The sequence below is a fragment of the Natrinema salinisoli genome, from assembly GCF_020405205.1.
GTDB classification, from domain to species: domain Archaea; phylum Halobacteriota; class Halobacteria; order Halobacteriales; family Natrialbaceae; genus Natrinema; species Natrinema salinisoli.
This window is the reverse complement of record NZ_CP084469.1, coordinates 3,323,765-3,379,447: the sequence shown is the minus strand read 5'-3', so window position 1 is coordinate 3,379,447 and position 55,683 is coordinate 3,323,765. Positions and strand designations below refer to the sequence as shown.

Here is a 55,683-nt window from a genome sequence, read left to right as displayed (position 1 = left end):
GGGGAACTCCTCGTCCGCGGGCCGCAGGTGATGAAGGGCTACCACGGGATGCCCGAGGCGACTGAACAGGCCTTTACCGAGGACGGCTGGTTCCGCACCGGGGATATCGCCCGCCGCGACGCGGACAACTACTACGAGATCGTCGACCGGAAGAAGCACATGATCAACTCCGCCGGCTACAACATCTACCCCAGCGAACTCGAGGAGCTCCTCGCCGAACACGAGGCCGTCGCCGAGGGCGCGGTGGTGGGAATCCCCGACGAGCGGCGCAACGAGGTGCCGAAGGCCTACGTCGTTACCCGGCCGAACATCGAACCCGGTGTCGACGTCACGACCGAGGAGATCAAGGAGTTCTTCCTCGACAACGTCGCCTCCTACAAGCACCCCCGCGAGGTCGAGTTCATCGACGAACTCCCGCGGACGACCTCGGGGAAGATCCAGAAGTACAAGCTCGAGGACGGCGACGAGCCGGAGGACGACTAGAGCGTGACAGTCGTCGTCACCCCCTACGTCCTGGCGGGCGGCGGGCCGATCGTCACCGAGGAGATCCGTGCGCGGCGACCGAACATCGACCTCGAGCACGCCGAGAGCGAGGACGAGTTCCGCGAACTCGTCGCCGACGCGGACGTCCTCGTCACCCATCGGCTTCCCGAGGGCGTGCCCGAGGCGGCCGACGACCTCGAGTGGATCCAGGCGCTCAGCGCGGGCACGGACTTCTACGATTACGACGCGCTGACCGACCGCGACATCGCGTTGACGACCGTCTCGGGGATCCACGCGAAACCGATCGGGCAGCAGGTGCTGGGCTACCTGCTGCACTTCGAGCGGCGCTTCGACCGCGCGGTCGCCCAGCAGCAGCGCCGGGAGTGGGACCGCTACACGGGCGGCGAGCTGGGGGATCGAACGGTCGGCATCGTCGGCGTCGGCGCGATCGGGTCGCAGGTCGCCGACTACTGCCAGCCGTTCGACGTCCGCGTGATCGGGACCAAACGAGATCCGAGCGACGTACTCGACGCCGTCGACGAGATTTTCGATCCGGACGGTCTCGAGACGGTGCTCGCCGAGAGCGACTACCTCGTGCTCGCCTGTCCGCTGACCGACGAGACGCGGGGGCTGATCGACGCGGACGCCCTCGCGACGCTGGGCGACGACGCGATCCTCGTCAATATCGCCCGCGGCGCGGTCGTCGATCAACCCGCGCTGGTCGAGGCCCTCGAGGCCGACGAACTCGGCGGCGCCGCGCTGGACGTCTTCGAGGAGGAACCGCTGCCCGAGGAGTCGCCGCTCTGGGACCGCGACGACGTGCTCGTGACGCCGCACGTGGCCGGGAGCACGCCCCATTACTGGGAACGGTGTGCTGACGTCTTCGTCCGGAACTACGAGCGGTTTCGCGAGGGCGAGGCCCTCGAGAACCGCGTCGTCTGAGTGCAGTGGGTCGCGCTCGCGTTCTATCCGCGACCCGAAACGCGTCCATAGATTGAAGGGTCACCTCGTCGACCACCGTGTATGTCAGACCTTCGCATTGACGCGATGGTGCCGGGACTGTCAGGCGACGCCGGCGGAGCCGCCGCACGCGCCGAAGAACTGGGCTTCGACGGCGTCTGGACGCCCGAGACGGACAACGACGCGTTCCTCCCGCATCCGCTCATCGCGGATCGGACCGACGAGATCCGGCAGGGAACGCGCATCGCGCTCGCCTTCACTCGCAGCCCGATGGCACTCGCCTACACCGCCTGGGATCTCGCGCGGCACACCGACGGCCGGTTCGTGCTCGGACTCGGCACGCAGGTCAAAGGCCACAACGAGCGCCGGTTCAGCGTCGACTGGGAGTCGCCGGGACCGCGGCTGCGCGAGGTCGTCGAGTCGCTCCGGCACATCTTCGACGTGTTTCAGGGAGGCGCGGAGCTCGACTACGAGGGCGACCACTACTCGTTCTCGCTCATGACCGAGACGTTCGATCCCGGACCGATCGACCACCCCGACGTCCCGATCTACATCGCGGGGGTCAACGAGTACAACATCCGGCTCGCGGGCGAGCTATGCGACGGGCTGGCGATGCACCCGTTCAACACGCCCGGGTACACCGACGAGGTCATCGCTCCAACCGTCGCGGAGGGAGCCGATCGCGGCGATCGCTCGCTCGAGGACGTCGCCCTCTCCGCGAGCCCGTTCGTCGTGACCGGGGAGACGGACGAAGAGCGCGAGCGATCGCGGGACGAAGTGCGCCGGCGCATCGCCTTCTACGGCAGCACGCGCACCTACCACGACGTCCTCGAGCATCACGGCTGGCGGGACGTCGGCGAGGAGTTACACGACCTCTCGAGAGAACAGCGCTGGGACGACATGGCCGACCTGATCACCGACGAGATGCTGTCGACGTTCGCGATCGAAGCGCCGCCGGAGGAACTGCTCGCGGCGGCCCGGGACACCTACGGCGGCATCGCGGATCGCGTCGTCCTCCCCCTCGATCACGGCGAGGCCTTCCTGAACGAGTAGTAGCGGACGCCGTCGCGATCCTCGTACTCGACTCGCCCCCGTTCCTCGAGCGTGCCGAGCGCGCCCAGCGTGTCGAGCAACTGCGCCGGATGTCTCGTCTCGCCGACGCGGTGGCGGGTGAGTTCCGTCGGCGGTGCGGGACCGACGGCCGTCACCGCCTCGAGCGTCTCCCCGGTGAGCGTCTCGAGTGACGACCGAGTGTTCTCGATAGCTCCCCGGTAATCGGTGAAGACCGGGCCGTGGCCGGGGAAGACGCGGTGGAACTCTCGTTCTTCGAGTCGGTCCATCGCACGGTGGAAGGCCTCGACGGCGTCGTAGGCTCCGTAATCGATGCCGACGTGGATCGCACCGGGCCGAAACGACTCGATGAGCGCGTCGCCGCTGAATAGGACGCGCTCACCGTTCAGGTCTGTTGCCACGCTCGCATGGTGAATCTGGTGGCCGGGCGTGTGGATCGGGTCGAATTCGCGACCCGCGACGGAAAACGGCTCGCCGAACTCGAAGGGGACGGCCGCTTCGGGGGCGAGCAAGCGCCGATTGCGTCGCAGGGACGACTGGGCCTGTTCGACCGCGCGATCGATCGCCTCGCCGTGGTAGCCCGTCGAGCGGCCGATCTCGCGAACCCCGTCGGCGAGGTCGTCGGGGTTACGCTCGAGTTGCTCGAGGACCGTCCGCGGCGCGTACACCGCAGCCCCGGCCTCGCGCAGGAGCGGTACCTGTCCGATGTGGTCGCTGTGGGGGTGGGTGACGACGACCGCCTCGATATCGGCCGGGTCGTACCCGCTCGCAGCGAGTCCCTCGCGGATCGTCGTTTCGGCGCGGTCCCCCGGATCGCCGGTGTCGATCAGGATCGGCGCGGGCTCCTCGATCAGGTACGCCGCGGCGTGTTTCGGCGGCCACTCGATGTCGAAGTCCAGCCGGGAGACCTGCGAGCCGACTGCGACGGGGTCCCGTTGCGTCGAGTCGTCCATCGTGGACGATCAGATGAGTTCGCGGGCGATCGTCCGTTTCATGATCTCGTCCGTCCCCTCGAAGATCCGGAACACGCGAGCCGATCGATAGTTGCGCTCGATGGGGAGGTCCTTCATGAAACCGGCTCCGCCGTGGACCTGCATCGCGATGTCAGCCGCGTCGTTCGCGAGCTTCGCCCCGCGGAGCTTCGCCATCGACTCCTCCTTGCGGGCTCGCTCGCCCTCGTCCATCTTCCAGGCGGCGTAGCGGTAGAGCTGACGGACCTGCTCGATGTCCGTCGCGAGTTCGGCCAGCTGGAACGAGATTCCCTGTCGGTGACCGATCGGTTTGTCGAACGTCTTCCGCTCGCGGGCGTACTCGACCGACATATCGAGCAAGAACTGAGCCGTTCCGACGGAGCCGGCGGCGATGTTGATCCGACCGCCGCCGATCCAGTCCATCGCGGACTGGAAGCCCTTGTCGACTTCGCCCAGCACCTGTTCTTCGCCGACGCGGCAGTCGTTGAAGTACAGTTCGGAGTGCGTCCCGGGGGTCATCCCCATCGCGCGGTGGATCTTTCCGACCTCGAAGCCGGGGTTGTCCTTGTCGACGAGGAAGCAAGTGATCCCGCCCAGATCACCGTCCTCCCCGCTCGTCCGAGCGAACACCATCGCGAAGTCGGCGTACGGGCCGTTCGTGATGTAACACTTCTGGCCGCTGATCACCCACTCGTCGCCGTCTTTCTCGGCCTTGGTGTCCATGTGATGGGCATCGCTGCCGTGGCCCGGTTCGGTCAGCGCGAAGCAGGTCGTGATCTCCCCGTCCATCAGCGGCTCGAGGTACTCCTCGCGCTGGCGCTCGTCGCAGTTCAGCAGGATGGGCGTTGGGCCGCCGGCACCGCCGAAAATGGCGCTGGCGAACCCCGGTGGCCGGTTTGCTATGTGCTCGCCCACGATGGCTCGCGTGAGGATGCCGACGTCGCCGCCGCCGACCTCCTCGGGCATCGTCATGCCGTAGAAGCCTGCCTCGACGGACTTCTTCCGGATCTTCTCGATGATATTGCGGTACTCCGGGACCTGTCGGTGCTCGTCGTCGACGATCTCCTTCTCGTAGTCCGCGCCGAGGAACCGATCGTACTCGTTCTCGAGCGGAGCGACCTCCTGTTTGATGAAGTCGTCGAGAGCTTTCTTGATCTGCACGGCTTCGGACGGTTCGCTGAAGTCCATAATTCGTCTTACATAACGTCCCACTTAAACGTTACCGTGTGACGATCTTTCAACCACCACAGAAACGCCCAGATCAACGATATCCGACGAATAACCGTCGGAAACGGTCGTTCGCGATCCGGATCCATTTTTTCGAGGACGAGCGGCGTTCAGCAGAGCGGAACAGTTTTAGTTCGTTTCGTTGAACGTGATGTATGGGAACAACAGGCGGGGACGGAGGGAATCGGATCGAAGCGGTGGTGAAAGCGCTGGATATCCTCGAGGCGCTCTGGCAGGCCGAGGGGGCCGGCGTCACCGAGCTCACCGAGCGGACCGGGCTCGCCAAGAGCACGGTTCACGCCCACCTGACGACGCTGCGATCGAAGGGGTACGTGGTGCAGGACGGCGACGAATACCGGTTGAGCCTTCGGCTCCTCTCCTTCGGCGAACACGTCAAGCACGCCGAGCCGCTGTACGCGGCCTCCGACGCGCCCATCGCCGACCTGTCGGAGCGAGTCGGCGAACGAGTGCTCTGTTCGACACACCAGAACGGGCTCGGAACGGTGCTCAACGTCAGCGAGGGGACCCGCTCGTTCACCAGCGACATCGACGTCGGGACGCACACCTACCTCCACAGCTCCGGCGGCGGCAAAGCGATGCTCGCCCACCTCTCCGAGGAGCGAGTCGACGAGGTCATCGACCAGTGGGGACTGCCCGCGTTTACCGACGAGACGATCACCGATCGAGACGCCCTCTTCGACGAACTCGCGGCGATTCGCGACGAGGGAGTCGCGTACAGCCGCGGGGAGTACCTGCCCGGAATCAGCGCCATCGGCGCACCGATCCTGGGCAACGACGGAACCGTCTTCGGGGCGGTCACCGTCGCCGGACCCCACCATCGACTCGAGAACGAGTGGGAGGAACACGACCTTCGCACCCAGTTGCTGTCGACGGCGAACACGATCGAAGTGAACATGATGTTCTCGTAGCCGTTCAACCGGAGTGAACGCTACTTGGGACGCCACGATCGGGACCCGGCGCGGCGGTGGTTCAGTAGGGGACCGGCCCTCCGCAATCCGACTGTAGACTAATATTACAGCCATATGGTCGTAACGCAATGGACGCTCGTCGTGATCGGGATGAAGGTCCCGGTCGGTCCCTCGAGCGCTCGAACGGGGGTCGGACGGGCCGGGATTTCGATCCGGACCGGCAAATAATGTAATAGTGACTTTATGATATAATATACTATAATAACGGGATCGCACTGTTCGCAGAATGAACCCCCTCTTCCGCGGCATAGAGGACTCAAAGAGCAATTATTTGCCTTATTAGCACTCGTGGAAGGGGTCGCACAGTGTTTCGTGGAAGTTTCGCATTATCTACCGTACTTCCGGCCTTTACCGGGCAATAGCTTGTACACTGCGGCTCTTTGAGATTGAATCAAAAAACATAGTATACCTGAAAATTAGTACAAACTATCATCCATAATATATAATGTGTCCCAAAGTGGGTTACTGATCCAGCGCACGATCACGATCGAACAGGGGTCAGCCAGTCTCGCTCGCACGCTCGGACAGCATCGTCGCCGCCGTGTCGGCCCAGTCGCCCCACAGGAATCCCGCCCCCACGACGACCGTCCACCACGCGTAGTTAAGCACGATCCCGGCGTACACGCCGGGGAGGGCGTAGCCGAACGTGACTCCGACGAGATACGAACAGCCGAGCAGAAAGCCGACGGTTCCCGTCAACCGGGCGTAGAAGGGCGTCCGCGTGTCGCCCGCACCGCGGAGACTCCCCGACAGCGGAAAGAAGAATCCGAACCAGAACATCGAGACGCCGAACACGCGAGTGAAGGTCGCGGCGTACTCGAGGGTGGCCGGATCGTCCGTGAACAGTCCCGCGATCGGGGATGCGCCGACGATGAGGACGCCGCCGGCGAGACTGAGCGTCAGGACGCTGAGCGCCGTCATGGCGAGTCCGGAAAACCGCGCATCGTCGGGGCGGCCGTCGCCGAGTTCCTGTCCGACGACGATGCTCGCGGCGACGCTGTAGGAGCGGTAGAGCGGCCCGCTGACCTGCTGATAGCTGCGTCGACCGATGTGGTAGGCCGCCGTCACGTCGGTCCCGAACGTGAGCAAGAGCGCGTTGAACGGAAAGTTCGCGAGGGACGTGCTCATTCCCTCGGCGAAGTTCGGGAGACTCACCGCCACGAGCTGGCGCGTGATCGTGAGACTCCGCGGGCGAGCGAAGGAGAGGTCCGTCCGCTCGGTCGCGATCGCGGCCGTAATCGCGCCGCCCTCGACCGTCCGACTGATCGCCGTCCCCAGCCCGACGCCGACGATGCCCAGCTCGGGGAGGACACCGAGCCCGAGTCCCAAGCCGATCGTCGCCGCGATGTTGATGGCATTCGCGCCCACGTTGACGAGCATCGGCGTCCGCGTATCGCCAGTTCCCTGTAACGATCGCGCGCCGACGAGCCCGACGATACGCATCGGCGCGGCGGCGAAGACCAGCGTGAGGTAGCGCCCGCTCATCTCGACGACACCGGGTTCGGCACCGAGCAGGGCGATCAGCGGCTCCGACAGCGTCAGGCCGACGATCGTTAGCGGAATTCCAGCGACGAATCCGATGAGGAGTGCCTGCGTGATCGCCCGGTCGCGAGTGGCTTCCGCACCGCGGCCCGTGTCCTGGCTCGAGAGGGCGATCGCACCGGTGCCGAGTCCGAGTCCGATTCGCAGCGGGAGCTGTGCGTACAGGTCCGCGAGCCCGACGGCGGCGACGGCCGCCGGCGAGAACAGTCCGGTGACGATGATGTCGACCGTCCGCATCAGCGTATTGAACGTCTGCTGGATCGCGATCGGCCACGAGAGCGACAGCGTCCGCCGCCACACGCTCCGAACGCGGCCGCCGAACTCGGCCATACATCGTTCGGTAACGGGCATCCATCGGATCAACGTATTGTTCCGGGCAGGCGGCTGGGAGGCGTCCGAACGGCTGACCGATCCGGGGGGACAATCGACCTCCTTCGATGGAGGATTTACCAGTGTTCGCTCGTAGCGGTAATTTCGTAAACGGCCCCATCAACGAGATCGGAAATTATGAACGAATTTATGTAGGAGCCGTCCGATACCGAATCTATGCGACTTGACAACAAGACAGTAGTTATCACGGGCGCGGCGTCGGGAATCGGGCAGGCGACGGCCGAACGCTGCGCCGAGGAGGGCGCACGCGTCATCGTCACGGACATCGATACCGAGGGCGGGCAGGCCGTCGCCGAGGCCATCGAGGAAGACGGCGGCGACGCCGAGTTCCACGAACTCGACGTCACCGACAGCGAGCAGTTTCACGCGGTCGTCGATGCGGTCGCCGAGGATTACGGTCTGGACGTAATGGTCAACAACGCCGGCACCGGCCACCCCGGCGGCAACCTCGAGGACCTGGACGAGGACATCCGGGACTTCGTCATCGATATCAACATCAAGGGCGTCTGGAACGGCTGCGACGCGGCGCTCCCGCACATGAAAGAGCAGGGCTCGGGTTCCATCGTCAACGTCGGCTCGCTGGCGAGCATTCTCGGCCTCCCCAAACAGGCCGCCTACTCGACGACCAAGGCCGCCGTGTTGAACATGACGCGAACCGTCGCCGCCGAAGCGGGACCCTACGGCGTCCGTGCCAACGCCGTCTGTCCGGGCTTCACCGAGACGCAGATGCTCGAGGGCTACCTCGAACAGCAGGAGGATCCGGAAGTCGCGAGAGAGGAGATGGCGGAGGACTACCCGCTCAAGCGGCTCGGGAAACCCGAGGAGATCGCGAACGCGATCCTCTTCCTCGCGAGCGACGAGGCGTCGTTCGTCAGCGGCCACGGGCTGGTCGTCGACGGCGCGTTCTCGACCTGCTAACGGAATCGAAGATCGCGACGACTTCGCGTCGTCGTTCGGACCCGTCGAGGGCCGCCGAATCGAAACGATCAATTACTCGTTCTGACTGGTTGGGAACGTGACAGGGTACGACGCAGTGCTGTTCGACAGCGACGGCGTACTGGTCGAGCCGCCGGCCGCCGAAACCCAGGCCGCCGCGACGCGGGCCGCGTTTCGGGACGTTGGCGTCGACGACGTCGCCCAACAGCACGTCGACGCCATCGTGAACGGCGTGACCGTCGCGCAGCTACACGAGGTCTGTACCGACTACGACCTCGAGCCGACGACGTTCTGGGATGCCCGTGAGCGACACGACGAACGATCCCAGTTCGAGCGGTTCAGGGACGGGACTCGAGACCGATACGACGACGTGACGACGATCGCGGACCTTTCCCAGAACCGTGGCGTCGTGAGCAACAACCACCACAGTACGATCGAATTCGTCCTGGACGCGTTCGATCTCGAGTCGCTGTTCGACACCTACTACGGTCGCCCGAAGACGATCGAGAGCCTCCGAGTGAAAAAGCCGGATCCCCACTTCCTCGAGCGAGCGCTCGCCGACCTCGAGGCCGACTCGGCGCTCTTCGTCGGCGACAGCGAAAGCGACGTGGTCGCAGCCCACCGCGCCGGAATCGATTCCGCGTTCGTCCGTCGCCGGCACTGTCGCGACGATGTGCTCTCGGTCGCGCCGACCTACGATATCGAGACGCTATCGGCGCTCCCGGATATCGTGGAGGAGTAAACGCCGAGTCGATCACTGCTCGACGGGTAACGCCACGCTCGCGAGTCGATCACCCGCCGTCACGGTCGCCTCGCGGGTGAGCGCGTAGAGGACTCCCTCTTGATCGGTGCGGGCCTCCTGGAGCGGTTCGTAGGTCGTCGGATGGTAGATCGTCCCGATCGCTGCGCCCACCGCGATCGAGTCGCCGACCTCGAGCGACGGGTTCGGTCGAAAGAGCCCGGCGTCGGCGGCGGTGACCTGTCCGAGATGGTTTCTCACGAGGATCCTATCGCGGTCGGGCACGTCGCCGGGGAGCAAGTCGAGATACCGGCAGACGTCGAGGAGGCCCTCGACGCCTTCGGTGACGACCTCCTCGAGGATCTGTTTGTTGTGGGCGAGTTCGGGCGTGATCGACGGAATTCCCTCCGACGCGGCGGCGACGCGGAGCTTGCCCGCGAACCCGCGGCGATGCCACTCGTCGGTGGCGTCCTCGTGGGCCTGCTCGGCGAGTAAGAGGTCGGTCCCGAACGCGTCGGCGAGGGCCCGCGAGCGCTCGTCGCCCTCGCGGTAGACGACGTGGGGGAGCATGTCGGGACTCCCCGTGTGGAGATCGACGAGGGCGTCGGCGGCCGCGACGTACTCCCAGAGTCGGGCAGCCATGCGCTGGTGGAGGGTCCCCTCACCGTCCCCCGGCCAGATCCGGTTCATGTTGGGATTGACGCTGTCGAGTTGCTCCGGCGTCGTGTAGGAGACGCGATCGAAGGTCAGCGGGTTCGCGACCGGGACGGCGATCACGGTTCCCGACAGCGACTCGAGCGGTAGCCGGTCGTGAAACCGTCGGAGGACCTCCGTCCCGTTGACCTCGCGGCCGTGCTGGGCCGCCTGCACGTACAGCGTCGGTCCGGGTTCGTCGCCGCGGTAGGTGTGGACCGTCGTCGTCAGTTCCACGCCCGACGGCAGCCGGGCGAGGGCCACCTCCTCCGCTGTATGCGTGCCGTCGCTCATGGACGGTCGTTCCACGTCCGGTGGTATGTAGCTGCGGCCGACTCTCGATGGCGGCTTCCGTCGCGGGTTGAAATGAATCGGAGACGAACGAACACCCGGCGATCGCTCGCGGCTCGAGACCACTACCGTTTTCACTCGTCCTGTCCTCCGGAAGAGTATGGGAGACGTTACTGCGACGCTGCACACCAACAAGGGCGACATCGAGGTCGAACTGTACGACGAACGCGCGCCGCGAACCGTCGACAACTTCGTCGGGCTCGCGACCGGCGGCAAGACGTGGGAGGACCCCGAAACGGGCGAGGAGGTCGAGGGCGAGCCGCTGTACGACGACGTCGCGTTCCACCGCGTCATCGAGGACTTCATGATTCAGGGCGGCGACCCGACCGAGACCGGCCGCGGCGGCCCCGGCTACCAGTTCGACGACGAGTTCCACGACGACCTGCGCCACGACGACGAGGGAATCCTCAGCATGGCCAACTCCGGGCCCGACACCAACGGCTCGCAGTTCTTCATCACCCTCGCGCCCCAGCCCCACCTCGACGACCGCCACGCCGTCTTCGGCAAAGTCACCGACGGGATGGACGTCGTCCACGAGATCGGTGACGTCGACACGAACGCCAACGACCAGCCCAAAGAGGACGTCGTCCTCGAGTCCGTCGACGTCGACTACGAGTAAGTCGTCGAGCGGCCGATCGAGCACGTTTTTGCGACCGCGTTCCGGTACGCTCTCCGTACTGAGTGCGACGCGACGTGATCGGACACCCGTCGGGAACCCATTTAGGGCGTCCACACCTACGAGGCGTACATGAGCTGGACAGCCGACGATATTCCCGATCAGGGAGACCGAACGGTCGTGATCACGGGCGCGAACAGCGGCATCGGCCTCGAGGCCACCCGCGAACTCGCGCGCAACGGCGCGACGGTGATCATGACCTGTCGGAGCGTCGACCGCGGCGAGAACGCGGCCGACGACGTTCGGGAGGACGTTCCCGACGCCGACCTGCGCGTCGAGGAGTGTGATCTGGGGGACCTCGAGTCGGTTCGGTCGTTCGCGGATCGACTCGAGGGCGAGGAAATCGACGTCCTGATCAACAACGCCGGGGTCATGGCGATTCCCCGATCCGAGACCGAAGACGGCTTCGAGACCCAGTTCGGCGTTAACCACCTCGGTCACTTCGCGCTCACCGGGCAGTTACTCGCGGCGCTCGCGACCGACGGGGACGACCCGGCGCGGGTCGTCACCGTCTCGAGCGGCGTCCACGAGCGCGGGGAGATCGACTTCGACGACCTCCAGGGCGAGGACTCCTACGACAAGTGGGGTGCCTACGCCCAATCGAAGCTGGCGAACGTGCTGTTCGCGTACGAACTCGAGCGACGGTTCCTCACCGCCGACGCGAACGCCGAGAGCATGGCCGTCCATCCGGGCTATGCGAACACGCAGTTACAGTTCCGCGGCCCCGAAGCGAGCGGCAGCCGCCTCCGGAAGGCGGCGATGAAGGTATTGAACGCGATCGTCGCGCAATCGGCCGAAATGGGCGCCCTCCCGACCCTGTACGCCGCGACCGCGCCCGACGCCGAGGGCGGCGCGTACTACGGCCCCGGCGGCCTCATGAACATGCGCGGTGCGCCCGAGCGGCAGGCCTCCTCGGACCGATCGTACGACGAGGAGACGGCTCGTCGATTGTGGGACGTCTCGAGCGATCTCACCGGCGTCACCTACGACTTGCCGGAGCCGACCGCCGAACTCCCGGCGTAGCCGGTCGCCACCACCGGCGGCAACCGTAACGCGAAAGACCACGCGGCCGAACGACTACACAATGAGCGACGACGGTATTCAGCGCGCCAGCGATGTCGGCTCCTCGAACGCGCCGCCGGTCGAGGAAAAGCCCTACAAGATCATCTTTGAGGCGAACAAGTGCTTCGGCGCGGGCAGGTGTGCGGAAGTCAGCGCCAACTGGGAGATGTCCATCGCCTCGGGCATGGCCCAACCGAACGAGTACTTCTTCGGCGAGGAGGACCTCGAGCACAACGTCCGCGCCGCGGAGGTCTGCCCGGCGAAGAAAGACGACGGCTGTATCCACGTCGTCGACCGCCGGACCGACGAGGAGATCGCGCCCGATCCCCACGGCGACGGCACGCTCAGCGTCGACTGGTAAGGGCTCGAATCGAAACGCACATCCCGACTCCGGGTCAATTTTCACTCGCTTCTGTGCGAGGGTAGCCAAGCAGGCCAACGGCGGTGGGCTTAAGACCCGCTCCCGTAGGGGTCCGAGGGTTCAAATCCCTTCCCTCGCATACCGACTCGAACGATAGTAAGAGTCGTGTATGCGAAACGGAAGGGTTTGAACGAGAGAAGTCGTGGTTCGAAAGGTGCCGGAGGCACCTTTCGTCATCCCGAGACGGCTTCGCCGTCTCGAACGACAGCGCCGAGCGACGCGAGGCGACCGTCTTCGCGTGGTTCAAATCCCTTCCCTCGCATGTCGCCGCGAACACTCGTGAGCGGTGACTGCGAAACGGAGGGATTCGAATCAGACCGAGGTTCTGCGAGCGGAGCGAGCAGATTCTCGGGCGTGGTTCAAATCCCTTCCCTCGCAGTTTCGCTGCGAGCAACCCGCGAGCAGTGGGAATCTAACGACGGAGTCCGAAGGGCCGACTGATTCAAAGCAGTCCACTACCGCTGCCACCTGAAGGGATTATCCCGCTCGACCCCCGAGGACCGATATGCAGTGGTACGACCAGCCAACGAGATCATCCGGGAGCGAGGGTGTGAGGGTCCGGAAGCGAAGCCCAAAGGGGGACGTGACGTGAGCGACGACCCGCTCCCGGCCGAACACCTCTCGGACCTCGCCGCGCTCGTCGACGAGGTACTCGCGGGCGTCGGCTACGAGGTGGCGGCCGCCACCGACGCCATCGACGACGCAGTCCCCGGCTACGGCGGTCTCTTCGACCCCGATACCACCCCGGCCGAGTTGCGTCGCGCGCTCGAGAACCTGCTAGCGTCGGGACTCGCCCGACCACCCGTCCCCGAGCCCACCAGCGACGCGTTCGTCCTCTACGTCGACGGCAGTTCACGCGGCAACCCCGGCCCCGCAGGTGCGGGCGCTGTCATCATGGACGCTGCGGAGGACCAACTCGCCCGCCTCGGCCGACCCGTCGGCTCCCGGACGGGAAACAACACCGCCGAGTACGTCGCCCTCCAGCTCGGGCTCTCCGAACTGCTGGCTCGCTACGAGCCACGCGAGCTGGAGGTCCGCATCGATTCGATGACGGTCATTCGAGACGTCTGGGGAGGCAATGACCCGACGGAACCGGGCGTCGAGACGTACAGCGAGGCCGTCGCGGCGGCCCTGTCGAGCATCCCGGACCACCAGTACACGCATCTGGCGGATAGCGACCCGAATCCCGCCGACGCACTGGCGACAGTGGGAGCCGATATCGCGGCCTTCGGACCCGGATAGGAACGGTACGCCGCTTCCGATTCGGAACCTCCGGCTCCGTTGAAATCTTCAGAAGCTACTAGAAGCCCGTGCGGACTACACTCTCCGCGTTCAACAGGCCTTCACAGCAGTTTCTGGACGATTCAGCAAAATCGAGTAGACCAGTCGCAGCTCGGAAAACGAGCGATGCGAGTAACCCGAAACGGCTGGGCGTGGTTCGAATCCCGTTCCTTCGCATTGCCGCTGCGAACATATCGTGAGCGGTGAATGCGGACGATTGCTTCGGGACGGTTCAACTCGGGAGCCATCCCCGCCACTCGAGAACGGCGAAAACGGCGATCGTACCGGCGAGGGCGAGGGCGGCGCTGGCGAACACCGTGTCGTAGGTGTACCCGCGTTCGATGAACAGTCCGAGAGCGGACGAACCGAGCGCCTGGGTCAGCATCCAGGCGGAGCTGAACGCGGCGTAGGCGCTGCCGCGCGTCGAATCCGGGAGCGTGTCGAGGAGGTAGGTGTCCGTCGCCGGGAACAGCATGTGCATGACGAAGCCGAGGAGCACGGTGATGACGCCGATCGCGAGCAGCCCCTCGACGAGCGTCAGTGCGAGCAGGCACGCACAGAACGCGCCGACGATACCGAGCAAGTACGGAACCTTGGGCAGTCTGTCGGCCAAATCACCGCCGACGAAGAACGCGGGCACGCCCGCCGCGAAGACGACCGTGAGCATCGCGCCCGCTTCTCCGTCGGAGAGCCCCTTCGACTGCATGTACAGCTCGTAGAAGTTGAAGACGCCCTGCCAGACGAACACCGCCGCGCCGACGATGGCGAGCGCCGTGGCGATGATCCGCCACTCCGAGAGCGCACTCCGGAGGAAGTTGCGGTCGGCCCGCCCCGCCGCCGGCATCTCGGTGTTTCGTGCGGCAAACCACGTGTAGCCGGTTACCGCCGCCGCACCGATCGCGATAGCCCACAACGAGAGTCGCCAGTCGACGATCAGCGTGAGCGCGACGAACGGCGCGGCGATCACCGCGGCGATCTGGCTGGCCGCCCCGTGGATCCCCATGACGCGCCCGACGCGCGACGGGAACAGTTCGCTCACGAGCGGGTTCGCGGAGACGAAGTAGATGCCGGAGGCGATGCCCATGAGAAAGGCCCCGATCATGAGGTATCGGACCGTCGTCGCGGTCGCGGCGAGTCCGGAGGAAACCGCGAGAACGACGCCGGACGCGATCACGACGTGGTGTCTCGGGACCTTCGTGAGGAGCCACCCGGTCGGCATCCGCAGGGACGCGCTGCCGACCCACACGAGCGTCACGATGAGCCCGGCGGTCGCCTCGCCGATCGCGAACTCGGCGATAAAGACGTCTAACAGCGGCGCGAAAACGATTCTGGCGAGATTGATCAAGAAGACGAGTCCGCAGAGGGACCCGAAGAGTCGGGAACGAGACATAGTCGTTGTTTCCGACAGCGAACCTCAAGCATTCCGAAACGAAATCGCACGCGTAGCGGCGTTCGCACTCCGGCCTGCGAGGAGGAGTCATCGCCGCAGCGAATCCCCGATAGTAGCCACTGAAAGTCGATGCAAACCTACTCGCACGACTGCGTTGCGAGTAGTGTTAAATCGTTTCAGCGGCTACTATATCGCCTCAGAACGGATACTCTCGCGGCTCGTGTTGCACCGAGATCCACTTGGTCGTCGTCAGCTCGTCCAGGATCTGCTCGCCGTTGTACCGGCCCATCCCGGACTGCTTCATCCCGCCGAAGGGGACGTGGGGCTCGTCGTTGATCGGCTGGTCGTTGATGTGGATCATCCCCGTCTCGATCCCGTCCGCGATCCGGCGGGCCTGCTCCACGTCTTCGCTGTGAACCGAGCCCGACAGCCCGTGGATCGTATCGTTCGCCAGCTCGATCGCCTCCTCGTCGCTCGAGTACGGGATAACCGGCGCGACGGGGCCGAAGTGTTCGTTGCACGCCGCGGCCATGTCGTTGTCGGCGTCCGAGAGCACGGTCGGTTCGACGACCAGCCCGTCCGCGTCGCCGCCGGTCTCGAGGGTCGCTCCCTCGTCGACGGACTGCTCGACGTAGTCGAGGATCTGATCGCGCTGGCTCTCGTCGATGATGGGGCCGATGACCGTATCGCCGTCCGTCGGATCGCCGGTCGGCAGCGAGGCGGCCCGGTCGGCGAGCGCGTCCACGTAGTCGTCGTAGATCGACTCGTGGACGAGATGGCGGTTCGTCGAGATACAGATCTGGCCCTGATGGAGGAACGAGCCGAAGACGCCGCCGTCGACGGCCCGCTCGAGGTCGGCTCCGTCCGTGACCACGTGGACGTTGTTCCCACCGAGCTCGAGCGCGGGGAGCGCACAGTTGCCGGCCGCTTTCTCGGCCACGCGCTGGCCGATCTCGGTCGAGCCGGTAAAGGCGAGGACTCGGGGAATCTCGTGGCCAGCGACCGCGTCGCCGATCTCGGAACCGCGCCCGGGAACGACGCTGAGGACGCCCTCGGGAACGCCGGCTTCCTCGAAGATCCGTGCGAGCAAGAGCCCGCCCGTGATCGGCGTGTTCGAGGCCGGTTTGAGGACGACCGCGTTTCCGGCCGCGATCGCCGGTGCGACCGCCCGCATCGAGAGGTGCAGCGGGAAGTTCCACGGGGAGATCACCCCGACGACGCCGACCGGCACGCGCTCGGCGATGTTCTCCTTCCCCGGGGTGATCGAGTCCATGTGCTGGCCGTCCATCCGGAAGGGGTAGCTGGCGGCCTGCTGCATCATCCCCCGTGCGGTCTGCAATTCGGCCTCGCACTTGACCTGCGTGCTGCCGGATTCGCGGGCCAGCAGTTCGGCGATCTCCTCGCGGTGGTCGCCGACGAACTCGATGGCGGCGTTGAGTACGCCGGCTCGAGCCTGTGGCGGCTGCTGACTCCAGGCGTCCTGTGCCTCGGCGGCGGCCTCGTAGGCCCGGTCGACGTCGTCTTCGGTGCCCGCGGGGACGGTCGCGATCTCCTCGCGCGTAAAGGGATTCTCGTCGGTGATCGCGTCTCGTTCACCGGTATCGGTCCAGTCGCCCGCGAGATACAGCGACTCCCAGCCGCCGTCGGGTTCCAGAGGAAGGTCACTCATGCGGGCGCACTATCCCTCGAGCGGGGAAAAGGAGCGGACTGGCAGTCGCAACCCGCGGACCGCCGGCTACCCCGTCGATCGAACGGTGACGGGTCGTCCCGAATTGCCAGTCGGTGACCTCACGCGAGCCGGGGTGGAAGCAAGACCGCGAGGGAGACGTAGATTACCGCCACGACGACGAGCGTGGCGAGGACGCCGACGAGGAGCGCGTCGGAGACGAGCCGCCAGGCGAACAGGAGGATTCCGGTCGGCGGAAGCGCGAGTCCGGCCGCCGTTCGGTGGAAGCCGCGAAGCGGATGTGTCGCGTCCACCGGGGGCGTCTCGTCGGGTCCGCGGTCCTCGTCGTCCGCGATCGCAGCGGGAAGGAACAGGTAGGTGCCGAGGCCGACCAGCACTCCGACGACGGCCCCGAACGCGAGGTCGTCGAACAACAGGAGCCCGAGATACGCGAACACCGGCACGTCGACCACCCCGGCGACCGCAGCGATCAGGTCGGGTGAGAGCTGTCCGTCATCGCTCGAGTTCGACGTGGCATCGCGGGAGTCGGTCATCGATATGTCGAGGGAGTCGCTTCAGGCATAATATAGTTCGCTGTCACGCCCCGTGGGACGGGACCGGAGTCTACTCCTCGGATTCAGCGATGTCCTCCGCCCGGAGCTCCTCGCTGGCTTCCCGCACCTCCCGCATGACACTGGAGATGCGCTCCTCGGCCTCGAGTTCGTCCTCGACGGAGAGGTCGACGCCCTCGACCTCGAGCAGGAACTTGGCGACCTCGGTGGCCTCGTACATCACGTCGTCGAGCTCCTCGGCGGTGAAGAAGTCGCACATCGCGCCGTAGAGGAAGGTCGCGCCGGCCGTGCGGACCTTGTCTTCGAAGGAGGAGCGGGCCTGATTGACCGCCTGCGGCGTGTAGGTGTCGGTCATGAAGGGGACCAGTTCGGGCAGGTTCTCCCCGATCTTCGTCATCTCCACGCCGGTTTCGGTCCGGAAGTCCGAGCAGAGGCGTGCGATCGCCCACTCGCGGGCGGTGATGTAGGTGCGGTCCCGCAGGAACTCGTTGACCCGGTCGTACTGCGCACCGTCCATCTTCGTGAATCGGGCGTACTTCTGGACGTCTTCGGGGACGTCGTTGTCCTGTGGCTCGGGGTCCGGCACGCCCGGCGTCGGTGTATCGTCGCCCGTATTTGCCGCCCGCTCGTCCTCGCCCGTGTCCGCCGCCTGTTCGTCATCGCTCGAGGAGACTCCCTCGTCGCTATCCGTCGATGGCTTGTCACCGTTCGTCGCGGGTCCCGCGTCCGTCGCGACGTCTCCGCCGCCGCCATCTTCGCCGCTCGAGCCGTCGTCCGTCTCCGCCGACTGGTCGGTCCGTTCCGGGGAACCGGCGTCGGAACGCTCGACCGTCTCGTTGCCGTCCATGGCGTGGCATTACCAAACGGCGGGCAAAAGAGTTCCCCTCCCTCCCGGGGGAGTGCGACGACAGCGCCGGAAAATCGCTCCGCCACGTTACAGCTCGATTCGGGTCGTTTCCTCCCAGGTCGTCTCGTCGAGGACGATCGCCTCGTCCTGCCCGAAGACGTAGAGGTAGTCGTCGACGTACATCGCACGGGTTCCGGGACCGCCGAGGTCGACGCGGGCGACTTCCTCGAGTTCGCCGTCCCGGTAGTCGAACACGTAGCTGTGCTCGCTGCCGGGGACGAAGAACACGCCGTGGGCCTCGTCCTGCAGGAAGGCCGTGTGGGTTCGACTGACGTCGCTGTAGCGCTCGTCGGTGAGGATCTCCGAGTCGAGTTCGACCGGGTCCTCGCGATCGCTCACGTCGAAGAGGGTGACTTTCGGCTGCCGCTCTTCCTGTCCCACCCCGAGCACGAGGTCGTCCTCGAGGGGGTGCATGTACTCCGAAAAGCCCGGCAGCTTGAGTTCGCCCTCGACGACGGGGTCCGTCGGGTCCGAGAGATCGAGCGTGTAGAAGGGGTCGATCTGGCGGTAGGTGACGACGTGGCCCTCGTCGCCTTCGAAGCGGACCGAGTAGATGCGCTGGCCCTCGCCCAGTCCCGTCACGGAGCCGACCGTCTCGAGGTCGGAATCGAGGACGTAGACGTCGTTCTCGGAGTCGACGCCGTGCGTCCTGGGGATCGTCGTCGCGATCCGGAGGTGGCCGTCGTGTTCGTCCATCGAGAACTGGTCGAGCGGCGTTCCGGGGACTTCACCGCTGGCCTCGGCGGTCAGCTCGCCGTCGATGTCGATCCTGACGATCCCGGTCGTCGTCAGGTCGCGATGATGTGCCGCGGCGTAGTCGCGCAGCCCGTCCCGGAACGACTCACGGACCTCGCGACGCTCCTCGTCGTCCAGCCGATCGTAGCGGTCCGCGAGGATCTCCCGCAGTTCGACGGTCTTGGCGCGCCGGGAGATCTCGAGGTCGTCCAGGGCCGCGACGCGCTCGCGTGCCGGGGCGTCGAGCAGCGCGGAGCCGTTCTCGGTCCCGAGGAACGACCGCTGCAGGTCGTACTCGTCGGTCGATCGGGTGTAGGAGAGGTAGATCCCGTTCTCGGAGACGTACGTCGCGGACAGCGACTGCGAGCCGACGACGCTCGCCTCGCTCTCGAGACTCCCCGTCTCGGGGTCGACGCGGGCGGCAGTGTAGACGGCGTCCGCGTCGGCGTCCCCGCTCGGGCGAACGACGTCGGTACACTCGATGGTTCGGTCGCCGTACGGCTCGATCGGACACGGATCGTCGTCCGGCCGGTCGGCGAGGACGAGGTAGAGGTCGCCGTCGTACAGGCGGGCCGTATCGATGTGTGCCTCGAGGTCCTTTCGCCACTGCTCCTCGGGATCGTCGGGGTCGCTCACGTCGTACCCGGCGGCTTCCTCGTCGCCGAGCACGACGAGCGTGTCGCCCGCGAGGAGCAACTCGCCGGAGAGCGGAATCGACCCGATGGACTCGGGCTCGGCGGGGTCGCTCACGTCGACGACCGACGTTTCGGCCCACCGCGACGTGTACCGGTAATCGGCGTAGTAGACCGACTCGCCGTCGGTCTTCAGCACATCGGGTTCGTCGAGGGCCGCCTCCTGAACGTTCGTCTCGGAGTGGCGCGGCTCGGCACCACCGGGCCCGCCGGACGACGATCCCGACGCCGAATCCGCCTCGACGGCGGCTCCGTCGTCCCCGGCCATCTCGGCGTCCGCTTGTTCCTCGAACGAGAGGTTGTCGCCTCCCGTCCGAGCGATCGTCGGGGAGCCCGCCAGATACCCGGCTCCCGATGGGTCGTCGAAGTACTCGGAGAACTCGTCCGCCGACGCGAACGTCGTCAATTCGGCATCGTTCTCACCGGCGAGCGAACTGTTCTCCTGCTCGAGGGCTGCAGCGGCGGGCCGCCGCTCGCCGAACACGCCCGTGAAACCGGCCCCGACGACCGAGCCCACGAGCAACGCCGCGAGGGCGACCGCGATCAGTCTCGTTCGACCGTTCATACGCTTGCAAACCGGGGCATACAGTAAGGAGTCAGCGCTAGGTGAAACGTCACTTTCACCCAGCTATCACGCGAGGGGTGGCACAGCGATCACGGAAAGAACGCCGAGCAGCGCCGTCCGGGTCGCGTAAACGGTTTTCCCGCCCTCGAGAGTTCGACCGGATTTAAGTTCGTGAGGGGCATTCGGTAGTATATGTCACAGACGCCAGTCGTAGTTAAGGCAGTTCGGACCCCGCAGGGGAAAGAAGACGGCGTATACGCCGACGTTCGCAGTGAAGATCTCTCGGTCCCGCTGATCGACGAGATTCTGGCCGAAACCGGCCTCTCCGGTGAGGAGATCGACGATCTGATGTGGGGCTGTGCCCAGCAGCGCGAGGAGCAGGACAACAACCTCGCCCGCGTCATCGCCCTGCTCTCGGAACTCGGCGAGTCGGTGCCGGCGACGACCATCAACCGCTGGTGTGCCTCCTCGATGCAGTCGGTCATCTCCGCTTCCGACGCCATCGCGGCCGGCAACCGCGACGCCGTCATCGCCGGCGGCGTCGAGAGCATGAGCCGCGTCGCGATGGGCGAGAGCTACGGCCACATCCACCCGAAGATCTCCGAGCTGTACGACCTCGGGGACCTCCAGATGGGGATGACCGCCGAGAAAGTCGCCGAGGAGTACGGCGTCAGCCGCGAGGAGCAGGACGAGTACGCCGCCCGTAGCCAGCAGCGCGCCACCGAGGCGACCGAGTCGGGCCGCTTCGACGACGAGATCGTCCCGATCGAGACCGAGGACGGCACCGTCGAGGAAGACGAGGGCATCCGCCCCGGCACGACCCCGGAGAAGCTCGCCGAACTCCCCACCGTCTTCAAGGAGGACGGCACCGTCACGCCCGGCAACGCTTCCCAGATCTCCGACGGCGCATCCGCCCTACTGGTCACCAGCGAGGCCTTCGCCGAGGAACACGACCTCGAGATCATGGCCGAAGTCGGCCGGAACAACGTCGCCGGCGTCGACCCCACCGTCATGGGTATCGGCCCGGTCCCGGCGACGCGGGGCCTGCTCGAGCGCAACGGCCGCGACATCGACGACTACGATCTGGTGGAGCTCAACGAGGCCTTCGCGAGCCAGTCGATCTACTCCCGGGACGAACTCGGTATCGACCCCGAGATCTTCAACGTCAACGGCGGCGCGATCGCGCTGGGTCACCCGCTGGGTGCCTCGGGCGCTCGCCTCCCGGTGACGCTGATCAACGAGCTGCAAAAGCGCGGCGGCGGCCTCGGCCTGGCGACGCTGTGCGTCGGCTTCGGTCAGGGTGCGGCGATCGAGTTCGACGTTAACTGAAGCGCGGTTCGGAGGCCAACGGCCGAGAACCGCGGGATCGCGAGCGGGGAATGTAATGACCCGCGAGCAGACGGTTGGTCTGAGCTTTTTGGTCTCTTCGCGAACGAAGTGAGCGAAGGTCAGCGAGAGCTTTGCTCTCGCCAGACAGATTTTGCGAGGGAGGAGAGTGCGGTTCGGAGCGAACGAAGTGAGCAAGAACCGCGGTCGACGACCGAGACAAAAGGTGGTCGCGTCAGGGTGCGGCGATCGAGTTCGACGTTAACTGAGACGGTTGATCTGGGCCTTCTGGCCACCTGTAGTGAACGATTTCTCGCTTTTATTTCGGAACGCATTTGATCTGTAATTCGATAGCCGAAAGTATGACTGGTGAGAGATCGGCAGATATCGTTACTGCAGTTCTCCTCCTCCCAGTTGCCCTCTGGATGGGGATCGCTGGTAATCCGATAAGTGCAATCGGGCTTCTATTACTCAGTACGATAGCGGTCTTGCGGCTTACTTCCACAGGGGTGCGGAAATGGACGAACGAGCATCGGTGGGCATTTCTAGCGATTTTGATTCCGATTGGACTGTTCATTATGATAGGTGCGATGCCCACAGACTGAGCAGTCCACACGAATAGAAGTGAGCGAGGGTGGGATCCCAACGGAGACAAGTGCCCTGCTCATGCTGGCAGCAGGGAATGGCCGCACCCTCCCCAGCCGATTCGCTCGGTCGCTCCGCTCCCTCGCTCATCCCTCGCGCAATATCGTCGGCTGGCCTCACTGTCGTTCAGCCAGCCGACAGCGCGCGCCACCGCCGCTAGCGACACAATGCAGCGACTATCGACCGGTTACGTGACCCGTTCGCCGTTCTCGTCGACCGCGCATTCGCAGTCGTCACAGAGCCACCAGCCGACGATCGGATCGCGGAGTGGAAGCACTGCACCACAGTCGGGACAGCGCTTGGACTCCGTGACTCGAGGCACGCACATCACTCGCCCGTCCCCAGTCCGCGGTCGGCGGGATCGCACGTGAGCAAGACCGGATTGACCGAGCAACCACAGGGGTAGGCGGTGCCCCTGTACAGCCTGCTCGAGGTCAGGATGCTGACGGGTTCGCCGCAATTTGGACAGTCGGGACGCGACGACGGGCGGTCCTCGCTGCCGTCGTCGTTCGGGCCGTCGTCGTTCGCGTCGTCACACATGGCGATCGCGCCTCGAGCGCCGTAGTGCAGTCGATACTGATCGTGTCTGGCGATTTGGCTGTCGTGCGGGACGTTTATATCCCGGAGGAATGTACGGAATCATGCTTCCGAAACCCCGGTGAGGGTTTGGAAGCCACGCCTCGGGTGTGCCATCACCTGGGGCATTTGCGTACGCCCCGCTGGAGACGCGGCCTCCGGATTACTATTCACCTTTCCATCACTTATAACTACTATTCTGTGTCACGAATGGATGTCTTTCTCGCCCGAGAGCCCCCGTTATTTGGCTGGTCGTTTAGTAGTCTCGAGTTCTACGCTCACGTATGAACGTGGGCCTCCTCGCGATACTCGTCGGGATCCCGCTCGCCTGGCATCTCGGGCTGACGGCGATCGCCTACTACGACGCCGGGAAAGTGGGCCTCGAGCCACCGAAGAAGTGGGCGGCGATCACCTTCTGCATCCCGCTGATCGGCTTCTTCATCTACCTCTTCGAGCGCAGCGAGCTCTCCTACGATCCGGAGAGCGATCCCTATCGGGACAACAACTTCAACATCCATCCTTCGCGGGCCGACGACAGCCCGCTGCCGTCCCGTGGTGACGACCGGCTCTCGCTGACCGACGAGGGAGACGACGAGTGAGTCTCGAGCGGTGATCGGATACGCGGGCTCAAGGAGCCAGTCGAATCCCGGTCGTAGTTTCAAGCCGCTGGCGGACGAAGGATACGGGGATGTCCGACCACGGCACCATCACCCTCGTTCCCAGCGTTCACTTCTCGCCGACGCACCGCCGCCGGGTTCGGGAAACGATCCGGGAGGCGGAGCCGGATCTCGTCGCCGTCGAACTCGACGAGTCGCGCTTCGATCGACTCGAGGGAAACGACAGCGGGAATCTCGACGAACTGACCCGTGAACTGCCGCCGCCGATGGCGGCCGCCTACAGCATACTGCAGACGCTCCAGCGGACGGTCGTCCGACTGTACGGCCTCGATCCCGAGCAGACCGACATGGAGGCGGCTATCGAAACTGCCGCCGAACGGAATACCGATATCGCGCTCATCGACGAGCCGATCGACGAGATCATGGCCGCCCTCTCGCGTCGCCTCGGGCCGCTGACGATCCCGAAAACGATGCTCCGGATGCAGTCGATGGGACCCGAGGAGTACGCCGACCAGATCGAGATGCTGTCGCTGCCGTTCGACGAGATCACGAGCGGCGACGACGTGCAGCCGGCGATCGACCACCTGCGGCGGCTGTTTCCCGAAGTCGCGGCGGTGATGATCGACCGGCGCGATCGAGCCATGGCAGCGCGGCTCCACGCGCTTCGGAGCGAGGGGCACGACGTGGTCGCGGTTATCGGCGCAGGCCACCACAACGGCGTTCAGCGGCGGCTCGACGAACTCGAGGCGCGCAACGGCGAAGAACAGCCGAGCGTTCCGATCAGATCGACCGATCGGACGGTCACGCGGATTCCGATCGAGTGAGAACCGGCAGTTCGTCGCGGGGACGCGTCGCCGTCGCGATCAGTCGTCGGCCGGCGTCGCGGCGCTGCCGCCCTCGAACTGCGCGTCGGGGACCGTCCCGTCCTCGTTCCAGCCGCGCTCGGCGTAGTACTCGTCGAGCCCCTGATCGAAGCCGGGGATCTCGTAGGGCAGTCGGTCGTCGCCCCGGTCGAAGCCGCGCTGGTTGTTGAAGTGCCGTTCCATCGCGACGACCTCGCCGCCGAGTTCGAGCAGGTCGTCAATGTCGGCGTCGAGCAGCGTCTCCATGCGCTCCTCGGTCACGAAGTCCCGCGAGAACTTGCAGAGGACGGCGCTGTCCTTGATCGCGTTGATGTTCTCGAGTTCGACGACCTTCGGCGGTTTCCCCTCGAGGCCGGACTTGTCGAAGGCGTCGTCGGCGTCGACGAGCGGGTACTCGTAGGGGTAGAACTCGGCGTACATGTGGTCGGCGCCGCGGTTCGAGGTAGCGAAGGCGAGTCCCTGTCCGTTCAGTGTGCGGCCGTCGTGGGCGGAGAACTCCATGCCCTTGACGGACCAGTTCTCGACGCCGAGCTCGTCGTGGACCCGGTCGATGCCCTCCGCGAGCTGGTCGCCGATACCGTCTCGGTACGCGATCTTCTCGACGAGGTCGTGGATGAGGTCGACGTTGCCGAACTCGTCCTCGCTCGCGAGATAGGCCGCGACGGTGTCGCCACAGGAGATGGTGTCCAGTCCGAGCTCGTCACACAGCCTGTTGGACTTCATCACGTCGACGATGTCGTCGACGCCGGAGTTCGATCCGAACGCCATCAGCGTCTCGTACTCGGGACCTTCCGTCTCGAGGCCGGACTCCTCGTCTCGAGTCGGCAGTTTGCAGGCGAAGGCACACGACGAGCAGGTGCCTTTCTTGTACTTTTTCTCCTCGACGCGATCGCCGCTGATCCCGTCGATGCCCTCGAAAGAGAGTTCCGAGAAGTAGTAACTCGAGAGGGCCTCGACCATGTTCGCGTACTCCGCGACCGAGGTGGTCCCCTGTGCTTTCATCGGATGCTCGGCCTGGGCAGCCTCGCCGTGGATCTCCATCTGCAGCGCCGGGATCTCGACCTCGTTGGTCGAATCGCCGTCGAAGGTGATCGCCTTGACGTTCTTCGAGCCGAGGAGTGCACCGAGTCCGCCGCGGCCGAAGGCTCGCTCCTTGGACGTCATGATCGACGCGAAGCGGACCTGGTTCTCACCGGCCGGGCCGACGACCGCGGTGTGTTCCGGACCGAGATCGTGTTCTTCCTCGATGTAGTCGCAGGTCTCGAAGACGGTGGCCTCCTCGAGTTCCGGGACCTCCTCGAACTCGATGCCTTCGTCGGTGACGTGGACGATCACGAGTTCGTCGCTGGCACCGGTGATCTCGACGGCGCTGTGGCCCGTTCCGGTGAAGTTCCGCGAGAGGAAGCCGCCGGCGTTCGAGGACAGCAGGCCGTCGGTCAGCGGCGAGAGACCGGTCGCCGACATCCGACCGGTGAAGCTCATCGTCGAGTGCTGCATCGGCCCCGTCGCGAAGTACAGCCGGTTATCCGCACCCAGCGGATCGGCGTCGAACGGGATCCGTTCGTGTGCGAGCTTCGTTCCCAGAGCGCGTCCACCGATATACGACTCGAGGATGTCGTCGATGTCCTCGGTTTCGGCCGTTCGCTCCCCGACGTCGATCGAACACAGCGGTCCCCGTACGTGTTTCATACTACTACAATGGGGGGTACGACCGCAAAATGGTACCGGTTTTTCGGGCAGAGTCGCCGGTAATAGTTTCCGTTTGACACGACGCGGGCGAGGGTTGTCGACCGCATCGGTCGTGGTTGGCCGTCTTTATCTACCCGCGGTGTCTGGTCGAGTGCATGTCGCGGCCGGAGGAGCCACACGAAGAGACGACGATCGACGACGTCTACGAGCAACTCGAGGCGCTCGAGGAGACGGTCGACACGTCGCACGAGCGGACGGAGGTACACCGGACGATGCGGCTGGTCAGCCGGCTCTCGCACAACGGGACGGTGGGGAGGGTGATCACCGGGTTCACCCGGAAGGACAAGGCGGAGGCGTTCGTGGGGAGCGTCGTCATCGGCTTACCGATGTTAGTCGAGGACGGCGTGTTCAGTATCGGGGCGTTCCTCGCGGCCCGCCCGATCCTCTTGCTGGTGAACTTCCTGTTCACGGTCGGGCTGGTCGTCGGGATCCTCTACGTCGCCGATTTCCGCGAAGTCCATATCAAGAACCCCTACTTCGGCCTGATTCCGCGCCGTCCGGTCTGGGTGTTGCTGATCGCGTACGCGACCGCCGCGGGCTTGATGACCCTGTGGGGCCGGATAACCTGGGACGAGCCGTGGCTCAACTTCTGTCAGGTTTCGGTCGTCTTCACGGCGATGGCGCTCGGCGGTTCGCTGGGGGATATCCTGCCCGGCGAACACGAACACCGACCCGTCGGCGACGCCTGAACGCGAGGTGTCGGAATCGAGGGGGAACCGGTCGACATGACGGAACGTTTTTCCGAGTCACGAAAAAGCGCCATCCATGGTCAACACGGCGATCCTGTTCGCACTCGGTGCGTTGTTGCTGTACGGCGGCTGGGCGGTGACCGGCGGCGTCGCGACGCGATCGCTCTCGCCCGTGAACGCGGTGTTTCTCTCCTACGTCGCGAGCCTCGTGATCGTCGGCGGCTACGTGCTCACGCTCCGTCGCCCGATCGCCGGGACGCGCGTCGACGTCGCGTTCGCGCTCGTCTCCGGTGCGTTCCTCGCGGCCGCCTCCATCAGCTTCTACGCCGGTCTCGCGCGCGGGAACATGGCGATCGTCTCGGCGATCGCCGCGCTGTACTTCGTCATCCCGGCCGTCGTCGGCGTCTTCTACTTCGACGCACAGCTTTCCGCGACGAACGTGGTCGGGCTGGCGCTCGCCGTCGTCGCCGTCGGCCTCGTCGCGACCTGAGTGGCGGCGTTCCTCGAATGGAGTCGGTCACACGCCCGTCTCGCCGGAATCGGATGGAATTTCGCGTTCAGTGGAGCGGAGTACCGTATCAGAAGACGTTTGTCGACGACCCGGTATCGTCGTACACGATGACGTATCAGCCAGAAGAGACGGATCGCGGGATCGGAGACGCCCTGCTCCGTTCACTGATCGATGGCGCGAACGACGGACTGTTCGTTCTCGATCCGGAAACGGGCGAGATTCGGGGAGCCAATCAGACCGTTTGCGACTGGCTCGGGTACGAGAGAGAAGCGGTGCTGGACATGACGATCTTCGATTGTCAGCGGACGTTTTCGGAGCCCGATGCGTGGCAGCAGTTCGTCCAGAACGTGCGTGAGGAAAACGGCGTCCAACTGGAAAACGAAATCCAGACGCGCACCGGTTCGACGATCGCCGTCGAGGGGAGTATATCGGTCGTTTCAGCGGACGGCTCCGACTATGTCGTCGCGATTCCGCGACGGATTCCCGGCGACGCTCCCGACGAATGAGACGACCCTCCCGGAGATGAATGCGGGACGTCCGACCTATCGACTGCGTCCTCGTCGCCGTCGGCCGCAACCGTCCGCAGGCGGTCGACGCCGACCCGCGGCTGCCACACCAGCAGCGCCTCGCTACTCGTCCCCGTAGAGCCGCTCGACGCGATCCTCGAACTGCTCGAGGATGACGCGCCGTTTCTTCTTCATCGTCGGCGTCAGCATGTCGTTTTCTTCGGTGAACTCCAGGGGCACGAGTTCGAACTGCTTGATCGTCTCGTGTTTCTCGAAGTCGCGGTTGACGCGGTCGACTTCCTGCTGGACGTACTCGCGGACCCGATCGTCGTCACAGAGGGCCTCGGGGTCGTCCGGCAGGTCGATCCCCTCGTCGTCGGCCCACTGACGGACGTGTGCCATGTTGGGGACCAGGAGTGCGCCGATGAACTTCTCGCCGTCACCGACGACCATGGCCTGCTCGACCACTTCGCTCGCGGCGAAGCCGTCCTCGATCGGTCCCGGGGCGACGTTCTTCCCCGTCGAGAGGACGATGATCTGCTTCGCGCGGTCGCGGAACTCGAGGTAGCCGTCGGGTCGCATGTGGACGATGTCGCCGGTGCGGAACCAGCCGTCTTCGGTGAACGCCCCTTCGGTCGCGCCGGGCTTGTTCCAGTAGCCCTGGGTGACGTTGGGGCCCTTGACGAGGAGTTCGCCGACCTCGCCGGGGTCGTCTTCGAACGCCTCCTGATCGGCGACCGTTTCGTCGATCTGCAGGTCGACGTTCGACAGCGCCGGCCCGATCGTGCCGACCTTCACTTCCTCGGGCGGGTTGCTCGTGACGACCGGTGCGGTCTCGGTCAGTCCGTACCCCTCGTAGATGGGGAGTCCCATCGCGTGGTAGAGCCGACAGAGCTCCGGCGAGAGGCTCCCGCCGCCGCTGATGAGGAATTCGATCTCGCCACCCAGCGCCTCGCGGACCGTCGAGAAGACGAGTTTGTCGGCCAGGGCCTGCTTCGCTTTCAGAAGCGGTCCCGGCGAGTCGGCCTCGTAGTACTCGACGCCGACGTCGGTCGCCCACTCGAAGATCCGCTCTTTCGCGCCCGACTCGCTGGCCTGCTCGCGGATGCCGTCGTAGATCTTCTCGTAGACCCGCGGGACGCTCGTGGCCGCCGTCGGACTGACGGTACTGAAGTCCTCCTGAAGGGTGTCCGGACTCTCGGCGTAGGCGACGCACGCACCGCTCGCGAAGAGTACGAAGTGTCCCGCCGTCCGCTCGAAGACGTGTGCCAGTGGTAGGTACGACATCGCCAGCGATTGGTCGTCCAGTACGGGTACGTCGTCGGGTTTGTCCGGACGGGGACCGACGCGCTTTCGGACGCCGTTGACGTTCGACCGGAAGTTCCGGTGGGTCAACTGGACTCCCTTCGGCTGGCCGGTCGTCCCGCTGGTGTAGATCAGGCTCGCGAGGTCGTCCAGCTCGGTCGCGTCGATCCGCTCCTCGTAGGCCTCGAGGTCGAACTCCTCGTCGCCGAGCGCGTAGACCTCGCCGAGGGTCAAGATGTCGTCGCGGTCGTCGTAGCCCTCGATTTCGTCCATCGAGACGATGAACTCGAGGTCGAGGTCGTCCTCGACTTCGAGGACGTTCTCGAGCAGTTCCTCGTTCTCGACGACGACGCCGTCGGCGTCGGGGTCGTCGAGCAGGTACCGAACCTGATCGGGCGAGGAGCTCGTGTAGACGGTCGTGATGACCGCCCCGGCACCCAGCAGGGCGAAGTCACACTGCGCCCACTCCATTCGGGTGTTCGAGAAGAGGCCGACCCGATCCCCGGTATCGACGCCCAATTCCCGGAACCCCGCCGACAGCGTCCGGACGATGTCGCGCATCTCCGCGTAGGAGAGCGTCCGGTACTCGCCGGCTGCCGCGGCGGGAACGACCGAATCGGCCAGCGATCGCTCGTAGATCCCGCCCTTGTACTTCTGTGCCGGCCGGTTGGAATTGCGCTCGGCCGAGTCCTCGAACATCCGCGCGAGCGTCGTTTCCCCGATTACCTCGTCCTCGTACTCTCGTTCTGCATCCCGCCAGTCCATATTCCTGTGAGAGACACCCCCGTGCGATAAAACGTGATGAAACTAATTTAGTATGTGACAGAGTTTATCAACCACACTCGAGCCGGCGAACGGGGCTCAGATGGCAGCGTTCGCCCGCTCCACGGAAAAGAACCGAACGTTGGTTGTGGACGCGTCGAGGACCGGGGCCGCTCGTGAGTGATCAGCGACTCACTCCCGGTGGTCGAGATAGCCGAGCACGCCGCGCGTATTTAACTTCGCCTCCGCGCTCGATTTCTCCTCGCCCCAGACGTCACTCATCTCGGTGACCTCGGCGAAGTGTTCGACGACCGCCTCGTCGTCATCGAGTTCCGCTCGTTTCTCCGCGACGGCGTCGACCCACTCCTCGAGGACCGTCGCGTACGCCGCGAGCGCCCCCTCGACGTTGTCCCCGACGGAGCGCGGCCCGAAGTGCGGATAGCAGAACACGTCCGGATCGATCTCGGCCAGCGTCTCGAGGTCCGCGAGGCACTGCTCGAGGTCGAAGTTCGACGGCGGTGACGTCTCCCTGATCGCCTCGGTTTCGGGGACCCAGATGCCGGCGGCGTCGGCGACGAAGACCGCGTCGTTCGCGGGATCCTCGAAGACCACCTGATGGGGTGCGTGACCGGGAGCCGCGTGGACGCGCAGTTCGTGCGTTCCGAGATCGATGACGTCGCCGTCCTCGATCGCGACGACCCGCTCCTCGGGGACGGGTTCCGGTTCGACGTAGTGGGTCCACTGGTCGCCGACGGCGTTTTTCGTCCCCGCGACCAGCCGCGAGGGATCGACCACGTGATCGGCTCCGAGCGCGGGGACGTAGACCTCGGCGTTCGGACAGTCGGCGGCGAGGAAACCAGCCCCACCGGCGTGATCGAGGTGGACGTGCGTGAGCGCGATGACCTCGAGGTCGTCCAGCCCGACCCCGACCGCCGCGAGCGCCTCCCGGAGGCGGTCGTAGTTGGTTCCGATCCCGGTGTCGACGACGGCGGGGCGGTCGTCGTCGAGGATATAGACGGCTCCGTACTCGCTCGTGTCGTACATTCCCGTATCGAGGCAGTAGAGATCCGAACAGTCGCCGGTCGTGACTTCGCGGACGTCTCCGATTCCCATATCGGTACCCCGTCATCGGGCAGGTTAAAACTCCCGTCGCAGCGACTCGAGGCGAGTCGGGAGCCGTTACAGACTTTACGGCCTACTCTCATGGATACGGTAGATGCTCCGTATCGTCCGCAAATCACAACTGTCGCTCGAGCCGAAATGAGCCTCGACGCGTCGGACCAGGTCCGCCCCTTCCCGTCCGTTTCGTGGCTCCAGCGGGCACACAGCCCCCGGCTCGTAAGCGGGTTCGGTGCCCTCTCCGTTGCGTTCCTCGCCGCCTGGGGGATCGCGTTCGCGGCGGTAATCGGGCTCACCGGCTTCCTGCTCAGTATCGTCACGATCGGCGGACCCGCGCTGGGTCTGATCTGGGGCGGGTACCGACTCGAGCACAGCGAGATCGAGGCCAACCGGTACGGACGAGTGCTCCAGTGGTTCGCGGGCGGTGCGGTCGGGTTCCTGTCGCTCAACCTCCTGACGATGGTTTTCTTCCCCTGGCACGATCTGGCGGGGAACGTCTTCTGGGCGCACTCCTCGATCAATACGGGCGCTGTCGGCGGGTTCACCGTCGGCTACGTCGAAGCGAGAGCCATCCAGCGCGAGGTCGAGGCGACGGCCGCCACCGTCCGCGCCGAACGACTCGAGGACGAGCGCGAACTGCTCACCTACCTGAACGACCTCCTGCGACACGAGGTGTTGAACTCCTCCCAGATCATCGGCGGTCACGCGTCGCTGCTCCGGTCGGAGTGCGACGACGACGGTGCTCGCGACCGGCTCGAGACGATCGAACGCGAGAGCGACGACCTCATCGACGTGATCACGGACGTGCGGGCGATGCTCGACGCGAATCGGGGGCCCGAACCCCACTCCGTCGTCGATCTCACCGCCTTGCTGACGGAGGAAATCGATACCGTCCGCGCCCGGTCCGACGACGTCGAGCTCGAGGTCGACCTCCCGGAGACGGCACTCGTCAGGGGGAACAAGGGATTGACGTGGATCTTTTCGAATCTCCTCGAGAACGCGATCGAGCACAACGACGGCGGGACGGCGCGCGTTCGGGTGACCGTCGACACGACGCCCGAAACGGTCACCGTCAGGGTGGCCGACGACGGGCCGGGGATCCCCGAGGACGTCAGAGAGACGCTGTTCGAGCGCAAGTCGAACAATCACGGCCTCGGACTCTACCTCTCGCACATCCTGGCGGACAGGTACGGCGGCAGCGTCGAACTGGCCGAAACCGGCCCGGACGGCAGCGTTTTCGTCGTCACGCTGCCGCACGCGACGTCTGCGGCCGACGCCGCGACGCGCGACTGACGGTCAGCGATCGTCGGCCGACTCCTTCCACTCGCCGATCCCCGAGGGATCGAGGTGGACGTGTGCGTCCCCCACGTTCTCGAGCCCCCGCAGGCGGTCGACCAGGTCCGACTCGATGTCGTGGGCGTCTCGAAACGGCATATCGCCGTCGACTTCGACGTGAACCTCGACCTCAAGGACGGTGCCGTCGTAGAAGACTGTCAGGTCGTGGACGCCCTCGACGGCCGCGTGCCGCCGCAGACAGTCGGTGATCTCGGCGCGTTTCTCCGGGCCGGGTGCCGCTCCGATGAGGTAGTCGACGTTTTCCCGGCCGATCTCGACGCCCTGATAGACGACCAGGATGCTGACGAAACCGCCGGCGATGGGATCGAGCATCGGGACGTCGACCAGTACGCCGAGGACGCCCGCGATAGCGGCGACGGAGGTGTAGATGTCGTTCAGGCAGTCTTTCGCGAGCGCCGCGAGCGCCGTCGACTGCAGGGATTCGTTGATCTCGACCGTGTACCAGTAGACCAGATACATATCGGCAATGGAGAACGCGAGCGCCGCGAGCAACAGGACGCTGAACTCGATGTCGGGTCCGGCGACGAGCCCCTCGACGGACCGGTAGAGCAGATTCAATCCGAGCAGTGCGATCACTGCGCCGACGAACAGCGCCGTCAGCGGCTCGATTCGGGTGTGGCCGTGGGGGTGCGTGTCGTCGGGTTCGTCGAACGCGCTCCGCCCCCAGACGAGGACGACGACGCTCGCGACGAGATCCGCGACCGAATGCGCCGCGTCCGCGAGCAGGGCGACGCTCCCGAAGGCGTAGCCCGCCGCACCTTCGACGACGATCTTCACGACGTTGCCCAGCACGTTCGCCCAGGACGCTCTCGCGAACGCGCTCCGGCCGCCGTCCGCGGCAACGTCTTCGGACATGGATGGGTTTAGAGCCAGTCTAACCTTGGGTCTTTCCTTCCGCGACTCGACGTCGCCCGCTCTCGATCGGGGCAGCTATCGCAATCCTCATTGTGGACCTGCGAGAGGTGAGACACGACTGGGCGATGGGGCCGCCCGATCCGACCGCCAAGCGGTTCGCGTCGTCTCGCGGCCGATTCGATGGCAGCGCGCGCCGAGCATCGGTCGGCCGACGGTCCCCCCGTGATCAGCCAGCCATGACAGACGCTCACCCACTCGTCCGACTCGAGACGCTCGCGCTGATCGCCGTCGGCGGCTTCGCCGGATCGAACCTCCGGTCGTTCGCGATGGGGGTGCTCCCGGACGTGCCCTCGATCGTCCTCGTCAACGCGGTCGGGAGCGCCGTCCTCGCCTTCGTCGTCTACGAGGCCGAGTACACGGGTCACCTCGGATCACGGACCCGACTCGTCTTCACGACGGGCTTTCTCTCCTCGCTGACGACCTACAGCACGTTCGCGCTGCAGACCGCGCTCGCAGCGACACCGCTCGCCATCGGCGGCATCGTCGCCGCGAACTACGGACTCGGACTCGTCGGCGTGCTCGCGGGCCGAGCGCTCGCACGTCGAGTCGACGGTCCTCGTCCCGCCGGCGGTGAGACCGCATGAGCGTACCGCTCGAGGGACTCGAAACCGGCTTACTGCTCGCTCGAGCGGCCGTCACCGTCGATCCCGAACCGGCCCACGTCGTCGGCACCGGCGGCGCGATCGGCGCGATCCTCAGATACTGGGTTTCCCAGCGGCTCTCCCGACGGACCGTAAGCGACCGGTTCCCGCTCGGGACAGTCGCGGTCAACGTCGTCGGTAGTTTCGTCTTCGGCCTCGCGGTCTTCGCCGGCGCGGGCGAGTCGACGATCCAACTCGTCGGAACGGGAATCTGTGGCTCGTTCACGACGTTTTCTTCCTTTTCGGTCGAGACGCTCCGGCTGTACGAACGCGGCGACCGAGCCCTCGCGGTCGCCAACGCCGCGATCAACCTCGCCGGTTCGCTCGCCGCAATCGGGCTCGCATGGGGGCTCGTCACGGTCAGCCCCGTCTGAGAACCCGCCTCCCCGCGAGTGGGTCCCGATCGTAACCCGTTAGCGATCGCTCACGAATGGTAGCAGTCGACACGGCCTCGAGCGATCTGCTCGCGTCCGACCCGCGGTAGGTTTATGCCTGGACTTCGTTAGACGCCGCTATGGAGGCTCGCCAAGACGCGTGGCGGATCTACCGCGAGTCGCTGCCGATTCTCGTGGTCAGTCTCGCCGGCGGGATCTTCGCAGGCTCGGTCCTCGGATCCGCGGGGATGACCGAGGGGTTCGAGCGATTTCCCGGACTACTGCTGTTGCTCCCCGCCTTCCTCGCGACGCGAGGGAACGTCTACGGCGCGATGGGAGCGCGCATCTCGAGCGGGCTCCATCAGGGGATGATCGATCCGTCGTTCTCGTGGGATCGACGGCTCGTCAACGCCGTCGCCGCCTCGTTCGTGAACGGGATCGGTATCTCGGTGATCATCGCGATCCTGTCGTGGGGAATTCTGACGGCTCTCGGTCGCGAATCGGCCAGACTCGTCGAACTCCTCGGGATCATGCTGATCGCCGGCGTCCTGACCTCGATCACGTTGATCTTCGGGCTGCTCGCGCTGGTGTTCGTGGGCTACAAGCACGGGCTCGATCCGGACAACCTGATCGGACCGATCGTCACGACGCTGGGTGACGTCTTCGGCGTCGTCTTCCTCTTCGTCGCGATCACCGTCGTCGGGGGGATCTTCTGATGGCGTCGGCAGGTCCCGACGAGTCGCTCGGCACCTGGTCGATCCGCCACATCGTCGGCACGATGTTTCCACTCTTGCTCGTCCTCTCCGTCCTCGAGATGGGGTCGGGTTACATCCTCGAAGAACTCGAGGAGACCTACCTCGCGAACCCGACGCTGCTCGTCCTCGTTCCCGTGATGATCGGGATGGGCGGCAATCTCGGCGCGATCCTCTCCTCGCGGCTCTCGACGCGGCTGCATCTGGGCCTGCTCGAGTTCGATCCCCGCGACGAGGTGCTCTGGACGAATATACTGGCGATCTTGGGGCTCGCAGCGACGATCTTCTCGACGCTGGGCGTCGCCGCCTGGGCCGTCGGACAGGTCATCGCCGAACCGATGGCACTGAGCGATCTCGTGCTCATCTCGATCGTCAGCGGCATGCTGCTGGCCGTGATCGCGATCGTCCTCAGTCTCGTCGCGACCTACGTTTCCTACACGCGGGGACTGGATCCCGACGACACGACGATCCCGGTCGTCACGAACGTCTGTGACATCCTCGGCGTGATCGTCCTCTCGGGGGTCGCGATCGTCGTGTTGAACTGAGTTCCGGCGATACAGAGCAGCGGACTCGGGGTGGTCGAAACAGCGGCCGCTCGTCGATCAGAGGCGACTCGAGAAGGAACCGTTCTCTCGTCGTCTCTTCGCCTCGTAACTAGCACCGCTTACCGAACGAGTGACGGACGGCGTTCCGTTGCGCCGAAACGCGTTACGGCTACGCGGACGCGAGGTCCCGAAACGCCGCCGCAGCCGTCCGGGTCCCCTTCGAAATGAGCACGTCGCCGCCGCGTAACTCCGCGTCGGCGTCGGCGACCAGCAGCCACCCCTCGCCGGGCCGGCGGATGGCGATCACCGACATCGTCGATTCGGCGTCGGGAACGCCCGCGGTCACCGCGGTCCCGTCGAGGTCGCTCCCCTCGTCGACCGCGACGCGAGTGATGATCTCGTCGCTCTCCTGCACCGCGATCTGGACGACCGGGTGGACGTCGATATCCCGGAGGACGCCCTCGCTGATCTCGATCGCGGCGTCGCTGATCCGCTCCGTACAGCTCCCCAGCTGGATCAGTCCGCGGAGGACGACCGGATCCGTAGCGTCGGCGGCCGCCCGGAGCGTCCAGGCCTCGAAGCGCGATTGCATCGCATCGACCTCGACCTCGAGGTTGCGGACTTCCTCGGCGAGTTCCTCGCTGTCGAACAGCACGCTGCTGTAGGCCAGATCGACCGCCAGCTCGGAGAAGTCCTTCATGTGGATGATCGTGTCCACGGCGCGTTCGAGGTCGTCGATATCGGGCGTTTCGGCGGTCGGCGCCTCGTAGACCTCGCCGGTCAGTTCCTCGCAGACGTCGCCGATCGCCGCCTCCGGCCCGCGGAGCAGCGCGACGTCGTCGGCCTCGATTCGGGTCGTCGGCCCGGGGTTGAGCAGCCAGTCGTCGTCTCCGGCTCCGGCGGAGCCGGATGGCTCGTCAGACGCCGTCTGACGCTTGCCACGCCGGAGCGCGATCACGCGCACGCCCGTCTCGGACTCGAGGTCGATGTCCTCGAGCGTTCGACCGGCGTACGACGAGTCGGCCGCGACGACGCCCCGGAGGAGCGCCTCGGCGGCGTCGGGGAGGGCGGTACGCATGGCCTCGGGGAGGCCCATGTCTTCGAGGACGATCTTCGCGATGTCGCCGGCGGCGTCGCTGATCCCGTCGGCGGCCCCGACGATCCCCAGCACCGGCGCGAGCTGTTCCGCGTCGGCCGGCTTCCGAGCCGCCATCAGGAGGCTCATCCGCGCCCGCATCTCGAGGACGTCCATCCGCTCTTCCAGGCGAAGCACCTCCGTCGCGAGCTGCTCGCTCTGGTGGAGGACGGCCGAGTACGAGAGGTCGATCAACAGCTCGGCGGTGTCTTTCATCTCGACCAGCACGTCCTTGACGCTGACGGGCTCGTACTCGATCGGCACCGACGACGTCTCGCCCTCGAGCGGGTCCATAGCTCGAGAGAGGACCCCCCGCGGAAAAAGCGTTTCCCGCTGGGTGACGCCGCGGCGGGTCGAACGGACCGCGCAGCCTTCCGACACGGTTTTGCCCGGGCACAAAGAACGCACCACCAATACCAATGCTCGACCGGACCTATCTGCGCGAGAACCCCGACGAGGTACGCGACGCCCTCGACGACCGCGGGGCCGACGTCGACATCGACGAGTTCCTCGACCTCGACGAGCGCTGGCGGGAGCTGAAGGCCCGCGGCGACGACCTGCGCCACGACCGCAACCAGATCACCAAGAAGATCGGCGAACTCGTCGCCGACGGCAAGGACGAGGAGCGAGAGGAGGCCATCGAACGCTCGCGAGAGCTCAAAGCCGAGATCGAGGACGTCGAAGCCGAGGCCGCCGAACTGCAGGACGAACTCCGGGAACGGATGCTCGAGGTCCCACAGATTCCCCACGAGAGCGTGCCGCTGGGGGTCGACGAGCGCCACAACGTCGAGGACCGACGCTGGGGCTTCGACGACGCCCACGACCTGCCCGACGAGGTCACGCCCCACTACGAACTCGGCGAGGAGTTAGACATCATCGACGAGGAACGCGCCGCCAAGACGACCGGCTCCGGCTTCTACTTCCTCAAAGGCGAGGGCGCACAGCTCGAACACGCCCTGATCCAGTTCATGATGGACCTCCACCGCGAGCAGGGGTACGTCGACCTGTTCCCGCCGGTTCCGGTCAAGAGTTCATCGATGCGGGGCACCGGGCAGCTGCCGAAGTTCGCCGACGACGCCTACCGGCTGGGCGGCAGCAACGAGGAGGACTACGATGACGACGACCTCTGGCTCTGTCCGACCGCCGAGGTGCCGGTTACCAACATGTACGCCGACGAGATCCTCCTGCAGGACGACCTCCCGCTCAAACACCAGGCCTACACCCCGAACTTCCGGCGCGAAGCCGGCGAGCACGGCACCGAAACGCGGGGCATCGTCCGCGTCCACCAGTTCAACAAGGTCGAACTCGTCAACTTCGTCGAACCCGAGGAGAGCTACGACCGCCTCGAGAACCTCCTCGACGAGGCCGAGGACGTCCTCAAACGGCTCGGACTCCCCTACCGCATCCTCGAGCTCTGTACCGGCGACCTGACCTTCGCCAGCGCCAAGACCTACGATATCGAGGTCTGGGCCCCCGGCGACGACATGGACGACGGCCCCGACGAGGGCGGCCGCTGGCTCGAGGTCTCCTCGGCCTCGAACTTCGAGGACTTCCAGGCCCGCCGCGCCGGCCTGCGCTACCGCCCCGAGCGCCACGAATCGGCCGACTACCTCCACACCCTCAACGCCTCCGGGCTCGCGATCCCCCGGGTGATGGTGGCTATCCTCGAGTACTACCAGAACGAGGACGGCACGGTGACGATCCCCGAGCCACTCCAGTCGTACATGGGCGGCAAAGAGGTCATCGAGGGCCACGAGAAGGTCGGCGAGAGCGCGCTCGGTGCGGGCGAACGGGAGTAGAACGGATACGTCCGGTTCGAAGTATGATGTGTAGCGGTGCTAGCTGATCCGGGACGGAATCGAGCGCGACCACCGCCGTTTTCTATCAACAAAAGCACTATATATTAACCCGAGAATCGACAGCTATGCACATCACTCTCCGAGAGAAAGTGATCGCACTGATCGTCGGGGTGATGTTCGTCGTCGGTGCGCTGGCCCTGTTCTCGTGGGTGGTCGCGTTCTTCGTCTTCCTCGTAATGGTTCCCTTCTACGCGAAGATCCTGCCGGCCTGATATCGGACGCATCGCTGACAGCGTCGCAGACGAAAGAGAACGAAGACCGGGCTGGGATCGAATCGCGCTTAGAGGTAGTCGATCGCCGGCGGCAGCTCGAGCTTCATGCCCTTGCGCTCGCGGATCTCCATGATCTTGTCGCGCTGGAGGGAGTTGGACATGACCTCGAAGCCGGCGTTCTCGGTGTTCCAGGAGGCACGGCCCTCGGTCGCGGAGCGGATGTCGCTCGCGAAGCCGATCATCTCGCCGACGGGCGCGATGCCCTCGACGACCATGAGGTCGCCTTCCTGGTACATGTCGTCGACGCGGCCACGACGGCCCTGAATCTCGCCGGACGCGGCGCCCATGTGGTCGTTGGGCACGTCGATGCGGACGTCCTGCATCGGCTCGAGCATCTTGATCTTCCCGTCGATCAGCGCCTTGTGGAGCGCGTTCCGGGTCGCGGGGATGACCTGTGCCGGGCCGCGGTGGATGGTGTCCTCGTGGAGTCGGGCGTCGTGGAGCCGGATGAGCGTCCCCTGCACCGGCTCGTTCGCCAGCGGACCGTTGTCGAGGGCTTCCTCGAGGCCCTCGATGACGAGTTCCATCGTCTCGTTCAGGTGCTGGATACCCTTCGTGTCGTCGATGAGGATGTTCGTCCCGTGCATGTGCTCGACGTTCTGGGACGTATCCTTGTCCATGCCGGCCTCCTGCAGGGCCTCACGGCGGTCCTGCTCGGGCATGTCCATCGAGGCCTCGCCGCGCTGGATCGTCTCGACGAGGTCGTCCGTCATCGGTTCGATGGAGATGTAGAAGCGGTTGTGACGGTTCGGCGAGATGCCCTCGACCTGATCGCTGGCCTGCTGGGGCTGCTCGCGGTAGACGACGATCGGTTCGCCGGTGTTGACCGGAATGCCCTGGTTCTTCTCGATACGCTGGGTGATGACCTCGAGGTGGAGCTCACCCTGTCCGGAGATCAGGTGTTCGCCGGTGTCCTCGTTGATCTCGATCTGGATCGTCGGGTCCTCCTTGGAGACCTGTCGGAGCGTCTCGATCAGCTTCGGCAGGTCGTCCATGTTCTTGGCCTCGACGGCCTTCGTAATGACCGGCTCGGAGATGTGCTCGATCGTCTCGAACGGCGTCATCTCGACGCTGGAGACGGTCGAGCCGGCGATCGCGTCCTTGAGACCGGTGACGGCAGCGATGTTCCCGGCCGGAACCTCCTCGACTTCCTCGCGCTCGCCGCCCATGTAGACGCCCACGGACTGAACGCGGTTCTTGCCTGCCGTCCCGGAGACGTACAGTTCCTGACCCTTCTCGAGGGTACCCGAGAAGACGCGGCCACTGGCGACTTCGCCCGCGTGGGGGTCCATCGCGATGTCGGTGACCATCAGGACGACCTCGCCGTCCTCGTCGACGAGGCGCATCGAGTCCGCGAGGTCCGACTCGGCGTCACCGCGCCAGATGCGCGGAATACGACGGGGCTGTGCGTTGACCGGGTTCGGGAAGTGCTCACAGACCATGTCGAGCACGACGTCCGACAGCGGCGTCCGCTCGTGGAGCTCCTGGCGCTTGTCGGCGCGCTCGAGTTCCATGATCTCGGCGAAGTCCATCCCGGTGCGCTGCATCGAGGGCATGGAGACGCCCCACTTGTACAGCGCGGAGCCGAACCCGACGGTCCCCTCTTCGACGGAGACGGTCCAGTCGTCGATGTCGTCCATGTCCTCGGTCATGCCGCGGATGAGCTCGTTCACGTCGCGGATGACCGAGAGGAGTCGCTCCTGCATCTCCTCGGGCCCCTCCTGAAGCTCGGAGATGAGGCGGTCGACCTTGTTGATGAACAGAGTCGGCTTGACGCCCTCGCGGAGGGCCTGGCGCAGCACCGTCTCGGTCTGGGGCATCGCCCCTTCGACGGCGTCGACGACGACGAGCGCACCGTCGACGGCGCGCATCGCTCGGGTCACGTCGCCACCGAAGTCGACGTGGCCCGGCGTGTCGATGAGGTTGATCAGGTGGTTCTGATCCTCGTACTCGTGGGTCATCGAAACGTTCGCCGCGTCGATGGTGATCCCGCGTTCCTGCTCGTCTTCTTCGGTGTCCATCGCGAGCTGCTCGCCGGCAGTCTCGTCGGAGATCATACCGGCACCAGCCAGCAGATTGTCTGTCAGCGTCGTTTTCCCGTGGTCAACGTGAGCGGCGATGGCGATGTTCCGGATGTTCTCCGGGTCGTCCATCAGCCGTTCACACTCTTGGACGATCTTCTTGCGTCGGCCCATATATCCCCCATTACCGCCAGCGGGGTCAAAAGGGTAGTGTTTCGTCCTCGCCGGAATTCGTCGGGTTTCCCGGTCCGAACGCTGAAATATCCAATTTGAGTGAGTGAACCGTTCTCATAATTCGCGGCCGATGCGACGATGACGAGCGCTCGTCGTCGAGACGGATCCGTCCTCGTCTCGAGCCGGAGTTTTACCCTATGCAACCGCACACAAGAGTCAAATCCCGTCGGCCTCTTGGTATAGCTACACATGGATATCCGCGTCCAGGGGCCGGGCCCGACCTCTCCATTCCTCAGCGCCCGCGACCTCTTCGAAACCGAACAGGAGCTGTCGCTGCCGGTTCACGTCCAGCTGCGCGACGACCCCGACGAACGGACCTGGGCCGCCCACTACGACGACCGCCACGTCCTGAACATCTCGAGACAGGCCGCCTCGAGCGCCATGGCCCGCGAACTCGCCCTCCACGAGTTCGCCCACATGGCCCGCCACGAACAGCAACACCCCTCCCACACGCAGTCGACGGAAGAAGTACTCTACCTCGCGCTGGCCGGCAAGAGCGTCGAACGGCGCAAACTCTCCCATTGCTACCAGATCGCCAATCACATGAAGGACATCTACGCCGACGACATCACGCTCTCGGTCGGCCCCGGCGAAAAGCTCCTCTCCTTCCTCGAGTCGAGTCTCGCGACGGCGGTCGCCGATCGGCCGGGGACGCCGCCGGGACCGGGGTTCGAGCGGCTCTCCGCGAGCGCCGATCCCGATATTACGGCCGTCAACGCGGCGTTCGCGTTGGCGCTCGCGGAACGCCACGACCTCGTCGACGAGGATCATCGATTGTATGATCTCGCGCACGCGGCCGCGATGGACGCCCCCGAGATCGACTTCGAGGGGTTCAAACGCCGGTTCAGGGAACTCGCACGGGAACCCGATACGAGCACCTATCGGCAGGTGCTCGTCGACGCGACGCGCTCGTACGTTGGCGGCGGGGGGCGTGCCGCGGACTGACCCGTCAAATCCGACTGAAACCCCAGCACAACCGCTCGAGACTGCAAAGAACGAAATTTAACCCGAACGCTTATTGTTTACGATCTAATATTACTGCAACATATACGAGATGCTCTCGGGAACGGACCGCGCGGGAAGGACAGGAGAGGGGTTCTCCGACGAACTATCGCGATTGAAACGGCAGGGAACGAGCGTCCTCGTCGTCGGGTCCGTACAACCCGCCCAGCATCGAGACGCCAGCCAGCGGCTCCTCAGCCGCGGCAGCGATCGGGTCCGACGACGCGTCCTCGTCTCGACGACCAGCGGTCCCCACCACATCTCCCGCTTCGTCGGTGACGCCGATTCGGACACGCTCTCGGTCATCAGCTACGATCCAGCGGACCCTCCCGTTGCTGCACGCGGTGCCGTATCGAGTCGGCCGAGCGAAACCGGACCGACGGACGTCGACACCTTAACCGATCTCGGGATCGCCATCGCGAACGCGATCGACGCCTTCGAAGCCGACGCGAACGGGCTCGAGCCCGCCGAGGTCAGGGTCAGCATCGACTCGCTGGTCCCGCTCCTCGAGGCGTACGGAAAACAACGCGTGTTCAAGTTTCTGCACCTGATCAACGGGCGAACCCGACACGTCGGCGGGATGGCCCAGTACCACCTGCCGGTGGACCGGGACGCCAGGGTCGTCCCGACCCTGTCGCCGCTTTTCGACGTGATCGTCGAACTCCGGGAACGGAACGGCGACGCACAGGAACGATGGGTCATCGACGACGGCGCTTACTCGTCCGAATGGCTCCCGGTCGACCGGGCGTAACGTCCTCCTGCAGGGCGTCTGCGTCGATACTCCGGGCGTAGCCGCTCAGTATCGACGCCGCGACGCTCGGCGATCCGGTGGACCCCTTTCGAGTCGTCTCGCACGGTCGAAGACGATTGAGTCGACAGCAGAACACCGCCGCGTTGGCTTGTGGATGTCACTGGTGGCGACGGAGAAAACGAAGAAAGCCGAACGGAACTCGCGTTAGCGAGCGGCTGCCGCGACGCGCTCTTTCTCCTCTTTCTGGCTGACCGCGTAGGTCTGGACGTCGTAGTTGGACGCGCCGATGAGCTGGTTGGCGATCGCCTCCTCGACGTCCGTCGTCGTCTTGAACGAGTCGTTGTAGACGCCCTCCGCGAGGAACTTCAGGGCCTGGTCGACGCGGCGCTGCGGGGCGACGTCGACGGCCTTCGGGACCGAAATCCCACCGTACTTCAGGCGAACCGTCTCCTCACGCGGGGCCGCGTTCTCGACGGCCGTGACGAGCACCTGAATCGGGTTCTCCTCGGTGCGCTCGTGGATGAGATCGAACGCATCGCGGACGTAGTTGAGCGACTGCTGTTTCTTGCCCGTGTTCTCCTCGGTCTGCATCAAGCGGTTGATGAAGCGCTCGACGATCGAGATCTCGGACTTCTTGAACTGCTTGCTGGCGTGGCGACCCGCGGTGTGAGCGACGGGGGAAACCGTGATGTAGCGCTCGGTCGAGGGGTCGGCGTACTCGAGTTCGCCGATCTCCCACGTGCCGAACAGCTTCGCCGAAACGTCTGCGCCACCGGCCGGGGCGTCCGGGTCCGGTTGATCTTCTGCAGCCATGATTATCGCACCGGCTTTTCGGCGTTTCCGCGAACGAGTTCTTTTATCGCGACGCCGTTGACCTTGTCGACCTTGTAGTTGACGCCGGAGAGGTCGCCCATCGCACGACCCTTCGCCCCACCGATCCCGGCGATGGTGACTTCGTCGTGTTCGTCGATGAACGAAATAGCGCCGTCACCGGGACAGAACGCGGTGACCTGCTTCCCGTTCTTGATCAGCTGGACTCGGACGCACTTTCGGATCGCCGAGTTGGGCTGTTTGGCTTCGATGCCGACCTTTTCGAGTACGATACCACGAGCCTGGGGCGCGCCCTCGAGCGGGTCGGACTTCTCGCGAAGTCCACGGGCGCGGCGCGCGTAGTCCGAGTCGGACCACCGCTGATTCTGGCGGTCCTTCTTGAGCTTGCGCGCGGCGTATTTGCCGTTTGCCATGGAGGTGAGTTCCCAACGAAGGCACTTAAGCGACCCGTTTCGAAGCCGGCGTAACGCCGCCAGATCGCTTTAGGAACATTGCTCGCCGTCTCTGCGGGCGTTTCGCTGACTCGAGTTACCGTCGGAGCGATGGTTAGCGCCGCTCGGCGGGCGAGAGGTTTCCTGGCTGTCACACTGGCCGAACGGTCGGTGAGGTGTCGCACACGAGCGAGGAGACACCCGTCGGTTGCGAACGAGTTGGAATCGAAGCGCGACGAAATGGAGAATACTGGCCGAGATGCGCACGTCACGGCAGCTTTCGATAGAAACGCTGCTCTCTACCCGACATTTTCCATTAGATATAAGTGAATTTCCGTTGAATATTTGGCTGGAAGTCAGACTCCAGCGGGGGCGTACGAAAGTGCCCCGGGTGCGAGGACACCCGAGACTGGCTTCCAATCCCGCACGAGGGATTCGAAAGCCATGTTTCGCTTACTGCTACCGAGACATAAACGTCTCGCACGACGACAGTATCGCACACGAGTAGCCGCCGCGCTCGAGTGGCCGTTCCGACAACGGAACCGAATCGAACGAGGGAGCCGATGAGCGAGGACGATGCCGACGACTCGTCCGGACTCGACGATCTGACGGTCGACGCTGACACGATCGCCGCCAGTAACTCGCCGGGCGGACGAGAACCGCTTCGGTGTCCCCACTGCGATTCCCCCATCGCGCTGGTCGTCAGCTACGGCCCGATCACCCACAAGGCCACGCCCTGTGGGTGTCCGGTCCCTGCCGACCTTCTCGAGGGGAAACGGGGCGACTCGAAGTAAGGGATTGGGGGGTGGCGACGGGACACCATTTTTATCGTCGGGCGAAATCGCTGCCGACGAGCCAGCGATACTGTGAAACCCGAACGGAACGCGAGACGCGCGACTGTTACGGGGTTGGGGACGGAACCGAACGCTAGAAATCACACCGGTCGTGCATCGAGACGACCGTCCTCCCTCGAAGCGAGGACCGTTAGATCAGCTGGATGTCGTCGATCCCGAAGTGCCGATCCGCGAGGGTTCGGGCGGCGTCGATCGTTCGCCCGTTCGACCCGATCGCGACGCCGCGATCGTCCTCCGCGACCTCGACGTAGGCGACGGTGTCGTTGTTCTCGCTGATCGTGACGTTGTACACCGCCGCCGGTGCGAGGACGTTCGCGACGAACGTCTCCGCCTCGTCCGCGTCTTCGACGAGGCGAACCTGTGCGTCGGTCCGATCTTCGAACTGCTTGACCGTCCGGCCGTCGGGACCGATCGCCTCGCTCATACCGCCGCGTTCGACGAGGATCAAGAGGCTGTCACCGCCGTCGGTGACGAGACAGTCCCGACCGTCCACGCCCGTTACGTCTTCGAAGGCGGCGAGGTACTGCCGAGCGTCGTCGTCGAGGGTGACACCCATCGATCAGTCGGCTTGACTGTTTCCGGAGGTGGTCGATCCCATCCGGAGATCGACGTCGCCGGTGCCGAGCTTGATCGGCTTTCCGACGATGACGTTCTCCGTCACGCCGTCGAGGTCATCGACTTCGCCGTGAATCGCGGCGTTGAGCAGGTGGTTGACCGTCACCTCGAACGCCGCGCGGGCGAGGACGGACTCCTTCGAGCCCGAAATGCCGTGGCGACCGATCGACTCGATCTCGCCGCGGTTCGTCATCATGTCCGCGACGAGCATCAGGTGCCGGACGTTCACGTCGTCCAGCCCCTGCTCGGCGAGCGTGTTGTTCGTCTCCTCGATGATCGCTTCGCGGGCCGCCTCGATCCCGAGATTCCGGTGGATCTCGTGGATGTTGTTACACGTCGTCCGCGACGCGTCGACGCCCTCGATCTCGAGGGCGTCGCCGAAGGCCGACCCCTCGGTGTAGAGGACGAACTCCTCGCCATCCTCGAGTTCCTCGCGGCGGATGACGACCCGGGAGACCTCTTCGATTCCCTTGAAGGTAATCTCGCGTAGCTCCTCGACGAGCTGGAGGAGGTCGCGGTAGGACGGCTCTTCGGGGCCGAACTCGATCTGGGCGCCCTGCTGGACCGTCTTCACGCCGAGCGAGTCCTCGATGATCCCCGCGACTTCCTCGGCGGAGATCATCCGCTCTTCGAGGGTGTCCTCGTTGAGCGCGATCTGGACGCGCATGTCCGCGACGTTCGTCGAGACGTCGCCCAGCGCGAGGATCTTGGTCGCCTCGATGTTCCAGACGACCTCGTGGGCCTTCTCGCGCTCGGTGGCGTACTCGCCCTCGAGGTAGACGGTCATCATCGGCGTGTCCGGGGTCTTCCGAGCGTCGACCAGCTCGATCAGTCGGGGCAGCCCCTGGGTCACGTCGATCTCCGCGACCCCCGCGTAGTGGAACGTGTTCATCGTCAGCTGCGTTCCGGGTTCGCCGATCGACTGCGCCGAGACCGTCCCGACGGGGTCGAGCGGATCGACGCGGGTGTCGAGATACCGGGTCTCGACCGCCTTCGCGAGTTCGTCGGCGTCCTCGACCGTCGCGCCCTCGCGTCCTTCGAGCGTCTCGTAGACCTCGTCCTTGAGCCGTCGGGGAAGGTCGGTGTCCTCGACGACCGCGATCGTGTCGTCGTCGACGTTGTAGTGGACGTTAGTCATCGGAGGTCACCTCCGTACCCTCGGTCAGTCGATCGTCGGCGTGTTCGGAGAGATTCGTCGGCCGCGGCTTGGAGCCGAAGAACTCCTCGCGCTCCTCCTCGGAGTCGAACTCGGAGTCGAGCACGCGGTTGGCGATGTGCTCGACGTCGATGTTGTTGTCGTCCCCGGAGGAAACCTTGACCGGCGAGGTGCCGTCCTCGCCGAACTCGAACTGGACGATCGTATCCGAGGTGTCCCGGACCGTGCCGTCGTACTGGGTCTCGAGTTCCGAGAGGGCGTTGATCAGCCGACGCTGCAGGTAGCCGGACTTGGAGGTCCGGACTGCTGTGTCGACCAGGCCCTCGCGGCCGCCCATCGCGTGGAAGAAGAACTCCCGCGGCGTGAGCCCGCTCGTGTAGGAGTTCTCGACGAAGCCGTGTGCCTCGGCCGAGAGGTCGTTGGGTTCGTAGTGGCTGAGGGTCCGATCCTCGTAGCCGCGGTTGATTCGCTCGCCCCGAACCGCCTGCTGGCCGACCGCACCGGCCATCTGGGTCAGGTTGAGCATCGACCCACGGGCACCGGAGTTGGCCATGACGACGGCGGGGTTGTCGTCCTGGAAGTGCTCGTCGGCGATGTTCCCGGCGTTGTCACGCGCACGCGAGAGCGTCTGCATGATTTTCATCTCGAGCGTCTCGTCGATCGTCCGACCGGGGAGACTCTCGAGCTCGCCGTTGTCGTAGGCCTCGATGAGTTCTTCGACGCGGTCGTTGGCGTCGTCGATCGTCTCGTCGATGCGGGACTGGGCCTCCTCCGGGATCGTCTCGTCGTCGATCCCGATCGAGAACCCGAAGTGCATGATGGCACGCATCGCCAGCGTCGAGACCTCGTTGACGAAGATCCGGGCGCGAGTGTTACCGTAGACCTTCGTGATCGTGTCGACGATCTCGCCGCCGAACTCGCCGACCTCGTCCTCCGCGATGGTTCCCTGCAGCAACTGGCCGTCCTCGATAACGACCTCGTCGCCGATCGTGCCCGTGAACTCGAGGTCGAGATCGTCGGGCAGCAGTTCGGAGAAGACGGCGTACCCGGTCCAGAACGGCTCGCCCTCGTCGTCGATGCCGCTGGGTTCCGGCAGCTCGTCGATCCGGGTCGCACGGAGCAGGTCCAGCGCCTGCGTCTCGTTGAATCGGGGGTTGTCGTGGGTCAGGAGATACATCCCGGAGATGTGGTCCTGAATGGCCCCGATGATGTTCTCACCGAAGCGCGGCGAGAGCATCTGTTCCTGGACGCGCATGAGGACGCGCGCTTCGGCGCGTGCCTCTTCGTTTTGCAGCGCGTGCATGTTCATCTCGTCGCCGTCGAAGTCGGCGTTGTACGGCGGACAGACGACGGTGTTCAGTCGGAACGTCTTGTACGGCATGACCACGACCTCGTGGGCCATGATCGACATCCGGTGGAGCGACGGCTGGCGGTTGAAGATGACGATGTCGCCGTCGATGAGGTGGCGGTTGACCTCCCAGCCGGCCTCGACCTTCTCGGCGAGCTGTTCGCAGTTCTTCTCGGTCACCTTCAGTCGACGACCGTCCGGCCGTCGGACGTAGTTCGCGCCGGGGTGGCCCTCGGGCCCGTTCGAGACGAACCGACGGGCGTCCTCGAGGTTGCGCTCGGTGACGTTCATCGTCTGGGTCATCTCCTTCGCCACGCGATCCGGGACGCCGACCTCGTTCAGCGAGAGGGTCGGGTCCGGCGAGATGACGGTACGAGCCGAGAAATTCACGCGCTTCCCGGACAGCGAGCCGCGGAAGCGACCCTCCTTGCCCTTGAGTCGTTGGGAGAGGGTCTTGAGCGGCCGACCGGAGCGGTGTCGCGCCGGCGGCGTGCCCGATATCTCGTTGTCCATGAAGGTCGTGACGTGGTACTGCAGCAGTTCCCAGAGGTCCTCGATGATCAGCTGGGGCGCGCCGGCCTCGCGGTTCTCCATGAACCGCTGGTTGATCCGGATGATGTCGACCAGCTTGTGAGTGAGATCGTCCTCGGAGCGCTGGCCGTTGTCCAGCGTAATCGACGGTCGCGCGGTGACCGGCGGGACGGGGAGGACGGTGAGGATCATCCACTCGGGACGGGATCGTTCGGGGTTGATCCCGAGTACCTCGATGTCCTCGTCCGGGATGTTCTCGAACCAGTCCCGGATATCGCTGGGCATCAGCTTGTTCGTGTCCTCCTCGGTCAGGTCGATGTCCAGGGCCTTCTCGATGGCCTTGCGCTGATTTTCGCGCGGACGGAAGGAGCCCGACAGGATCTCGTTGACTCGAGTGAGTTCGATCTCGGTCTTCTCCGCGAGTTCGTCGGGCGTCGTCCGCTCGATGCCTTCTTCCTCGTCGCCCTGCATCGCACCGGCGATGCGCTGGGAGTACTCGCTGGTCAGGACCTGCTGGACCTCGTAGTAGGTCGTCGGCTTCTCGTGGTCGATATCGTACTGGATCTCGCCACAGAAGGGACACTTGTCCTTCTTGCGGGCCTGCCGGATCGCGGCCTTGGTCACGTCGTTGAGATCCCGGCTCAGCTTCCGGGATTCGTCGAGCTGATCGCGGAACTCGTCGCGTTCGTCCTCGGTGAGGAGGAGCTTCGAACACTCCCGACAGGTCCCTCGCAGGAGCCGCCGGATGAGTTTCGTGAAGCCGACGTGGATCACGGGCGCGGCCAGTTCGATGTGGCCGAAGTGGCCGTTACAGGAACCCGAGTGCTTGCCGCAGGTCTTGCATTCGAGGCCGGGGTCGATCACGCCGAGTCGCGGGTCCATCAGCCCCATGTCGATGGGGAACCCGTCGTCGTCGTAGGTGTCGGCGGTGATGATCTTCGTCGCGCTCATCTCCCGATATTCCTCGGGCTCCATGAGCCCGAAGGAGATCTGTCCGATGTCTTTCGGTGTACTACTGTTTTGCATGGTTTAGACGGCGTCCTCCAGTTCGAGTCGCGGTGCGATACCCAGGGCCTTCATCTCGTCCAAGAGGAGCTTGAAGGCGTAGCTCATCTCGATTTCGTGGATATCGGTTTCCTCGTCGCAGTTCGGACAGTAGACGCGCCGTTGTTCGACGTTTTCGACCGCGCTCATCCCGCAGTTCGCACAGACGTGGATGAACTCGCGGTCGGACTCGTCGAGCAGTCGTTCCTTCAGCGTCATGGCCGCCCCGTGGCCGATGAACACGTCGCGTTCCATCTCCCCGATACGGAGGCCACCCTCGCGGGCGCGCCCCTCCGTCGGCTGGCGGGTCAGCACCTGCACCGGCCCGCGCGAACGGGCGTGCAGTTTGTTCGAGACCATGTGGTAGAGCTTCTGGTAGAAAATGACCCCGACGAAGATCTCGGCGTCGATCTTCTCGCCGGAGATCCCGGAGTACATGGTCTCCTTGCCGGCGGAGTTGAAGCCGGCGTCCTCGAGCCCCTTGCGGAGTTCGTCCTCGTCCTCGCCGAGGAACGGCGTGCCGTCGACCCGACGACCTTCCATCGAGCCGAGTTTGCCGCCGATCATCTCGAGAATGTGACCGACCGTCATCCGCGACGGCAGCGCGTGCGGATTCAGGACGAGGTCGGGGACGACGCCCTCCTCGGTAAACGGCATGTCCTCCTGTGGCGCGAGGTGGCCGACGACCCCCTTCTGGCCGTGTCGCGACGCGAACTTGTCCCCGAGTTCGGGGATCCGTTCGTCGCGCACGGAGACCTTCGAGAGCTTCGAGCCGTCCTCGCCCTCCATGAGCGTGACGGTGTCGACGATCCCTGACTCGCCAGATCGCATGGTGACGGAGGTCTCACGCCGCTTCTGGGGCGAGAGACCGCCCATGTCGTCGGGCTCCTCGAGGAAACGGGGCGGGCTCGTCTTCCCGAGCAGGACGGAGTTCTCGTCGACCGTCGTCTCGGGGTTGACGAGGCCGTCCTCGTCGAGGTGGGTGTAGGCTTCCTCGCCGCGGGCGCCGCGGACGTCCTGGCTCGGAATCTCGAAGCGATCCTCCTGACCGCCGGGGTAGCGGCGTTCCTCGCCCTCGTAGGTCCGGAAGAAGTGTGACCGCGCGAGCGCGCGCTCGACGCTGGCCTTGTTCATGACCAGCGCGTCCTCGATGTTGAATCCCTCGTAGCTCATCACGGCGACGACGAAGTTCTGCGCGGCCGGCCGCTCGTCGTAGCCGATCTGCTCGGTCGTCTGGGTCTTCACCATCGAGAGCTGCGGGTAGTGCAGCAGGTGCTGGCGCGTGTCCGGCCGGATCCGGTAGTTCGCGCTCGGCAGCCCCAGCGACTGCTTGATCATCCCCGCCCCCATCGTAATGCGGGGCGAGGCGTTGTGCTCGGGATACGGGATCATCCCCGCACCGATCGAGAAGATCAGCGACGGGTCGATCTCGAGGTGCGTGTGCTTCTCGGTCAGATCGTCCTCGTCGACGCCGACGAGGATGTCCTCTTCCTCCTCGGCGTCGATGAACTCGATGTAACCGTGGTCGACGAGGTCCTCGAACTCGAGGTCGCCGTCCTGGAGCGCCTCGATCTCCTGATCGGAGATGCGAGGTTCGCCGTCCTCGACGACCAGCAGGGGTCGTCGGGCCCGTCCCGCGTCGGCGTTGACGATCACTTCGCGGGTGCGGTCTTTGACCGAGACGTTGACCATCTCGCTGACGTCGCCGATGCGTCGCGCTTCGCGGATCTGTTCTGCGAGTTCGTGCGGATCGGGGTGTGTCCCCACCAGCGACCCGTTGACGTAGACTTTCGCCTCTCGTTGTTGGCTGCTCATGATTTAGTCGTCCCCTGATGCGGTCGTCCGTTCGATACCCTCGAGGCCGGGAATTCCCTCGACGCCCATCGATGCGAGTTCGCGTTTGAGTTCCTGTTCGTCCTCGACGTTCTGGGAGAGTTCCATCGACTGCGCGAAGTTCTTCACCAGCCCACAGTTCGGTCCCTCCGGCGTCTCGGAGGGGCCGATGCGACCCCACTGGGTCGCGTGCAGGTCCCGCGCCTCGAAGTGCGGTTGGCTCCGCGAGAGCGGGCTCCGAAGCCGACGCAGGTGGGAGAGAACCCCCATGAAGTCCGTCCGGTCGACCAGCTGGCTTACGCCGGAGCGGCCGCCGACCCAGTTACCTGTCGCGATCGGGTGCTCGAGGCGTTCGGTCAGGACGTCCGATCGGACGACCGTGTTGACCGAGAGCTGTCGGTTGCGCATGTTGGCGCGCTCGAGCTGGTACTTCACGTCCCGGGCCAGCTTGTTCAGCGCGGTCCGGAACAGGTCTTTCATCAGGTCGCCGCTGACCTTCAGCCGCTTGTTCGCGTAGTGGTCCTTGTCGTCGGATTCGCGCCGTCCGAGCGCGAGTTCGAAACAGGCCTCGGCCATCCGACAGAGGTAGTGGGCCTTGTTGATCCGGACGTCTTCCTCCTCGACGCCGTCCTCGTGGAGATGGGGCAGGAGGTAGCGGTCGATGACGTAGTTGGCCCGCTTGAGCTGGTAGTTCTTCCCCTGGCCGGAGGCGACGCGCTTCCCGAGTTCCTCGATGGCTTCCTCCTCGGTCTGGACCTCCGCTTCCTCAAGGTTCTCCAGCATGTACTTGACGACCTCGGGGTCGTTGGAGACCTTGTGGACGATTTCCTCGTCCGATTCGAGACCCAGCGCGCGCACGAGGGTCACGAAGTTGATCGAGCCCGACACCGAGGGGAACGACACCTCGAGCAAGCCGTCACGCGTCCGTTCGCAGAGCACCAGCGCGCGGTAGCCGCGGCGCTGGGAGAAGGTCTTGGCGACCTGAATTTCGTCGCCGTACTTGGTGTCGTACTCCGCGAGGATCTTGTTCGGTGCGAGGTCCTCGCTCGTCATCAGCACCCGCTCCGACCCATTAACGATGAAGTAGCCGCCTGGGTCTGCAGGGTCCTCGCCGATCTCGATCAGTTCCTCGTCGGAGAAGCCGGCGATGTTACACTTGTCGGAGCCGACCATGATCGGCATCCGTCCGATCTTCGTCTCGGTCGAGTCGACGACCCGCTGGTCGCCTTCCTCGCCCTTGACGATGGACATCTCCATGAACACCGGCGCCGAGTAGGTGATGTTGCGAAGGCGCGCCTCCTGCGGGTAAAGCAGTTCTTCGGAGCCGTCCGCCTCCCGAACGCGTGGCGTGACGACCCGAACGTCGCCCAGCTCGACGTGGACCGGCTCTTCCCCTTCCTTGTCGCCGATGTCCGTATCGATCGTCGCCTTCTCGTCGACGACCTCTTGCATCCCTCGGTTGAGGAAGGCGTTGAACGAGCGGTAGTGGTGTTCGGCGATCCGTTCCTTCGAGAAATATTCGCGTGAAATCTCTCGTCGCTTGTCGCGGTTCAGTTCCATTGCCATTTATTCTACCACGAGTCGATAGATGATTGCCTGCTCGGTCGTCCGCGAGTCGCGGACGATCTTGATCACGTCGCCGACCTCCGCCTCGTCGGGGAGTGCAGGATCTTTGCGCTGTATTTTCGGTAAATCTGTGCGATCGATGTCGTATTCCTCGAGCACCTCCTCGAGCGCGTCGTCCTCGAGGACCGTGTGCTCCGGAACCAGTTCGTGTTGGCTTACGTCTACCATGTATTGGTGTGGGTGTGCGTGTCGGCTATCGGGAGAGAAGCGGCTATCACGAGATACTACAGGCAGGTAGCGGCGGGAGGCATTTAACGGTTTCTAACTCGATGCACAAGCGGGGCTATCCGGCCGGGCGAACCTGACCGGAACCGTCGATCACACCTGAGAGTATCCGGTTCTCAGTTATATTCCTTGTGGGCCGTGAAATTTGGTAACATGATTCTATATGTGTGGCGGACTCGAGCGGGGAATCGTGTCCCGATTGACCGTACCATACGGTGTTCGATTGAAAACCCTTAATACTCCGTCGGGGAAATGAAGAGTTGCAGGTTGCCCGGGTGGTGTAGTGGCCCATCATACAACCCTGTCACGGTTGTGACGCGGGTTCAAATCCCGCCTCGGGCGCTTTCTCGAGGACCTAAACGACGAGCGATGCGAGTCGCTTTACCTATTTCAGCACTCACCCTCGGGTTCGCAATTCAATCATTTTCTAAATACAATTCGGCTATCGGAAACGACCAGCCGACGGTAGCATATTCCCCGCTTCGCGAAACGAGGCTTATGTCACCGAACAGAACACAGAACCGGAGAGCAAAACCCTTAATAGTGTTACCGGGAAATGAAGAGTTGCAGGTTGCCCGGGTGGTGTAGTGGCCCATCATACAACCCTGTCACGGTTGTGACGCGGGTTCAAATCCCGCCTCGGGCGCTTTCTCGAGGAACCAAACGACGAGCGATCGAGCAGCTGGTTCTCGAAAGACGAAGCTCAGAGGCGTTCTATACCGCTGGGTTGTCCGATCATTCTTATAATAGAGGGAGGCGCATTCTGCTATGCGAAATTCGAAAGCAATCGGTGACGAAACCGAGGCGAGGGCCCTATCCGAACTCGTTGCCTGTGGCTACAGCGTCTCAGTTCCGTTCGGAGATAACGACAAGTACGATCTCGTCGTCGACGATGGGACTGAACTCCACCGAGTACAGTGCAAGACTGGATGGTCGAACAAAGCGAAAACACTCCGATTTAGCACCCACTCGCAAACGACGAAGAACGGCGTCTATCACGAAGAGACGTATCACGGGTTAATCGACGCGTTTCTGGTCTACTATCCCGAAAACGAGCGGTTTTATTGGGTCGATGCAGTCGACGCGACGGAGCAGAAGATGGAGCTCCGCTTCGAATCCGAAATCGATCATCCGTCAATCAACTGGGCAGGCGAATACGAATTCGACGGAGATATTCCGTGAGTTCCCACGATCAGGGACGACAGAGATACTAGGTGGTTCGAGCAGGTTCGAGCCGAATGCTAATTGTTTAGTATGCCTTCGTCGATGTGTCGACAAACGGAACAGCGGACAGGCAAATCAATGACGAAACCGATCACTGTACTCGTCGTCGACAACGAACCGGGATTCGCGGATCTCGCCGGAGAGATGCTCGAGCGCGAGCACGACGCGATCGAGGCCGAAGCGGCGACGGACGGCGCGGAAGCGCTCGCGGTCCTCGAACGGCGGGCCGTCGACTGTATCGTCAGCGATTACGAGATGCCGGAGATGACGGGGCTCGAGTTGCTCGAGCGCGTTCGCGACGACGATCCCGATCTCCCATTCGTGCTCTTCACCGGGCGGGGATCGGAGGAGATCGCGAGCGAGGCGATCGCGGCGGGCGTGACGCAGTATCTGCAGAAGGAGTCCGGAAAGAAGCAGTACGCGTTGCTGGCGAATCAGATCACGAACGCGGTCGCCCAGTACCGCACGGAGACGGAGCTCCGGGAGAGCGAGCGCCGTTACGAACGGACGCTGACGACGTTACACGAGACGACGCGGGATCTGATGCGAGCGGAGACCAAAGACGAGATCTACCGGTCGGCGGTCGAGACCGCAAGCGATATCCTCGACGTGGCGGTCGCCGCGTCGTACGCGTTCGAACCCACTGCGGGCAGCCTCGTGCACGCGGCATCGACGCGGCGATCCCCCGAGCGTGGCGATCCGGCGGAGACCTTCGAGCGGGGCGAGGGACTGGTCTGGGACGTGTTCTCGGAGGGGGAAAGCGCCTACTACGAAGACGTGACGCGCGAGGATAGCGTCGAGGCGACGGGTGCGTCGGGCCGAAGCGAGTTGATCGTTCCACTCGGGACACACGGCGTGCTGGTCGCGGGCTGCGAGGATGTCGACGGATTCGACGAGACGATGACCGAGCTGTTGCACATTCTGGCGGCCAACACCGAGGCCGCGCTGGACCGGGCCGAACGGGAGCAGTTGCTCCGCGACCACGACCGAACGCTCACGCGGCAAAACGAGGAACTGACGCGACTCAACCACACGAACGAGATCGTTCGGGAGATCAACCACGGCGTCGCGCAGGCGTCGACGCGAGCGGCGATCGAAGAAACGGTGTGCGATCGTCTCGC

General features: G+C 64.8%; 54 protein-coding genes and 3 tRNA genes (2 of these 57 only partly in view). 32 read left to right on the top strand and 25 right to left on the bottom strand.

The features are described 5' to 3' along the window. The 3 genes from LDB05_RS16710 to LDB05_RS16700 all read left to right on the top strand — a co-directional run. A protein-coding gene (locus LDB05_RS16710; RefSeq protein ID WP_226005115.1) for a class I adenylate-forming enzyme family protein crosses the window boundary here: on the top strand, positions 1-483 show its end. 1,104 nt of this gene lie to the left of the window's left edge; 483 of the gene's 1,587 nt are visible here — the last part of the coding sequence; its start codon lies off the left edge, out of view; it ends in the stop codon at positions 481-483. A gap of 3 nt (positions 484-486) precedes the next feature. Next, a complete protein-coding gene (locus LDB05_RS16705; RefSeq protein ID WP_226005114.1) occupies positions 487-1,425 on the top strand; it encodes a D-2-hydroxyacid dehydrogenase in 939 nt (312 codons plus the stop codon). Positions 1,426-1,506: 81 nt separating this feature from the next. Beyond that, the gene (locus tag LDB05_RS16700; RefSeq protein WP_226005113.1) at positions 1,507-2,496 is read left to right on the top strand and encodes a TIGR03617 family F420-dependent LLM class oxidoreductase; all 990 of its coding nucleotides are present in this window, start codon (positions 1,507-1,509) and stop codon (positions 2,494-2,496) included. Here the strand turns inward: LDB05_RS16700 and LDB05_RS16695 are convergent. Both LDB05_RS16695 and LDB05_RS16690 read right to left on the bottom strand, forming a co-directional pair. Further along, positions 2,469-3,467, bottom strand: a complete 999-nt coding sequence (locus LDB05_RS16695; RefSeq protein ID WP_226005112.1) for an MBL fold metallo-hydrolase — start codon at positions 3,465-3,467, stop codon at positions 2,469-2,471. The two genes, LDB05_RS16700 and LDB05_RS16695, sit on opposite strands and share 28 nt — an antisense overlap. A gap of 9 nt (positions 3,468-3,476) precedes the next feature. Further along, a complete protein-coding gene (locus LDB05_RS16690) occupies positions 3,477-4,673 on the bottom strand; it encodes an acyl-CoA dehydrogenase family protein (RefSeq protein WP_226005111.1) in 1,197 nt (398 codons plus the stop codon). A gap of 194 nt (positions 4,674-4,867) precedes the next feature. On the opposite strand from LDB05_RS16690, the gene LDB05_RS16685 reads away from it, so the two are divergent. Further along, positions 4,868-5,641 carry an IclR family transcriptional regulator gene (locus LDB05_RS16685; RefSeq protein WP_226005110.1) on the top strand — a complete coding sequence of 258 codons (774 nt, stop codon included), beginning with the start codon at positions 4,868-4,870 and terminating at the stop codon, positions 5,639-5,641. Between the two features lie 558 nt (positions 5,642-6,199). On the opposite strand, the gene LDB05_RS16680 is transcribed toward LDB05_RS16685, so the two are convergent. Next, complete coding sequence (locus tag LDB05_RS16680) at positions 6,200-7,573, bottom strand: MATE family efflux transporter (protein WP_226005109.1); 1,374 nt, start codon at positions 7,571-7,573, stop codon at positions 6,200-6,202. 216 nt (positions 7,574-7,789) lie between these two features. Here LDB05_RS16680 and LDB05_RS16675 point away from each other — a divergent pair, with 216 nt between their 5' ends. Together LDB05_RS16675 and LDB05_RS16670 are read left to right on the top strand one after the other, a co-directional pair. Beyond that, the gene (locus tag LDB05_RS16675; protein ID WP_226005108.1) at positions 7,790-8,551 is read left to right on the top strand and encodes an SDR family NAD(P)-dependent oxidoreductase; all 762 of its coding nucleotides are present in this window, start codon (positions 7,790-7,792) and stop codon (positions 8,549-8,551) included. 97 nt (positions 8,552-8,648) lie between these two features. Beyond that, positions 8,649-9,311, top strand: a complete 663-nt coding sequence (locus tag LDB05_RS16670; protein WP_425498575.1) for an HAD family hydrolase — start codon at positions 8,649-8,651, stop codon at positions 9,309-9,311. A 12-nt stretch (positions 9,312-9,323) separates the two neighbouring features. On the opposite strand, the gene LDB05_RS16665 is transcribed toward LDB05_RS16670, so the two are convergent. Further along, positions 9,324-10,295 (bottom strand): succinylglutamate desuccinylase/aspartoacylase family protein, encoded by a 972-nt coding sequence (locus LDB05_RS16665; protein ID WP_226005107.1) that lies wholly within the window; start codon positions 10,293-10,295, stop codon positions 9,324-9,326. A gap of 157 nt (positions 10,296-10,452) precedes the next feature. On the opposite strand from LDB05_RS16665, the gene LDB05_RS16660 reads away from it, so the two are divergent. The 5 genes from LDB05_RS16660 (at position 10,453) to LDB05_RS16640 (ending at position 13,753) form a co-directional block, all read left to right on the top strand. After that, positions 10,453-10,971, top strand: a complete 519-nt coding sequence (locus LDB05_RS16660; RefSeq protein ID WP_226005106.1) for a peptidylprolyl isomerase — start codon at positions 10,453-10,455, stop codon at positions 10,969-10,971. A gap of 129 nt (positions 10,972-11,100) precedes the next feature. Further along, positions 11,101-12,051 (top strand): oxidoreductase, encoded by a 951-nt coding sequence (locus LDB05_RS16655; protein ID WP_226005105.1) that lies wholly within the window; start codon positions 11,101-11,103, stop codon positions 12,049-12,051. Positions 12,052-12,112: 61 nt separating this feature from the next. After that, entirely contained in the window at positions 12,113-12,451 is a 339-nt protein-coding gene (locus tag LDB05_RS16650) for a ferredoxin (RefSeq protein WP_226005104.1), read from the top strand. A gap of 55 nt (positions 12,452-12,506) precedes the next feature. After that, positions 12,507-12,590: transfer RNA gene (locus LDB05_RS16645), tRNA-Leu, on the top strand. A gap of 509 nt (positions 12,591-13,099) precedes the next feature. Continuing rightward, positions 13,100-13,753 carry a ribonuclease HI family protein gene (locus LDB05_RS16640; RefSeq protein ID WP_226007929.1) on the top strand — a complete coding sequence of 218 codons (654 nt, stop codon included), beginning with the start codon at positions 13,100-13,102 and terminating at the stop codon, positions 13,751-13,753. Positions 13,754-14,024: 271 nt separating this feature from the next. Here LDB05_RS16640 and LDB05_RS16635 read toward each other — a convergent pair whose 3' ends face one another. From LDB05_RS16635 to LDB05_RS16615, 5 genes are all read right to left on the bottom strand, one after another. Then, the gene (locus tag LDB05_RS16635) at positions 14,025-15,182 is read right to left on the bottom strand and encodes an MFS transporter (protein ID WP_226005103.1); all 1,158 of its coding nucleotides are present in this window, start codon (positions 15,180-15,182) and stop codon (positions 14,025-14,027) included. Between the two features lie 196 nt (positions 15,183-15,378). Further along, positions 15,379-16,851: an aldehyde dehydrogenase family protein gene (locus LDB05_RS16630; protein WP_226005102.1), complete on the bottom strand. Its 1,473-nt coding sequence runs from the start codon at positions 16,849-16,851 to the stop codon at positions 15,379-15,381. Positions 16,852-16,970: 119 nt separating this feature from the next. Then, positions 16,971-17,402 (bottom strand): hypothetical protein, encoded by a 432-nt coding sequence (locus LDB05_RS16625; protein WP_226005101.1) that lies wholly within the window; start codon positions 17,400-17,402, stop codon positions 16,971-16,973. Between the two features lie 70 nt (positions 17,403-17,472). Further along, positions 17,473-18,267 (bottom strand): DUF5806 family protein, encoded by a 795-nt coding sequence (locus tag LDB05_RS16620; protein ID WP_226005100.1) that lies wholly within the window; start codon positions 18,265-18,267, stop codon positions 17,473-17,475. An 87-nt stretch (positions 18,268-18,354) separates the two neighbouring features. After that, positions 18,355-20,319 carry a beta-propeller domain-containing protein gene (locus LDB05_RS16615; RefSeq protein WP_226005099.1) on the bottom strand — a complete coding sequence of 655 codons (1,965 nt, stop codon included), beginning with the start codon at positions 20,317-20,319 and terminating at the stop codon, positions 18,355-18,357. A gap of 192 nt (positions 20,320-20,511) precedes the next feature. On the opposite strand from LDB05_RS16615, the gene LDB05_RS16610 reads away from it, so the two are divergent. Then, positions 20,512-21,648 carry a thiolase family protein gene (locus tag LDB05_RS16610; protein ID WP_226005098.1) on the top strand — a complete coding sequence of 379 codons (1,137 nt, stop codon included), beginning with the start codon at positions 20,512-20,514 and terminating at the stop codon, positions 21,646-21,648. 359 nt (positions 21,649-22,007) lie between these two features. Beyond that, positions 22,008-22,250: a hypothetical protein gene (locus LDB05_RS16605; protein WP_226005097.1), complete on the top strand. Its 243-nt coding sequence runs from the start codon at positions 22,008-22,010 to the stop codon at positions 22,248-22,250. 227 nt (positions 22,251-22,477) lie between these two features. On the opposite strand, the gene LDB05_RS23425 is transcribed toward LDB05_RS16605, so the two are convergent. Beyond that, positions 22,478-22,612 (bottom strand): hypothetical protein, encoded by a 135-nt coding sequence (locus LDB05_RS23425; RefSeq protein ID WP_284145796.1) that lies wholly within the window; start codon positions 22,610-22,612, stop codon positions 22,478-22,480. A gap of 5 nt (positions 22,613-22,617) precedes the next feature. Continuing rightward, positions 22,618-22,830, bottom strand: a complete 213-nt coding sequence (locus tag LDB05_RS16600; RefSeq protein WP_226005096.1) for a hypothetical protein — start codon at positions 22,828-22,830, stop codon at positions 22,618-22,620. Positions 22,831-23,150: 320 nt separating this feature from the next. Between LDB05_RS16600 and LDB05_RS16595 the strand changes: the two genes are divergently transcribed. Both LDB05_RS16595 and LDB05_RS16590 read left to right on the top strand, forming a co-directional pair. Further along, positions 23,151-23,465: a hypothetical protein gene (locus tag LDB05_RS16595; protein WP_226005095.1), complete on the top strand. Its 315-nt coding sequence runs from the start codon at positions 23,151-23,153 to the stop codon at positions 23,463-23,465. A gap of 89 nt (positions 23,466-23,554) precedes the next feature. Then, positions 23,555-24,307, top strand: coding sequence for a TraB domain-containing protein (locus LDB05_RS16590; RefSeq protein WP_250160927.1), 753 nt, complete (start codon positions 23,555-23,557; stop codon positions 24,305-24,307). A gap of 39 nt (positions 24,308-24,346) precedes the next feature. Here LDB05_RS16590 and LDB05_RS16585 read toward each other — a convergent pair whose 3' ends face one another. Next, positions 24,347-26,035 carry an aldehyde ferredoxin oxidoreductase C-terminal domain-containing protein gene (locus LDB05_RS16585; protein WP_226005094.1) on the bottom strand — a complete coding sequence of 563 codons (1,689 nt, stop codon included), beginning with the start codon at positions 26,033-26,035 and terminating at the stop codon, positions 24,347-24,349. 155 nt (positions 26,036-26,190) lie between these two features. Here LDB05_RS16585 and LDB05_RS16580 point away from each other — a divergent pair, with 155 nt between their 5' ends. The 3 genes from LDB05_RS16580 to LDB05_RS16570 all read left to right on the top strand — a co-directional run bounded on the left by LDB05_RS16580 (position 26,191) and on the right by LDB05_RS16570 (position 27,801). After that, positions 26,191-26,784 carry a DUF2391 family protein gene (locus tag LDB05_RS16580; RefSeq protein ID WP_226005093.1) on the top strand — a complete coding sequence of 198 codons (594 nt, stop codon included), beginning with the start codon at positions 26,191-26,193 and terminating at the stop codon, positions 26,782-26,784. A 76-nt stretch (positions 26,785-26,860) separates the two neighbouring features. Then, entirely contained in the window at positions 26,861-27,274 is a 414-nt protein-coding gene (locus tag LDB05_RS16575) for an EamA family transporter (RefSeq protein ID WP_226005092.1), read from the top strand. 128 nt (positions 27,275-27,402) lie between these two features. Next, positions 27,403-27,801, top strand: coding sequence for a PAS domain S-box protein (locus tag LDB05_RS16570; RefSeq protein ID WP_226005091.1), 399 nt, complete (start codon positions 27,403-27,405; stop codon positions 27,799-27,801). Positions 27,802-27,924: 123 nt separating this feature from the next. Here LDB05_RS16570 and LDB05_RS16565 read toward each other — a convergent pair whose 3' ends face one another. After that, a complete protein-coding gene (locus LDB05_RS16565; RefSeq protein WP_226005090.1) occupies positions 27,925-29,871 on the bottom strand; it encodes an AMP-dependent synthetase/ligase in 1,947 nt (648 codons plus the stop codon). 189 nt (positions 29,872-30,060) lie between these two features. Beyond that, on the bottom strand, positions 30,061-30,981 hold the full coding sequence (locus LDB05_RS16560) for an MBL fold metallo-hydrolase (RefSeq protein WP_226005089.1): 921 nt from the start codon (positions 30,979-30,981) through the stop codon (positions 30,061-30,063). Between the two features lie 147 nt (positions 30,982-31,128). On the opposite strand from LDB05_RS16560, the gene LDB05_RS16555 reads away from it, so the two are divergent. Continuing rightward, entirely contained in the window at positions 31,129-32,280 is a 1,152-nt protein-coding gene (locus LDB05_RS16555) for a sensor histidine kinase (RefSeq protein WP_226005088.1), read from the top strand. Between the two features lie 3 nt (positions 32,281-32,283). On the opposite strand, the gene LDB05_RS16550 is transcribed toward LDB05_RS16555, so the two are convergent. Next, positions 32,284-33,198 (bottom strand): cation diffusion facilitator family transporter, encoded by a 915-nt coding sequence (locus LDB05_RS16550; RefSeq protein WP_226005087.1) that lies wholly within the window; start codon positions 33,196-33,198, stop codon positions 32,284-32,286. A gap of 236 nt (positions 33,199-33,434) precedes the next feature. On the opposite strand from LDB05_RS16550, the gene LDB05_RS16545 reads away from it, so the two are divergent. The 4 genes from LDB05_RS16545 (at position 33,435) to LDB05_RS16530 (ending at position 35,570) form a co-directional block, all read left to right on the top strand. Beyond that, positions 33,435-33,842 (top strand): CrcB family protein, encoded by a 408-nt coding sequence (locus LDB05_RS16545; protein WP_226005086.1) that lies wholly within the window; start codon positions 33,435-33,437, stop codon positions 33,840-33,842. Continuing rightward, positions 33,839-34,273 (top strand): fluoride efflux transporter CrcB, encoded by a 435-nt coding sequence (crcB, locus tag LDB05_RS16540; RefSeq protein WP_226005085.1) that lies wholly within the window; start codon positions 33,839-33,841, stop codon positions 34,271-34,273. Before LDB05_RS16545 ends, crcB begins: the two co-directional genes overlap by 4 nt. 140 nt (positions 34,274-34,413) lie before the next feature. Continuing rightward, positions 34,414-34,989 carry a magnesium transporter gene (locus tag LDB05_RS16535; protein ID WP_226005084.1) on the top strand — a complete coding sequence of 192 codons (576 nt, stop codon included), beginning with the start codon at positions 34,414-34,416 and terminating at the stop codon, positions 34,987-34,989. After that, complete coding sequence (locus LDB05_RS16530; RefSeq protein ID WP_226005083.1) at positions 34,989-35,570, top strand: magnesium transporter; 582 nt, start codon at positions 34,989-34,991, stop codon at positions 35,568-35,570. Before LDB05_RS16535 ends, LDB05_RS16530 begins: the two co-directional genes overlap by 1 nt. Before the next feature lie 169 nt (positions 35,571-35,739). Here LDB05_RS16530 and LDB05_RS16525 read toward each other — a convergent pair whose 3' ends face one another. Next, entirely contained in the window at positions 35,740-36,999 is a 1,260-nt protein-coding gene (locus LDB05_RS16525) for a potassium channel family protein (protein ID WP_226005082.1), read from the bottom strand. A 125-nt stretch (positions 37,000-37,124) separates the two neighbouring features. On the opposite strand from LDB05_RS16525, the gene serS reads away from it, so the two are divergent. Together serS and LDB05_RS16515 are read left to right on the top strand one after the other, a co-directional pair. Then, positions 37,125-38,504 (top strand): serine--tRNA ligase, encoded by a 1,380-nt coding sequence (serS, locus tag LDB05_RS16520; RefSeq protein ID WP_226005081.1) that lies wholly within the window; start codon positions 37,125-37,127, stop codon positions 38,502-38,504. Between the two features lie 125 nt (positions 38,505-38,629). Continuing rightward, positions 38,630-38,776: a hypothetical protein gene (locus LDB05_RS16515; protein ID WP_226005080.1), complete on the top strand. Its 147-nt coding sequence runs from the start codon at positions 38,630-38,632 to the stop codon at positions 38,774-38,776. Positions 38,777-38,844: 68 nt separating this feature from the next. On the opposite strand, the gene LDB05_RS16510 is transcribed toward LDB05_RS16515, so the two are convergent. Then, on the bottom strand, positions 38,845-41,031 hold the full coding sequence (locus tag LDB05_RS16510; protein WP_226005079.1) for an elongation factor EF-2: 2,187 nt from the start codon (positions 41,029-41,031) through the stop codon (positions 38,845-38,847). Between the two features lie 249 nt (positions 41,032-41,280). On the opposite strand from LDB05_RS16510, the gene LDB05_RS16505 reads away from it, so the two are divergent. Both LDB05_RS16505 and LDB05_RS16500 read left to right on the top strand, forming a co-directional pair. After that, entirely contained in the window at positions 41,281-42,036 is a 756-nt protein-coding gene (locus LDB05_RS16505) for a DUF5781 family protein (RefSeq protein ID WP_226005078.1), read from the top strand. A 109-nt stretch (positions 42,037-42,145) separates the two neighbouring features. Then, positions 42,146-42,844, top strand: coding sequence for a DUF7504 family protein (locus LDB05_RS16500; RefSeq protein WP_226005077.1), 699 nt, complete (start codon positions 42,146-42,148; stop codon positions 42,842-42,844). Between the two features lie 204 nt (positions 42,845-43,048). On the opposite strand, the gene LDB05_RS16495 is transcribed toward LDB05_RS16500, so the two are convergent. After that, complete coding sequence (locus LDB05_RS16495) at positions 43,049-43,657, bottom strand: 30S ribosomal protein S7 (RefSeq protein ID WP_226005076.1); 609 nt, start codon at positions 43,655-43,657, stop codon at positions 43,049-43,051. A 2-nt stretch (positions 43,658-43,659) separates the two neighbouring features. After that, entirely contained in the window at positions 43,660-44,088 is a 429-nt protein-coding gene (locus LDB05_RS16490) for a 30S ribosomal protein S12 (protein WP_226005075.1), read from the bottom strand. A 581-nt stretch (positions 44,089-44,669) separates the two neighbouring features. Here LDB05_RS16490 and LDB05_RS16485 point away from each other — a divergent pair. After that, positions 44,670-44,900, top strand: coding sequence for a hypothetical protein (locus LDB05_RS16485; protein WP_226005074.1), 231 nt, complete (start codon positions 44,670-44,672; stop codon positions 44,898-44,900). A 190-nt stretch (positions 44,901-45,090) separates the two neighbouring features. On the opposite strand, the gene LDB05_RS16480 is transcribed toward LDB05_RS16485, so the two are convergent. Genes LDB05_RS16480 through LDB05_RS16455 form a run of 6 tightly spaced genes read right to left on the bottom strand, consistent with a single transcriptional unit; the run spans position 45,091 to position 53,281 of the window. Continuing rightward, positions 45,091-45,516 carry a NusA-like transcription termination signal-binding factor gene (locus LDB05_RS16480; RefSeq protein WP_226005073.1) on the bottom strand — a complete coding sequence of 142 codons (426 nt, stop codon included), beginning with the start codon at positions 45,514-45,516 and terminating at the stop codon, positions 45,091-45,093. A gap of 3 nt (positions 45,517-45,519) precedes the next feature. After that, on the bottom strand, positions 45,520-46,713 hold the full coding sequence (gene rpoA2, locus LDB05_RS16475; protein WP_226005072.1) for a DNA-directed RNA polymerase subunit A'': 1,194 nt from the start codon (positions 46,711-46,713) through the stop codon (positions 45,520-45,522). Continuing rightward, positions 46,706-49,636 (bottom strand): DNA-directed RNA polymerase subunit A', encoded by a 2,931-nt coding sequence (locus LDB05_RS16470; protein ID WP_226005071.1) that lies wholly within the window; start codon positions 49,634-49,636, stop codon positions 46,706-46,708. The genes rpoA2 and LDB05_RS16470 overlap by 8 nt, the downstream gene beginning before the upstream one ends. 3 nt (positions 49,637-49,639) lie before the next feature. After that, a complete protein-coding gene (rpoB, locus tag LDB05_RS16465) occupies positions 49,640-51,469 on the bottom strand; it encodes a DNA-directed RNA polymerase subunit B (RefSeq protein ID WP_226005070.1) in 1,830 nt (609 codons plus the stop codon). 3 nt (positions 51,470-51,472) lie between these two features. Further along, a complete protein-coding gene (locus LDB05_RS16460) occupies positions 51,473-53,053 on the bottom strand; it encodes a DNA-directed RNA polymerase subunit B'' (protein ID WP_226005069.1) in 1,581 nt (526 codons plus the stop codon). Then, positions 53,054-53,281, bottom strand: coding sequence for a DNA-directed RNA polymerase subunit H (locus LDB05_RS16455; protein WP_226005068.1), 228 nt, complete (start codon positions 53,279-53,281; stop codon positions 53,054-53,056). Positions 53,282-53,607: 326 nt separating this feature from the next. On the opposite strand from LDB05_RS16455, the gene LDB05_RS16450 reads away from it, so the two are divergent. From LDB05_RS16450 to LDB05_RS16435, 4 genes are all read left to right on the top strand, one after another. After that, a tRNA-Asp gene (locus LDB05_RS16450) sits at positions 53,608-53,680 on the top strand. A gap of 231 nt (positions 53,681-53,911) precedes the next feature. Then, a tRNA-Asp gene (locus tag LDB05_RS16445) sits at positions 53,912-53,984 on the top strand. Between the two features lie 122 nt (positions 53,985-54,106). Beyond that, positions 54,107-54,520 carry a group I intron-associated PD-(D/E)XK endonuclease gene (locus LDB05_RS16440; protein ID WP_226005067.1) on the top strand — a complete coding sequence of 138 codons (414 nt, stop codon included), beginning with the start codon at positions 54,107-54,109 and terminating at the stop codon, positions 54,518-54,520. 120 nt (positions 54,521-54,640) lie between these two features. Next, a protein-coding gene (locus LDB05_RS16435; protein ID WP_226005066.1) for a bacterio-opsin activator domain-containing protein crosses the window boundary here: on the top strand, positions 54,641-55,683 show its start. It continues 1,081 nt past the right edge of the window; only the first 1,043 of its 2,124 coding nucleotides appear in the window; the start codon lies at positions 54,641-54,643; its stop codon lies off the right edge, out of view.

Excerpts from the sequence above, each read along its gene's own strand:
- LDB05_RS16505 (WP_226005078.1), top strand. The coding sequence starts at position 41,281 with ATGGATATCCGCGTCCAGGGGCCGGGCCCGACCTCTCCATTCCTCAGC.
- LDB05_RS16675 (WP_226005108.1), top strand. The coding sequence starts at position 7,790 with ATGCGACTTGACAACAAGACAGTAGTTATCACGGGCGCGGCGTCGGGA.
- LDB05_RS16515 (WP_226005080.1), top strand. The coding sequence starts at position 38,630 with ATGCACATCACTCTCCGAGAGAAAGTGATCGCACTGATCGTCGGGGTG.
- LDB05_RS16485 (WP_226005074.1), top strand. The coding sequence starts at position 44,670 with ATGAGCGAGGACGATGCCGACGACTCGTCCGGACTCGACGATCTGACG.
- rpoA2 (WP_226005072.1), bottom strand. The coding sequence starts at position 46,713 with ATGACTAACGTCCACTACAACGTCGACGACGACACGATCGCGGTCGTC.
- LDB05_RS16460 (WP_226005069.1), bottom strand. The coding sequence starts at position 53,053 with ATGGCAATGGAACTGAACCGCGACAAGCGACGAGAGATTTCACGCGAA.
- LDB05_RS16660 (WP_226005106.1), top strand. The coding sequence starts at position 10,453 with ATGGGAGACGTTACTGCGACGCTGCACACCAACAAGGGCGACATCGAG.
- LDB05_RS16545 (WP_226005086.1), top strand. The coding sequence starts at position 33,435 with ATGACAGACGCTCACCCACTCGTCCGACTCGAGACGCTCGCGCTGATC.
- LDB05_RS16550 (WP_226005087.1), bottom strand. The coding sequence starts at position 33,198 with ATGTCCGAAGACGTTGCCGCGGACGGCGGCCGGAGCGCGTTCGCGAGA.
- serS (WP_226005081.1), top strand. The coding sequence starts at position 37,125 with ATGCTCGACCGGACCTATCTGCGCGAGAACCCCGACGAGGTACGCGAC.
- LDB05_RS16585 (WP_226005094.1), bottom strand. The coding sequence starts at position 26,035 with ATGAAACACGTACGGGGACCGCTGTGTTCGATCGACGTCGGGGAGCGA.
- LDB05_RS16635 (WP_226005103.1), bottom strand. The coding sequence starts at position 15,182 with ATGTCTCGTTCCCGACTCTTCGGGTCCCTCTGCGGACTCGTCTTCTTG.
- LDB05_RS16455 (WP_226005068.1), bottom strand. The coding sequence starts at position 53,281 with ATGGTAGACGTAAGCCAACACGAACTGGTTCCGGAGCACACGGTCCTC.
- LDB05_RS16695 (WP_226005112.1), bottom strand. The coding sequence starts at position 3,467 with ATGGACGACTCGACGCAACGGGACCCCGTCGCAGTCGGCTCGCAGGTC.
- LDB05_RS16610 (WP_226005098.1), top strand. The coding sequence starts at position 20,512 with ATGTCACAGACGCCAGTCGTAGTTAAGGCAGTTCGGACCCCGCAGGGG.
- LDB05_RS16650 (WP_226005104.1), top strand. The coding sequence starts at position 12,113 with ATGAGCGACGACGGTATTCAGCGCGCCAGCGATGTCGGCTCCTCGAAC.
- LDB05_RS16490 (WP_226005075.1), bottom strand. The coding sequence starts at position 44,088 with ATGGCAAACGGCAAATACGCCGCGCGCAAGCTCAAGAAGGACCGCCAG.
- LDB05_RS16510 (WP_226005079.1), bottom strand. The coding sequence starts at position 41,031 with ATGGGCCGACGCAAGAAGATCGTCCAAGAGTGTGAACGGCTGATGGAC.
- LDB05_RS16590 (WP_250160927.1), top strand. The coding sequence starts at position 23,555 with ATGTCCGACCACGGCACCATCACCCTCGTTCCCAGCGTTCACTTCTCG.
- LDB05_RS16470 (WP_226005071.1), bottom strand. The coding sequence starts at position 49,636 with ATGCAAAACAGTAGTACACCGAAAGACATCGGACAGATCTCCTTCGGG.
- LDB05_RS16480 (WP_226005073.1), bottom strand. The coding sequence starts at position 45,516 with ATGGGTGTCACCCTCGACGACGACGCTCGGCAGTACCTCGCCGCCTTC.
- rpoB (WP_226005070.1), bottom strand. The coding sequence starts at position 51,469 with ATGAGCAGCCAACAACGAGAGGCGAAAGTCTACGTCAACGGGTCGCTG.
- LDB05_RS16605 (WP_226005097.1), top strand. The coding sequence starts at position 22,008 with ATGACTGGTGAGAGATCGGCAGATATCGTTACTGCAGTTCTCCTCCTC.
- LDB05_RS16690 (WP_226005111.1), bottom strand. The coding sequence starts at position 4,673 with ATGGACTTCAGCGAACCGTCCGAAGCCGTGCAGATCAAGAAAGCTCTC.
- crcB (WP_226005085.1), top strand. The coding sequence starts at position 33,839 with ATGAGCGTACCGCTCGAGGGACTCGAAACCGGCTTACTGCTCGCTCGA.
- LDB05_RS16535 (WP_226005084.1), top strand. The coding sequence starts at position 34,414 with ATGGAGGCTCGCCAAGACGCGTGGCGGATCTACCGCGAGTCGCTGCCG.
- LDB05_RS16655 (WP_226005105.1), top strand. The coding sequence starts at position 11,101 with ATGAGCTGGACAGCCGACGATATTCCCGATCAGGGAGACCGAACGGTC.
- LDB05_RS16530 (WP_226005083.1), top strand. The coding sequence starts at position 34,989 with ATGGCGTCGGCAGGTCCCGACGAGTCGCTCGGCACCTGGTCGATCCGC.
- LDB05_RS16625 (WP_226005101.1), bottom strand. The coding sequence starts at position 17,402 with ATGACCGACTCCCGCGATGCCACGTCGAACTCGAGCGATGACGGACAG.
- LDB05_RS16440 (WP_226005067.1), top strand. The coding sequence starts at position 54,107 with ATGCGAAATTCGAAAGCAATCGGTGACGAAACCGAGGCGAGGGCCCTA.
- LDB05_RS16555 (WP_226005088.1), top strand. The coding sequence starts at position 31,129 with ATGAGCCTCGACGCGTCGGACCAGGTCCGCCCCTTCCCGTCCGTTTCG.
- LDB05_RS16580 (WP_226005093.1), top strand. The coding sequence starts at position 26,191 with ATGTCGCGGCCGGAGGAGCCACACGAAGAGACGACGATCGACGACGTC.
- LDB05_RS16680 (WP_226005109.1), bottom strand. The coding sequence starts at position 7,573 with ATGGCCGAGTTCGGCGGCCGCGTTCGGAGCGTGTGGCGGCGGACGCTG.
- LDB05_RS16665 (WP_226005107.1), bottom strand. The coding sequence starts at position 10,295 with ATGAGCGACGGCACGCATACAGCGGAGGAGGTGGCCCTCGCCCGGCTG.
- LDB05_RS16565 (WP_226005090.1), bottom strand. The coding sequence starts at position 29,871 with ATGGACTGGCGGGATGCAGAACGAGAGTACGAGGACGAGGTAATCGGG.
- LDB05_RS16500 (WP_226005077.1), top strand. The coding sequence starts at position 42,146 with ATGCTCTCGGGAACGGACCGCGCGGGAAGGACAGGAGAGGGGTTCTCC.
- LDB05_RS16595 (WP_226005095.1), top strand. The coding sequence starts at position 23,151 with ATGAACGTGGGCCTCCTCGCGATACTCGTCGGGATCCCGCTCGCCTGG.
- LDB05_RS16495 (WP_226005076.1), bottom strand. The coding sequence starts at position 43,657 with ATGGCTGCAGAAGATCAACCGGACCCGGACGCCCCGGCCGGTGGCGCA.
- LDB05_RS16575 (WP_226005092.1), top strand. The coding sequence starts at position 26,861 with ATGGTCAACACGGCGATCCTGTTCGCACTCGGTGCGTTGTTGCTGTAC.
- LDB05_RS16685 (WP_226005110.1), top strand. The coding sequence starts at position 4,868 with ATGGGAACAACAGGCGGGGACGGAGGGAATCGGATCGAAGCGGTGGTG.
- LDB05_RS16525 (WP_226005082.1), bottom strand. The coding sequence starts at position 36,999 with ATGGACCCGCTCGAGGGCGAGACGTCGTCGGTGCCGATCGAGTACGAG.
- LDB05_RS16700 (WP_226005113.1), top strand. The coding sequence starts at position 1,507 with ATGTCAGACCTTCGCATTGACGCGATGGTGCCGGGACTGTCAGGCGAC.
- LDB05_RS16630 (WP_226005102.1), bottom strand. The coding sequence starts at position 16,851 with ATGAGTGACCTTCCTCTGGAACCCGACGGCGGCTGGGAGTCGCTGTAT.
- LDB05_RS16620 (WP_226005100.1), bottom strand. The coding sequence starts at position 18,267 with ATGGACGGCAACGAGACGGTCGAGCGTTCCGACGCCGGTTCCCCGGAA.
- LDB05_RS16615 (WP_226005099.1), bottom strand. The coding sequence starts at position 20,319 with ATGAACGGTCGAACGAGACTGATCGCGGTCGCCCTCGCGGCGTTGCTC.
- LDB05_RS16600 (WP_226005096.1), bottom strand. The coding sequence starts at position 22,830 with ATGTGTGACGACGCGAACGACGACGGCCCGAACGACGACGGCAGCGAG.
- LDB05_RS16560 (WP_226005089.1), bottom strand. The coding sequence starts at position 30,981 with ATGGGAATCGGAGACGTCCGCGAAGTCACGACCGGCGACTGTTCGGAT.
- LDB05_RS16570 (WP_226005091.1), top strand. The coding sequence starts at position 27,403 with ATGACGTATCAGCCAGAAGAGACGGATCGCGGGATCGGAGACGCCCTG.